The 57,128-nt window shown below is 69.6% G+C and carries 51 protein-coding genes (2 of these 51 only partly in view); 26 read left to right on the top strand and 25 right to left on the bottom strand.

Translation table 11 applies throughout. From position 1 onward, the window contains the following. From FFK22_RS04295 to FFK22_RS04265, 7 genes are all read right to left on the bottom strand, one after another. Positions 1-851, bottom strand: partial view of an ABC transporter ATP-binding protein gene (locus FFK22_RS04295; protein ID WP_138890964.1) — the 5' portion only. Its footprint begins 247 nt before the window's first position; only the first 851 of its 1,098 coding nucleotides appear in the window; its start codon is at positions 849-851; its stop codon lies beyond the left edge, outside the window. Between the two features lie 24 nt (positions 852-875). Next, positions 876-2,111: a PotD/PotF family extracellular solute-binding protein gene (locus FFK22_RS04290; protein ID WP_138890963.1), complete on the bottom strand. Its 1,236-nt coding sequence runs from the start codon at positions 2,109-2,111 to the stop codon at positions 876-878. Positions 2,112-2,183: 72 nt separating this feature from the next. Beyond that, positions 2,184-2,942 carry an SDR family NAD(P)-dependent oxidoreductase gene (locus FFK22_RS04285; protein WP_138890962.1) on the bottom strand — a complete coding sequence of 253 codons (759 nt, stop codon included), beginning with the start codon at positions 2,940-2,942 and terminating at the stop codon, positions 2,184-2,186. Positions 2,943-2,950: 8 nt separating this feature from the next. Then, positions 2,951-3,697: an SDR family NAD(P)-dependent oxidoreductase gene (locus tag FFK22_RS04280; RefSeq protein ID WP_138890961.1), complete on the bottom strand. Its 747-nt coding sequence runs from the start codon at positions 3,695-3,697 to the stop codon at positions 2,951-2,953. Continuing rightward, positions 3,694-4,545, bottom strand: coding sequence for an ABC transporter permease (locus tag FFK22_RS04275; protein ID WP_138890960.1), 852 nt, complete (start codon positions 4,543-4,545; stop codon positions 3,694-3,696). The genes FFK22_RS04280 and FFK22_RS04275 overlap by 4 nt, the downstream gene beginning before the upstream one ends. Positions 4,546-4,549: 4 nt before the next feature. After that, a complete protein-coding gene (locus tag FFK22_RS04270) occupies positions 4,550-5,455 on the bottom strand; it encodes an ABC transporter permease (protein WP_138890959.1) in 906 nt (301 codons plus the stop codon). A gap of 13 nt (positions 5,456-5,468) precedes the next feature. Beyond that, positions 5,469-6,542 carry an ABC transporter ATP-binding protein gene (locus FFK22_RS04265; RefSeq protein WP_138890958.1) on the bottom strand — a complete coding sequence of 358 codons (1,074 nt, stop codon included), beginning with the start codon at positions 6,540-6,542 and terminating at the stop codon, positions 5,469-5,471. Positions 6,543-6,910: 368 nt separating this feature from the next. Here FFK22_RS04265 and FFK22_RS04260 point away from each other — a divergent pair, with 368 nt between their 5' ends. Beyond that, positions 6,911-7,927 (top strand): GntR family transcriptional regulator, encoded by a 1,017-nt coding sequence (locus tag FFK22_RS04260; RefSeq protein WP_138890957.1) that lies wholly within the window; start codon positions 6,911-6,913, stop codon positions 7,925-7,927. Positions 7,928-8,174: 247 nt separating this feature from the next. Here FFK22_RS04260 and FFK22_RS04255 read toward each other — a convergent pair whose 3' ends face one another. After that, positions 8,175-9,137 carry a LysR family transcriptional regulator gene (locus FFK22_RS04255; protein ID WP_221938377.1) on the bottom strand — a complete coding sequence of 321 codons (963 nt, stop codon included), beginning with the start codon at positions 9,135-9,137 and terminating at the stop codon, positions 8,175-8,177. 180 nt (positions 9,138-9,317) lie between these two features. Between FFK22_RS04255 and FFK22_RS04250 the strand changes: the two genes are divergently transcribed. From FFK22_RS04250 to FFK22_RS04225, 6 genes are all read left to right on the top strand, one after another. Next, positions 9,318-10,289: an ABC transporter permease gene (locus FFK22_RS04250; protein WP_138890956.1), complete on the top strand. Its 972-nt coding sequence runs from the start codon at positions 9,318-9,320 to the stop codon at positions 10,287-10,289. Next, entirely contained in the window at positions 10,286-11,194 is a 909-nt protein-coding gene (locus tag FFK22_RS04245) for an ABC transporter permease (protein WP_138890955.1), read from the top strand. The genes FFK22_RS04250 and FFK22_RS04245 overlap by 4 nt, the downstream gene beginning before the upstream one ends. A gap of 16 nt (positions 11,195-11,210) precedes the next feature. After that, positions 11,211-12,179: an ABC transporter ATP-binding protein gene (locus FFK22_RS04240; RefSeq protein ID WP_221938376.1), complete on the top strand. Its 969-nt coding sequence runs from the start codon at positions 11,211-11,213 to the stop codon at positions 12,177-12,179. Further along, positions 12,176-13,162, top strand: coding sequence for an ABC transporter ATP-binding protein (locus FFK22_RS04235; RefSeq protein ID WP_138890953.1), 987 nt, complete (start codon positions 12,176-12,178; stop codon positions 13,160-13,162). Before FFK22_RS04240 ends, FFK22_RS04235 begins: the two co-directional genes overlap by 4 nt. Positions 13,163-13,300: 138 nt before the next feature. Then, complete coding sequence (locus FFK22_RS04230) at positions 13,301-14,950, top strand: ABC transporter substrate-binding protein (protein WP_221938375.1); 1,650 nt, start codon at positions 13,301-13,303, stop codon at positions 14,948-14,950. Next, positions 14,947-16,833 carry a CocE/NonD family hydrolase gene (locus tag FFK22_RS04225; RefSeq protein WP_221938374.1) on the top strand — a complete coding sequence of 629 codons (1,887 nt, stop codon included), beginning with the start codon at positions 14,947-14,949 and terminating at the stop codon, positions 16,831-16,833. Before FFK22_RS04230 ends, FFK22_RS04225 begins: the two co-directional genes overlap by 4 nt. Positions 16,834-16,995: 162 nt before the next feature. Here FFK22_RS04225 and FFK22_RS04220 read toward each other — a convergent pair whose 3' ends face one another. The 10 genes from FFK22_RS04220 to FFK22_RS44325 all read right to left on the bottom strand — a co-directional run bounded on the left by FFK22_RS04220 (position 16,996) and on the right by FFK22_RS44325 (position 29,202). Next, positions 16,996-17,808 (bottom strand): transporter substrate-binding domain-containing protein, encoded by an 813-nt coding sequence (locus tag FFK22_RS04220; protein ID WP_138890950.1) that lies wholly within the window; start codon positions 17,806-17,808, stop codon positions 16,996-16,998. A 42-nt stretch (positions 17,809-17,850) separates the two neighbouring features. Beyond that, positions 17,851-18,579, bottom strand: coding sequence for an amino acid ABC transporter ATP-binding protein (locus tag FFK22_RS04215; protein ID WP_138890949.1), 729 nt, complete (start codon positions 18,577-18,579; stop codon positions 17,851-17,853). A 34-nt stretch (positions 18,580-18,613) separates the two neighbouring features. Next, positions 18,614-19,285: an amino acid ABC transporter permease gene (locus FFK22_RS04210; RefSeq protein WP_138890948.1), complete on the bottom strand. Its 672-nt coding sequence runs from the start codon at positions 19,283-19,285 to the stop codon at positions 18,614-18,616. A gap of 13 nt (positions 19,286-19,298) precedes the next feature. Continuing rightward, complete coding sequence (locus FFK22_RS04205; RefSeq protein WP_138890947.1) at positions 19,299-19,982, bottom strand: amino acid ABC transporter permease; 684 nt, start codon at positions 19,980-19,982, stop codon at positions 19,299-19,301. Between the two features lie 11 nt (positions 19,983-19,993). Continuing rightward, entirely contained in the window at positions 19,994-20,899 is a 906-nt protein-coding gene (locus FFK22_RS04200) for an NAD(P)-dependent oxidoreductase (protein ID WP_138890946.1), read from the bottom strand. Positions 20,900-20,902: 3 nt separating this feature from the next. Then, positions 20,903-21,340 (bottom strand): ribose 5-phosphate isomerase B, encoded by a 438-nt coding sequence (gene rpiB, locus FFK22_RS04195; RefSeq protein ID WP_306770071.1) that lies wholly within the window; start codon positions 21,338-21,340, stop codon positions 20,903-20,905. A 40-nt stretch (positions 21,341-21,380) separates the two neighbouring features. After that, positions 21,381-22,124: a FadR/GntR family transcriptional regulator gene (locus FFK22_RS04190; protein ID WP_138890944.1), complete on the bottom strand. Its 744-nt coding sequence runs from the start codon at positions 22,122-22,124 to the stop codon at positions 21,381-21,383. 210 nt (positions 22,125-22,334) lie between these two features. After that, positions 22,335-23,216: a transglutaminase family protein gene (locus FFK22_RS04185; protein ID WP_138890943.1), complete on the bottom strand. Its 882-nt coding sequence runs from the start codon at positions 23,214-23,216 to the stop codon at positions 22,335-22,337. A gap of 153 nt (positions 23,217-23,369) precedes the next feature. Further along, a complete protein-coding gene (locus FFK22_RS04180; RefSeq protein ID WP_138890942.1) occupies positions 23,370-25,868 on the bottom strand; it encodes a circularly permuted type 2 ATP-grasp protein in 2,499 nt (832 codons plus the stop codon). Positions 25,869-25,896: 28 nt separating this feature from the next. Beyond that, on the bottom strand, positions 25,897-29,202 hold the full coding sequence (locus FFK22_RS44325; protein WP_138890941.1) for a DUF2126 domain-containing protein: 3,306 nt from the start codon (positions 29,200-29,202) through the stop codon (positions 25,897-25,899). A gap of 149 nt (positions 29,203-29,351) precedes the next feature. Here FFK22_RS44325 and FFK22_RS04170 point away from each other — a divergent pair, with 149 nt between their 5' ends. The 13 genes from FFK22_RS04170 (at position 29,352) to FFK22_RS04110 (ending at position 41,943) form a co-directional block, all read left to right on the top strand. After that, the gene (locus tag FFK22_RS04170) at positions 29,352-30,296 is read left to right on the top strand and encodes a GlxA family transcriptional regulator (RefSeq protein ID WP_138890940.1); all 945 of its coding nucleotides are present in this window, start codon (positions 29,352-29,354) and stop codon (positions 30,294-30,296) included. A 235-nt stretch (positions 30,297-30,531) separates the two neighbouring features. Continuing rightward, the gene (locus FFK22_RS04165) at positions 30,532-31,782 is read left to right on the top strand and encodes a sarcosine oxidase subunit beta family protein (RefSeq protein WP_138890939.1); all 1,251 of its coding nucleotides are present in this window, start codon (positions 30,532-30,534) and stop codon (positions 31,780-31,782) included. Between the two features lie 11 nt (positions 31,783-31,793). Continuing rightward, a complete protein-coding gene (locus FFK22_RS04160; RefSeq protein WP_138890938.1) occupies positions 31,794-32,054 on the top strand; it encodes a sarcosine oxidase subunit delta in 261 nt (86 codons plus the stop codon). Next, the gene (locus FFK22_RS04155) at positions 32,051-35,011 is read left to right on the top strand and encodes a sarcosine oxidase subunit alpha family protein (RefSeq protein ID WP_138890937.1); all 2,961 of its coding nucleotides are present in this window, start codon (positions 32,051-32,053) and stop codon (positions 35,009-35,011) included. Before FFK22_RS04160 ends, FFK22_RS04155 begins: the two co-directional genes overlap by 4 nt. Then, a complete protein-coding gene (locus FFK22_RS04150) occupies positions 35,004-35,597 on the top strand; it encodes a sarcosine oxidase subunit gamma (protein WP_186002296.1) in 594 nt (197 codons plus the stop codon). The genes FFK22_RS04155 and FFK22_RS04150 overlap by 8 nt, the downstream gene beginning before the upstream one ends. A gap of 46 nt (positions 35,598-35,643) precedes the next feature. After that, entirely contained in the window at positions 35,644-35,982 is a 339-nt protein-coding gene (locus FFK22_RS04145) for a type II toxin-antitoxin system RelE/ParE family toxin (protein WP_138890936.1), read from the top strand. After that, positions 35,979-36,260, top strand: a complete 282-nt coding sequence (locus tag FFK22_RS04140) for a helix-turn-helix domain-containing protein (protein ID WP_138890935.1) — start codon at positions 35,979-35,981, stop codon at positions 36,258-36,260. The genes FFK22_RS04145 and FFK22_RS04140 overlap by 4 nt, the downstream gene beginning before the upstream one ends. A 98-nt stretch (positions 36,261-36,358) precedes the next feature. Continuing rightward, positions 36,359-37,045 (top strand): N-acetylmannosamine-6-phosphate 2-epimerase, encoded by a 687-nt coding sequence (locus tag FFK22_RS04135; protein ID WP_138890934.1) that lies wholly within the window; start codon positions 36,359-36,361, stop codon positions 37,043-37,045. 37 nt (positions 37,046-37,082) lie between these two features. Then, on the top strand, positions 37,083-38,411 hold the full coding sequence (locus FFK22_RS04130; RefSeq protein WP_138890933.1) for a sugar ABC transporter substrate-binding protein: 1,329 nt from the start codon (positions 37,083-37,085) through the stop codon (positions 38,409-38,411). Next, entirely contained in the window at positions 38,411-39,304 is an 894-nt protein-coding gene (locus FFK22_RS04125; RefSeq protein ID WP_138890932.1) for a carbohydrate ABC transporter permease, read from the top strand. Before FFK22_RS04130 ends, FFK22_RS04125 begins: the two co-directional genes overlap by 1 nt. Further along, positions 39,301-40,122 (top strand): carbohydrate ABC transporter permease, encoded by an 822-nt coding sequence (locus FFK22_RS04120; protein ID WP_138890931.1) that lies wholly within the window; start codon positions 39,301-39,303, stop codon positions 40,120-40,122. The genes FFK22_RS04125 and FFK22_RS04120 overlap by 4 nt, the downstream gene beginning before the upstream one ends. A 9-nt stretch (positions 40,123-40,131) precedes the next feature. Beyond that, a complete protein-coding gene (locus tag FFK22_RS04115; RefSeq protein ID WP_138890930.1) occupies positions 40,132-40,977 on the top strand; it encodes a MurR/RpiR family transcriptional regulator in 846 nt (281 codons plus the stop codon). 111 nt (positions 40,978-41,088) lie between these two features. Further along, positions 41,089-41,943 (top strand): N-acetylmannosamine kinase, encoded by an 855-nt coding sequence (locus FFK22_RS04110; RefSeq protein ID WP_138890929.1) that lies wholly within the window; start codon positions 41,089-41,091, stop codon positions 41,941-41,943. A 15-nt stretch (positions 41,944-41,958) separates the two neighbouring features. Here the strand turns inward: FFK22_RS04110 and FFK22_RS04105 are convergent, their stop codons facing one another. Continuing rightward, entirely contained in the window at positions 41,959-43,164 is a 1,206-nt protein-coding gene (locus FFK22_RS04105; protein WP_138890928.1) for an MFS transporter, read from the bottom strand. A gap of 128 nt (positions 43,165-43,292) precedes the next feature. Between FFK22_RS04105 and FFK22_RS04100 the strand changes: the two genes are divergently transcribed. Further along, positions 43,293-44,285 (top strand): AraC family transcriptional regulator, encoded by a 993-nt coding sequence (locus FFK22_RS04100; RefSeq protein WP_221938373.1) that lies wholly within the window; start codon positions 43,293-43,295, stop codon positions 44,283-44,285. On the opposite strand, the gene FFK22_RS04095 is transcribed toward FFK22_RS04100, so the two are convergent. Continuing rightward, positions 44,282-45,355, bottom strand: coding sequence for a tartrate dehydrogenase (locus FFK22_RS04095; protein WP_138890926.1), 1,074 nt, complete (start codon positions 45,353-45,355; stop codon positions 44,282-44,284). The genes FFK22_RS04100 and FFK22_RS04095 overlap by 4 nt on opposite strands. A gap of 167 nt (positions 45,356-45,522) precedes the next feature. On the opposite strand from FFK22_RS04095, the gene FFK22_RS04090 reads away from it, so the two are divergent. Beyond that, entirely contained in the window at positions 45,523-46,233 is a 711-nt protein-coding gene (locus FFK22_RS04090) for a transcriptional regulator NanR (protein WP_138890925.1), read from the top strand. Between the two features lie 93 nt (positions 46,234-46,326). Here FFK22_RS04090 and FFK22_RS04085 read toward each other — a convergent pair whose 3' ends face one another. Further along, positions 46,327-46,866: a hypothetical protein gene (locus tag FFK22_RS04085; protein WP_138890924.1), complete on the bottom strand. Its 540-nt coding sequence runs from the start codon at positions 46,864-46,866 to the stop codon at positions 46,327-46,329. Between the two features lie 280 nt (positions 46,867-47,146). Here FFK22_RS04085 and FFK22_RS04080 point away from each other — a divergent pair, with 280 nt between their 5' ends. Beyond that, the gene (locus FFK22_RS04080; protein WP_143956796.1) at positions 47,147-48,553 is read left to right on the top strand and encodes an adenylate/guanylate cyclase domain-containing protein; all 1,407 of its coding nucleotides are present in this window, start codon (positions 47,147-47,149) and stop codon (positions 48,551-48,553) included. Between the two features lie 599 nt (positions 48,554-49,152). On the opposite strand, the gene FFK22_RS04075 is transcribed toward FFK22_RS04080, so the two are convergent. Further along, positions 49,153-49,593: a response regulator gene (locus tag FFK22_RS04075; protein WP_138890360.1), complete on the bottom strand. Its 441-nt coding sequence runs from the start codon at positions 49,591-49,593 to the stop codon at positions 49,153-49,155. A 152-nt stretch (positions 49,594-49,745) separates the two neighbouring features. Further along, positions 49,746-50,126 (bottom strand): response regulator, encoded by a 381-nt coding sequence (locus FFK22_RS04070; protein WP_138890361.1) that lies wholly within the window; start codon positions 50,124-50,126, stop codon positions 49,746-49,748. A 279-nt stretch (positions 50,127-50,405) separates the two neighbouring features. Here FFK22_RS04070 and FFK22_RS04065 point away from each other — a divergent pair, with 279 nt between their 5' ends. The 3 genes from FFK22_RS04065 to FFK22_RS04055 all read left to right on the top strand — a co-directional run bounded on the left by FFK22_RS04065 (position 50,406) and on the right by FFK22_RS04055 (position 55,573). Then, complete coding sequence (locus FFK22_RS04065) at positions 50,406-53,870, top strand: CheR family methyltransferase (RefSeq protein WP_186002295.1); 3,465 nt, start codon at positions 50,406-50,408, stop codon at positions 53,868-53,870. A 67-nt stretch (positions 53,871-53,937) separates the two neighbouring features. Next, positions 53,938-54,948 carry a chemotaxis protein CheB gene (locus tag FFK22_RS04060; protein ID WP_186002294.1) on the top strand — a complete coding sequence of 337 codons (1,011 nt, stop codon included), beginning with the start codon at positions 53,938-53,940 and terminating at the stop codon, positions 54,946-54,948. A gap of 310 nt (positions 54,949-55,258) precedes the next feature. Then, a complete protein-coding gene (locus FFK22_RS04055; protein ID WP_138890364.1) occupies positions 55,259-55,573 on the top strand; it encodes a response regulator in 315 nt (104 codons plus the stop codon). A 67-nt stretch (positions 55,574-55,640) separates the two neighbouring features. On the opposite strand, the gene FFK22_RS04050 is transcribed toward FFK22_RS04055, so the two are convergent. After that, positions 55,641-56,666, bottom strand: a complete 1,026-nt coding sequence (locus FFK22_RS04050; protein ID WP_138890365.1) for a Gfo/Idh/MocA family protein — start codon at positions 56,664-56,666, stop codon at positions 55,641-55,643. A gap of 1 nt (position 56,667) precedes the next feature. After that, a protein-coding gene (locus FFK22_RS04045; RefSeq protein WP_138890366.1) for an ABC transporter permease crosses the window boundary here: on the bottom strand, positions 56,668-57,128 show its 3' portion. Its footprint extends 613 nt past the window's final position; only the last 461 of its 1,074 coding nucleotides appear in the window; the start codon falls outside the window, past its right edge; its stop codon occupies positions 56,668-56,670.

The following is a 57,128-nucleotide window of genomic DNA, read 5'->3' as shown; positions in this document are numbered from 1 at the left end:
GACGGCACCACCACCGCGGCGGCATCGCCGACCTTCAGCGTCGGGTCGTTCAGCGTGCCGTGCAGCGGGCCGAAGCCGGTCCCGACCCGGGCCACGGCGCCGTCCCGCGCCTCCAGCCGTCCCGCCAGCACCGTGTTGCGGCCGATGAAGCGGGCCACGAACTCGGTCTGCGGCCGGCGGTAGATCTCCTCGGGCGGGCTGATCTGCTCCACCCGGCCGCGATTCATCACCACGATGCGGTCCGACAGGGCCAGCGCCTCGGACTGGGCATGGGTGACGAAGACGAAGGTGATGCCGATGTTGCGCTGCAGCAGCTTCAGCTCGGCCTGGATCGACTTGCGCAGGTTGGCGTCCAGCGCGCCCAGCGGCTCGTCCAGCAGCAGGATGTCGGGCTCGACCACCAGGCCGCGGGCCAGGGCGGTGCGCTGGCGCTGGCCGCCGGACAGACCGGAGCTGCGGCGGTCGGCGATGTCCGCCAGGTCCAGCACCTGCATCATCCGGTCGGCCTTCGCCCGGCGCTCGGCCGCCGGCAGGCCCTTCACCCTCAGCCCGTATTCGATGTTCTGGCGCACGGTCATGTGCGGGAACAGGGCGAAGTTCTGGAAGATGGTCGAGGTCGGGCGGCGCTCGGGCGGCAGGTCGTTGATCCGCCGCCCGCGCACCAGCACGTCGCCGGTGCTGATCTCCTCGAAGCCGGCGATCATCCGCAAGGTCGTGGTCTTGCCGCAGCCCGAGGGGCCGACGAAGGAGATGAATTCCCCCTTCGCCGCGCGCAGGTCGAAATCGATCACCGCCGGCGTGCCGTCCGGATAGGTCTTGCCGACGCCGGCGAGCTCGAGATCGTAGGTCACTGTGCGTCCCCTCGCTTCACCGCGTCAGGCGTTCAGGAACTCGTCCCATTTCTGGATCACGTGGTCGTATTGGTCCGGCCACTGGTGCCAGTAGGCGACATGCGATGCCCGGGTCTCCAGCGAGCCGCCGTCGCGCAGGTCGCCCTCCTTGATGCCGCGGTCGGGCGCGCCGACCCAGGGCTTGCCTTCGTACCAGAAGCCGTATTTCTCCGGCGCCATCACCGATTTGATGTTGGTGGTGGGGGAGTAGTAGCCCTGCTCCGACACCGTGATCGCCGGCGGGCCGGACAGCCAGTAATCGGCATAGGCCGTCACCGCGGCCTGGTTCGGCGAGCTGGCGATCAGCGACACGCCGATGGCCCAGGCGCGGTACCCCTCCTTCGGCACGGCGTAGCGGCAGGGCTTGCCCTGCGCCTTGACCGCCATGACGGCCGGCTGCCAGGCGTCGCACACCACCATCTCGCCCGACGCCATCAGGTTCACCAGCTCGCCGAAATCGCCCCACAGGGCGCGGAACTGGCCGTCCTTCTTCTTCGACACCAGGAACTTCATCGCCTCGTCGATCTCGGCCTCGCTGGGGTTGCCTGGATTCTGAACGGAGGAAAGTCCCAACGAGTTCATCGCCATGATGGCCTGGCCCAGCGCGATCAGCGGGTCGGTGTTCAGCCCGGACCGGCCCTTGAACTTCGGGTCGAAGATCGCGGTCCAGGTGTTGGCCTCCTCGTCGGACAGCACCGACGGGTTGAAGCCGATTGAGTCATAATTGTAGACCGCCGGCACCATCCACAGCTCGGTCTGCGCCTCGTCCTTCCAGATCTGGCCGACGATCTGCGCGCCGCGCGGCCATTTCGGGTCCGGCTTGGTGAAGGTGTCGCGGATGTTGGCCCAGTTCTTCAGGCCCGAGGCCGGGATGGCGGTGACGTTGTTGGTCATCACCACCGAGGGCAGCCGCTCGCCGATCACCTCCCAGCAGTCGTAGTCGGTGGCGCCGGACAGGATCTTGGTCTGGGCGTCGGGGAAGGTCGCCGCCGTGCCCTGGGTGCCGCCGACGCCGGAGGCCGCCTTGAAATCGGCCAGGATGCGGTCCTGCACCGTGACTGACAGGCCGATGGTGCGCAGCTGCTCCTTGGCCAGGGCGCCGGCCTGGGCATAGGCGCGGCGCGAGTTGAGGAAGGGCGTGCCGCCGCCCATCGCCAGGGCGGTGGCGCCGATCGTGCCCTGCAGGATCTGCCTGCGGCTCAGGCTCGGAAACTGTGCCATGCGAAGTCTCCCGTTTCGTGAAAAACCACCCGAAAACCGGCCCTTCTCAGCGGGGCCGCCAAGATTCGTTTGTCAGTACCGTCCGACCAAAAGGCCGCCGTCGACGACGATGGTCTGGCCGGTGATGTAGCGGGCCGCCGGCGAGGCCAGGAACAGCGCCACGTCGGCGATGTCGTCCGGCTCGCCGACCCGGCCCATGGGGATGAACGCAGCCGCCTTCTCCAGCCCCTCCGGCCCCAGCGAATGCTCGCGCGACAGGGCCTGGGCGGTGCGGATGTAGCCGGGGGCGATGCCGTTGACGCGGATGCCGCTGCGCGCCAGCTCCACCGCCAGGCCGCGCACCAGCCCGACCACGCCGGATTTGGCGGCGGAGTAGTGCACATGCTCGTCCCAGCCATAGGCCACGCCCATGATCGAGGACAGGGCGACGATGGCGCCCTGGCCGCGGGTGCGCATGCCGGGCAGGGCGGCGCGGACCACGCGGAAGATGCCTTTCAGGTCGACGTCGAAGGTGTGGTCCCACTTCGCGTCGGTCATCTGCGACAGCGGCACGCGGTGGGCGATGCCGGCATTGGCGACCAGCGCGTCCAGCGCGCCGTGCCGCGCCTCGACATCGGCGACCACGGCGTTGACCCGCCCGGTGTCGGTGACGTCGAGATGCTGGAACTCGCCGCTGCCGCCGGCGTCGCCGATCGCCTTGGCGGTGGCGCGGCCCTCGGCCTCCAGCACGTCGGTCACGACCACGTGATGGCCGGCGCCGGCGAAGGCCAGGGCCGTGGCCCGGCCGATGCCGATGCCGGCGCCCGTGATCAGGGCAACCTTGCGGGTCATCATTCCTCCTACAGCATCACGTCGCCGGAATTGGGCCCCAGCGTCTGGCCGACATAGATCGCGGCGGCGGGGGAGGCGAGGAAGGCCACGGTCTCGGCCACATCCTCGGGCGCGCCGAAGCGGCCGAGCGGCAACTGCGCCTTCTTCGCCGCCTGCCATTCGGCGGACAGGGCCCGCACCAGCTCGGTGTCGATCGGCCCGGGCGCCACCGCGTTGACCCGCACGCCGCGGGCGCTGACCTCGCGCGCCAGCGCCTTGGTCAGGCCGATGATCCCAGCCTTGGCGGCGCTGTAATGCACCAGGTCGACGCCGCCGATCTGGCCCAGCTGCGAGGCGATGTTGACGATCACCCCGTCGCCGGCCGCCAGCATCGCCGGCAGGGCGGCGCGGCAGCACAGGAAGGTGCCGCGCAGATGCACTGCGATCATCCGGTCCCAGTCGGCGACCGCCAACGCCTCGAAGGGCGACTGGTGGACATGGCCGGCGTTGTTGACCAACAGCGTGCAGTCGCCGAATGCCTTGCGCCCGGCGGTAAAGATCCGCTGCACCGCCTCGGCGTCGGAGACATCGGCGCCGACCGCCTCGGCCCGGCCGCCGGCGGCGCGCAGCGTGGCCGCAACGGCCTCGGCCCGGTCGGCGTGCAGGTCGGCGATCAGCACCGCGGCCCCGGCGCCCGCCAGCCGCTCCGCGATCGCTTTGCCGATGCCGCTGGCGGCGCCGGTGACGATGGCGATGTGGTCGGCCAGCGCCCTCATCGCACCTCCTCCTGGATCGCGACGCGCTTGGCCCGGCGGACCGACAGCGCCATCAGCACCCCGTAGACGGCGAGCAGGGCGAAGGAGAACAGGGTGGTCAGCACCCCGAAGGCGAAGATGTTCGGATGGATCTCGACCGAGAAGGTGCCGTAGATCGTCAGCGGCAGGGTCTGGCCGCCGCCGGCGGTGAACAGGGTGCGCGGGAACTCATCGTAGCTGAGCGTGAAGGCGAACAGCATCGCGCTCAGCACCCCCGGGAAGATCAGCGGGAAGGTGATCTTGCGGAAGGTGCGGGCGGGGCTGACGCCCAGGCTCCAGGACGCCTCCTCGATCGACCGGTCGAAGCGGTTGAAGATCGCCAGCATGACCAGGAAGGCGAAGGGGAAGGTGTAGACTACATGGGTGACGAAGGACGTCCCCCACCAGGCTCGCGGGATGCCCAGCTCATTGGCCACCAGGGCGACGCCGAGCCCGACCAGCACGCCCGGCACCATCATGCCCAGCACGATCAGGTAGAAGACGATGCCGGAGCCGCGGAAGCGCGACCGGAAGGCCTGGGCCGACAGGGTGCCCAGCACCGTCGCCACCACCATGGTCATGAAGGCCAGGGTCAGGGACCGGACCAGCGCGTCGCCGATCGCCAGGGGCGCCACGCGCGACGGCGGCGCCCAGCCGAACAGGTGCTGGTACCAGTAGGTCGACCATTCGATGATCGGGAATTGCGGCCCGCCCTCGGGCCCTGACTGGAAGCTCAGCGTCGCCAGCACCGCCAGCGGGCCGTACAGGAAGACGATGAACAGCGCCGTGAACGCCATCAGCGCGGTGCGGAGAAGCGGCTGCCCCTGCATGGCCTCAGAGCTCCTTCCGCAGGTCGACCAGCCGCAGCAGCCCGGCGACGACGATCCCCATCACCACGGTCAGGATCACGCCGACCACGGCGGCGAAGGCCCATTTCAGCGACCCGACCTGGGTGACGATGATGTTGCCCAGCATGTTGACCTTGCGGCCGGACAGGGCGGCGGCGGTGGCGAACTCGCCCAGCACCATGACCGACACGAAGATCGCGCCGACGATCACGCCGGGCAGGCTCAAGGGCAGGATCACGGTGCGGAAGATGCGGCCGGTGCCGGCGCCCAGGTCGCGCGCCGCCTCGATCAGGCTCGGCTCGATCCGCGACAGCATGAACGCGATCGGCCCGACCATGAATACGACATAGATCTGGGTCATGCCGATGACGACGCTGAGCTCGGTGAACAGCAGGCCCGCCACCGGCTCCGACACCACGCCCAGCTTCATCAAGAGGATGTTGACCGCGCCCTCGGTGCCCAGCATCGGGCGCCAGGCCAGCACCCGGATCAGGAACGAGGTCCAGAACGGCACGACGCAAACCACCAGCAGGATGGTCTGGACCGTCTTGTTGCGGACGAACAGGCCGATATAGAGGGCGACCGGATAGCCCAGCGCCAGCGTCGTCGCCAGCACGATCAGCCAGATCCGGACCGTGGTCCACAGCGCCGACAGATAGGTCGAGGTGCCGAAGAAGGTGCCCCAGTTCTGCAGGGTCAGCGTCGGCTCGATGGTGAAGGTCTTCTGGGTCCAGAAGCTGACATAGACCATCATCGCGATCGGGACGACCAGGAAGGCGGTCATCCACAGGGCCCCCGGCGCCGCCAGCAGCGCCGCCACCCGCCGCCCGGTGCGCCGCCTGGCGGCCGGGGCCGGCACCGTCTCGGTCATGATCTCCGCTCCGACGCTCATCGACGCCCCCGCCTCAGCCGCGGAACACGAGGGCGTCGGCCGCCGGCCAGCGCAGCGCATAGCGGCGCCCGGCGTCGAAGCTCCTCGGTCGGCGGTGGCTCAGATGGTATTCGACTTCGACCGGCCGGCTGCCGGCGACGTCGAACAGATAGGTCACCCGGGCGCCGGAATACTCGCTGGCGATGAAGCGGCCGGGCAGGGCGGCCTCGCCCGGCGCCGCCGGCTCCGTCTCCTCGGCCACCGTCACCTTGTCGGCGCGGATGCAGTAGGCGGCCGCGCCGGCAGGGGCATCGCCCGGCAGCGGCAGGGCCGCCTCGGCGAAGCGGAAGGCGCCGTCGCCGACCATGCCCTCGAAGATGTTGTAGCAATTGAGGAAACGCGCGACCCGGACCGATCCCGGCCGGTTGTACAACGTCTGCGGCGGGCTGATCTCGGCGATCCGTCCGCGGTCCAGCACGGCGGTGCGGTGGCCCATCGCCAGCGCCTCCTGCTCATTGCCGGTGACATGCAGGAAGGTACCTCCGAGCTGGGCCTGGATGCGTTTCAGCTCGATCATCATCCGCTCGCGCAGATTGGCGTCGAGCGCGCCCAGCGGCTCGTCCAGCAGCACGATCTTGGGGTCGGTGACCAAGGTGCGGGCCAGGGCGACGCGCTGCTTCTGGCCGCCGGAGATCTGGCTGACGGCACGGGCGCCGAGGCCGGTCAGGCCCAGCAGTTCCAGCGCCTCGCCGACGCGGCGGCGGATCTCCGCCTCGTCCGATACCGGGCCGCGGCTGCGGTGGAGCAGGCCGTAGGCGACATTGTCGAAGACGCTCATGTGCGGGAACAGGGCGAAGCCCTGGAACACGAAGCCGATGCCGCGCTCATGCGCCGGAATCGACAGGATCGAGCGTCCCTCCAGCCGGACGTCGCCGTCATCCGGCGTCTCGAAGCCGGCGACCACCCGCAGCATAGTGGATTTGCCGGAGCCGCTGGGTCCGAGGATGGACAGGTACTCGCCCGCGCCGACCGCCAGCGACAGGTCGCTCAGCGCCGGCGCGCCGCCATAGGCCTTGGTGATGCCGCTCAGTTCCAGGAGCAGAGTCATGCGTCCCCGAATCTCCAAGCCGTGCCCTGAGCCTCACGTCCCATCCGCGTCTTTCGGCATGTGCCGCTGCACGTTGGTCGATGTGAAGCTCGGGAAGCCTAGTCAAAAATGATTTTAGTATGCAATAGTCTTTTTATGGTGATCGAAAGCTTCGCCATGTCGCGAGATCCGGTTCCTATCAGCCTCGACAAGCCTGTCTGTCCAAGTTTCGGGCAGGCCCTGAGACCCAAGGCGGCGCTTTGGGTATGCGATAGTCATTTTCCCGGTGCCGCTGCCCATGCCATAGGCAACGGCCACTTGCGCCTTGGCGCCGCGGGGGCCATCAGAGGACCAGGATCACCCGGACGGACGGAACGCTGCTGCAGGACATGACGGACACGGCGACGAACGCGTCCCCGCCGCGGCTCTACGAGATCGTCGAGCGTGCGCTGCGGGCGTCGATCGGCGCCGGGCGGCTGCCGGCCGGGCTGGTGCTGCTGGAAGGGCCGATCGCCGAGATCTTCCAGACCAGCCGGGCCCCGGTGCAGCGGGCGCTGGCGCGGCTGGAGGCGGATGGGCTGATCCACCGCTTCGAGGGCCGGGGCTACCTGGTGGGGCCGGAGGCGGCCGGCGCGGCGCCGTTGCGCACCGACATCCGCGGCTTCGGCCTGGACGCGGCGGAGGAGATCGACGAGGCGCAGCAGTCCCGCGCCTCCTGGGAGCGGATCTACGCCACCGCCGAGCGCCAGATCGCCTCCTGCCTGGTGTTCGGCCGCTACCGCATCGTCGAGGCCGAGATGGCCGACCATTTCGGCGTCAGCCGGACCGTGGTGCGCGACGTGCTGGGCCGGCTGCAGGAGCGCGGGCTGATCGAGAAGAACGCCAGCTCGCACTGGATCGCCGGGCCGCTGACCGCCCGGGCGATCCGCGAGCTCTACGAGATGCGCCGGCTGCTCGAGCCGCCGGCCCTGGTCAGCGCTGCGCCGTCAGTGCCGAGCGGCGACATCGAGGCGATGCTGGACCGTCTGCGCCGGGCCGAGGCGGCCGGCCCGAAGCCGCCGCCCGAGACCATGGACGAGATCGAGGAGGACCTGCATGTCCGCTGCGTGCTGGCGACGCCGAACGCCCGTCTGGCCGACGCCTTGCGCCACAACCAGCTGCCGCTGCTGGCCACCCACGCCTTCACCCGCTCGCTCGGCATCGCCGACGACCAGCCGATCCTGACCGAGCACCGGCTGGTGCTGGAGCTTTTGGCGCAAGAGGCCTGGCCGGCCGCCGCCGCGGTGCTGGAGACGCATCTGCAGGCTGCCGAACGCCGGGCCGTCGCCCGCCTCAAGACCCTCGCCGTGATCCCGGTCCCGGCCAATCTGGCGCCGTACCTGACCAAGACGTCGGAGCACGGGTAGGGGCGGTGTTTCGACCCGCTTTGTTACTTAGTCCCCCCTCCCCTTGGGGGAGGGGGGCAGGGGGAGGGGTCTGCGCGCGTCCGCGCGCGAATGGGCAAGGGGCGCAATCCGTCCGACGGGCCGATGTGAGGGGAGCAGGGCCGGATCAAGCCGTGATAACCCCCTCCCCCTAGCCCCCTCCCGCGAGGGGAGGGGGGACTCATTAGGCTCTAAATCGGCCTGGTGTCGATCGCCCCAAACCCGCCCTCTACCCCGCCTCCGGCTTAAACTCGCTCTCCAGCCCGCGCAGCATCTCGACCAGGCGGCGGCGGAAATGCTCGGCGAAGCGGTCGGCGGCACGGGAGCGGGGCTGGCCGGCGGCGAAGGCCAGGCCGAACTCGTTCCACAGCAGCGGCCGGAACGGGCGGATGGCGATCGGCAGGTCGCGGAAATGGCTGGCCATCAACGCATTGACGATGGTCACCCCCAGCCCCTGCGCGGCGAAGGCGCAGGCCGAGCCGACCGAATGCGTCTCGACCTGCACCCGCGGCCGGAAATGGACCCGCCGGAACATCTGGTCCATCTCCGCCCGCGCCGGGCGCTGCCGGCCCAGCAGCACCAGCGGCTCGCCCTCCAGGTCCTCGACCGACACCACCGCCTTCTCCGCCAGCCGGTGGCCCTGCGGCATGACGCAGACGCTGGTGGTGCGGGCAATGGCGATCGTGTCCATCCCGGCCTCGCCGGTTGGTAGCCGGACGAAGCCGAGATCGGCCTGGCGGGTCAGCACCGCGCGCTCGGTCTCGTGATAGGCGCCGGACAGGATCTCCAGCGCGACATTGCCGTGGTCGCGCAGGAACTCCTCGACGATCAGCGGCAGGATGGTCTGCGACATGCTGTGCGGCATGCCGATGCGCAGCAGGATCTGGTCGGAATTGCCGGTCCGCAGCTCCTCGGCCACATGCTGCACCCGCTGCACCCCGTCGACCGCGTCTTCGACGGAATCGAGCAGGCCGATCGCCTCCGGCGTCGGGATCAGCCGGCCCTTCTCGCGGGCGAACAGCTCCAGCCCCAGCTCGGCCTCCAGCTGGGTCAGCAGACGGCTGACCGCCGATTGCGACAGGTCCAGCCGCGCCGCCGCGGCGGTGGTGGAGCCGCTGCGCATGATCGCCTTGAAGGCCTCGAGCTGCTTGACGTTCATGCCGCCGGCGCCGATATCCGCGACACGAAGCACCGATCCGGACCGCGCCCGCGCATGAAATGCGCATAACCCGATGCGGATTCCGCATGATGTTGCGGGTCGTTCTCTCCCACGCCTAACGTCCCCCTCGCCACGCCGGTCCGCCCGGCCGGCCCATCATAAGCGAACAGGGACGCAGATGCGGGATTCGCGCGCCGGGACGCCAAGCCGGCCATGACCGTCTTCATCATCCGCCGGCTGGTGCAGAGCGGCTTCGTGCTGCTGGTCACCTCGATCCTCGTCTTCCTCGGCGTCTATGCCATCGGCAACCCGATCGAGATCCTGGTGCCGGCCGACGCCTCGCAGGCCGAGATCGCCCAGGCGGTCCAGTCGCTCGGCCTCGACCGGCCGCTGTGGCAGCAATACCTGACCTTCCTCGGCAACGCGCTGCATGGCGATCTCGGCCGGTCCTTCGTCTTCAACCAGCCTTCGATCAGCCTGATCTTCGAGCGGCTGCCGGCGACGCTGGAGCTGGCCTTCATCGCCCTGATGCTGTCGCTGGTGATCGGCATCCCGCTCGGCGTGCTGTCGGGGCTGAAGGCCGGCAGCGGCTTCGACCGCACGGTGATGACCGGGTCGATCCTCGGCTTCAGCCTGCCCAGCTTCTGGCAGGGCATGATGCTGATCATGATCTTCTCGGTCATGCTCGGCTGGCTGCCCTCCACCGGCCGCGGCGCCACCGGCGAGGTGCTGGGCCTGCACACCAGCCTCGCCACCTGGGACGGGCTGACCCACCTGATCCTGCCAGCGATCAACCTGTCGCTGTTCAACGTCTCGCTGATCATCCGCCTGACCCGCAGCGGCATGCGCGAGACCCTGCCGCTGGACTTCGTGAAGTTCGCCCGGGCCAAGGGGCTGACCGAGCGGCGGGTGATCTTCGTGCACGTGCTGAAGACCATCCTGATCCCGATCGTCACCGTGGTCGGGATGGAGTTCGGGTCGCTGATCGCCTTCGCCACGGTGACCGAGACCATCTTCGCCTGGCCCGGCGTCGGCAAGCTGATCATCGACAGCATCATGCGGCTCGACCGGCCGGTGATCGTCGCCTACCTGCTGATCGTGGTGGCCATGTTCATCGTCATCAACCTGGTGGTCGACATCCTGTACTCGGTGCTCGACCCCCGCGTCCGGCTGTCCGACGCATGAGCGACGCCGTGATCTCCCGCAAGCCGCTGCTCGGCGACGGCATCCTGGCCCAGGCCCTGCGCGGCATCCTGGACAGCAAGGCCGCCACCCTGGCCGTCATTGCCTGCCTGGTGCTGATCCTGGTCGCCCTGTTCGCGCCCTGGATCGCGCCGCAGGACCCCTATGACCTCGCCTCGCTCAGCATCATGGACGGCCGGCTGCCGCCAGGCAGCGAGAGCATGGATGGCTGGACCTACTGGCTGGGCACCGACGCCCAGGGCCGCGACATGCTCTCGGCGATGCTGTACGGGCTGCGCACCAGCCTCGGCGTCGGCGGGCTCGCCGGCCTGTTCGCGCTCGCCGTCGGCACCACGCTCGGCCTCGTCGCCGCCTATTTCGGCGGCCGGATCGACACGCTGGTGATGCGGGTCGTCGACCTGATGCTCGGCTTCCCCACCATCCTGGTGGCGCTGATGATGCTGGCCGTGCTGGGGCAGGGGGTGGGCAAGGTCATCCTGGCCCTGGTGGTGGTGCAATGGGCCTATTTCGCCCGCGCCGTCCGCGCCGCGGCGCTGGTCGAGCGCGGCAAGGAATATGTCGAGGCGGCGCAGTGCCTGGGCCTGAGCAAGGCGCGCATCCTGTTCAGCCACCTGCTGCCGAACTGCCTGCCGCCGGTGATCGTGATCGGCACCATCCAGGTGGCGCATGCGATCGCGGCCGAGGCGACGCTGAGCTTCCTCGGCATCGGCCTCCCGATCACCGAGCCGTCGCTGGGCCTGCTGATCGCCAACGGCTACCAGGTGCTGCTGGCCGGCCTGTACTGGATCAGCGTGTTCCCGGGCCTGCTGCTGCTGGCCCTGATCTTCTCGATCAACATCGTCGGCGACCGCCTGCGCGAGGCGCTGAACCCAAGGCTGCAGAAGTGAGGGCCCGGAGATGACCGTGCCCACGCTCAGCGTCGAGAACCTGCAGACGCATTTCTTCACCAAGGCCGGCGTGGTGCGCGCCGTCGACGGCGTGTCCTTCCGGGTCGACCGCGGCGAGGTGCTGGGCCTGGTCGGCGAATCCGGCTCCGGCAAGTCGATCACCGGCTTCTCCATCCTCGGCCTGGTCGATCCGCCGGGCCGGGTGGTCGGCGGCCGGATCCTGTTCCAGGGCGAGGACTTGGCGGCGCTGCCGGCGGAGCGGCTGCGGCAACTGCGCGGCAACCGCATCGCCATGATCTTCCAGGACCCGATGATGACCCTGAACCCGGTCCTGCGGGTCGAGACCCAGATGGTCGAGACCATCCAGGCGCATGAGCGGGTGTCGCGGGCCGAGGCGGTGGCGCGGTGCCGCGACGCGCTCGGCCGGGTCGGCATCCCGTCGCCGGAGGAGCGGCTCAAGGCCTATCCGCACCAGTTCTCCGGCGGCATGCGCCAGCGCGTGGCCATCGCCATCGCCCTGCTGCACAAGCCCGACCTGATCATCGCCGACGAGCCCACGACCGCGCTGGACGTCACCATCCAGGCGCAGATCCTGGCCCAGGTGCAGACTTTGTGCCGAGAGACCGGCACGGCGCTGATCTGGGTCAGCCACGACCTGGCGGTGGTCGCCGCCCTGGCCGACCGGATCTGCGTCATGTATGCCGGCCGCGTGGTCGAGACCGGCACGGTCGACGAGGTGATCGACCGGCCGGCGCATCCCTACACCATCGGGCTGATCGGCTCGGTGCCCGGCGACCGGCCGCGCGGCGAGGCGCTGTTCCAGATCCCCGGCATGGCGCCGTCGCCGCTGTCGCTGCCCGAAGGCTGCGCCTTCCGGCCACGTTGTGGCCGCGCCACGGACGCCTGCATGGCGGCGCCGGAGACGACCCGGCGGGGCGACCGCGCCTTCCGCTGCTTCCACCCGCAGCTGGAGGTGCGCGCATGACCCCGCTGATCGAGGCCGCCGGCCTGGGCAAGCGCTTCACCAAGCGCCTGGACTATGCCGAGAAGGCGGCGCGCTTCCTGGGCGCCAGGGTCGAGGAGCGGACAGTGCACGCCGTCGACGCGGTCGACCTCGCCATCGCGTCGGGCGAGGTGGTCGGGCTGGTCGGCGAATCCGGCTGCGGCAAGTCCACGCTGGGCCGGATGATGGCCGGCATCCTGCCGAAGAGCGACGGCGCCATCCGCTGGCGCGGCCGGGATGTCGACGGCCTGGCCGGCGACGCGGCGCGCGACGCCCGGCTGAAGGCGCAGATGATCTTCCAGGACCCCTTCGCCTCGCTGAACCCGCGCAAGCGGGTGCGCGATATCATCGGCGAGGCGCCGCGGGTGCACGGGCTGGTGCGCCGCCGCGAGGCCGACGGCTACGTCCAGGAGGTGATGCGCCGGGTCGGGCTGGACCCGGCCTATCGCGACCGCTTCCCGCACCAGTTCTCCGGCGGCCAGCGCCAGCGCATCGGGATCGCCCGGGCGCTGGCGGTGAAGCCGGACTTCCTGGTCTGCGACGAATCCATCGCTGCGCTCGACGTCTCGATCCAGGCCCAGATCCTGAACCTGTTCCTGGAGCTGAAGCGCGAGCTGGGCCTGACCTACCTGTTCATCAGCCACGACCTCGGCGTGGTCGAGCACATCAGCGACCGGGTGGTGATCATGTATCTCGGCCGCGTGGTCGAGACAGCGGCGACCGCCGAGCTGTTCGACCGGCCGCTGCACCCTTACACCGTGGCCCTCTTGAACGAGGTGCCGCGGCTGAGCAACCGCAAGCGCAAGTTCGAGACGATCAAGGGCGAGATCCCGTCGCCCCTGCACCCGCCCAGCGGCTGCCATTTCCACCCGCGCTGCCCGATGGCGACCGACCGCTGCCGCGTCGAACGGCCGGCCCTGCGCCCGGTCGCGCCCCGCCACCAGGCCGCCTGCCACCTGATCTGAGGCGCCGAAGGCGCCCGAAACCGAACAGAGGAGAGCGAGATGATGCGGATGCCGGCATGGATGAAGCAGAGAAACGCGTTGCCTCTCCCGCTTGCGGGAGAGGTCGGAGCCGCGTTGGCGGCTCCGGGTGAGGGGAGTTTGTCGAGGCCCGGACCAACCCTCACCCGGTCTCGCTGCGCGAGCCCGACCTCTCCCGCCAGGCGGGAGAGGCAAAGCGTTAGCGCTCTTCTGGCGACGATTGCGACGGTCCTGACGCTGGGCAGCGCCAGCTTTGCCCAGGCCGCCGACCTGACCATCGGCACCGCGACCGAGCCCTCGGCCATCGACCCGCAATTCTCGCGCACCGGCAACAACCAGTCGATCTCGCAGCACATGTTCGACCGGCTGGTGCAGACCGACGAGAACCTGCAGGTGCAGCCGGCGCTGGCCCTGTCCTGGACCTCGGTCGACCCGACGACCTGGGAGGTCAAGCTGCGGCCCGGCGTCAAGTTCAGCGACGGGTCGGACCTGACGGCCGACGACGTGATCTTCTCGATGGACCGCGCCAAATCGGTGCCGAACAGCCCGGCGCCGTTCACCGGCGCGGTCGGCAGCATCGCGGAGATGACCGCGGTCGACCCGCTGACGGTCCGATTCAAGACCAAGTCGCCGACGCCGCAGTTCATCGAGCAGGTCGGTCTCGTCTACATCGTCTCCAAGAAAGCCTCGGAGGGGAAGACCACCAACGACTTCAACTCCGGCGCCGCAGCGGTCGGCACCGGGCCGTACGTGTTCAAGCAATGGGTGCCGGGCGACCGGCTGGTGCTGGCGCCGAACCCGCATTACTGGGGCGACAAGCCGGCCTTCGAGAATGTCACCATCAAGTTCATCTCGAACAACGCGGCCCGGATCGCGGCGCTGTTGTCCGGCTCCGTCGACCTGATCGACGGCGTGCCGCCGGCCGACGTGGCGACGGTGAACGACAGCGGCAAGGCCAAGGTCTACTCCACCACCTCCGGCCGGCTGATCTACCTGGCGCTGGATTCGGCGCGGGACCAGAGCCCGTTCGTGACCGGCAAGGACGGCCAGCCCCTGGCGGCCAACCCGCTGAAGGACAAGCGGGTGCGCCTCGCCGTCTCCAAGCTGATCAACCGCGACCTGATCATCCAGCGCCTGCTGAACGGCTCCGGCACCCCGGCCGGGCAGATCGTGCCCGAGGGTCTGGGCGGCTACGCCGCCGACGTGACGCCGGAGGCGTATGATGCCGCCGGTGCCAAGGCCCTGCTGGCCGATTCCGGCTATGGCGACGGCTTCGGGCTGACGGTGCATTCCTCGAACGACCGTTTCGCCGGCGACGCCGACATCGCCCAGGCGATCGGCCAGATGTTGGCGCGCGGCGGCCTCAAGATCAACGGCGTGGTCACCCAGCCCTACAACGTCTATGCCGGCGCCGCCTCGAAGCAGGAATACAGCGCCTTCATCTTCAGCTTCGGCAACAGCAACAGCAACTCGGCCAACGCCCTGACCAACGTGCTGGCGACCTATGACAAGGAGGCCGGCAAGGGCGCGTTCAACCGCGCCCGCTATTCGAACCCGGAGTTCGACGCGACGCTGAAGCAGGCGCTGGCGGAGTTCGACGAGGCCAAGCGCAACCAATTGCTGGAGCAGGCGGCGCGGATCGGCTTCGGCGATGTCGGCATCGTGCCGCTGTATTTCCCGACCGTGCACTGGGCGGCGCGTGACGGCATCACCTACCGCGCCAACAAGAACGAATGGACCCTCGCCACCTATGCGGAGGTGGCCAAGTGAGCTCGGGCGACATCCAGGTGCTGCGCGACCAGATGGTGACGGCGCGCGACGGCGTGCGGCTCGCGACCGACGTGTACCTGCCGGCGGGCCATCGCATCGGCGTCGACGCACCGCTGCCGGTGATCCTGGAGCGCACGCCCTACGGCAAGACCGAGCTGTCGCGCTCCGAGATCGGGGTCGGCATGGACGGGCCGATGACCCGGCCGCAGGTGGCGGCGCATTTCGTCCGCGCCGGCTATGCCGTGGTCTACCAGGACTGCCGCGGCCGCCACGGCTCGGAGGGGGTGTTCACGAAGTACACCTCCGAGGGGCCGGACGGCTTCGACACGGTCGCCTGGATCACGGCCCAGCCCTGGTCGAACGGCAAGGTCGGCACCATGGGCCTGTCCTATGCCGCGCACACCCAGTTCGCGCTGGCCTGCCTGAACCCGCCGGGCCTGGCCTGCATGGTGGTGGATTCGGGCGGCTTCTCGAATTCCTATCATTGTGGCATCCGCCAGGGCGGCGCCTTCGAGCTGAAGCAGGCGACCTGGGCCTTCAGCCAGGCCAAGGAAAGCCCGGCGGCGCTGGCCGATCCCAAGGTGCTGGCGGCGCTGGAGGCGGAGGACATCCGCGCCTGGTTCGCCGCCATGCCCTGGCGGCCCGGCCATTCGCCGGTGCGCGCCGTGCCGGATTACGAGGCCTATCTGTTCGAGCAATGGACCCACGGATCGTTCGGCGACTACTGGAAGCAGCTCGGCATCTATGCCGAGGGGTATTACGACCGCTTCCCGGACGTGCCCATGGTGCTGATGTCCAGCTGGTACGACGCCTATGTCCGCACCACGATGGAGAACTATGCCGCCCTCAGCGGCCGCAGCGCCCCGGTGCAACTGATCATGGGGCCGTGGCTGCACGGCAACCGCAACACCACCTTCAGCGGCGACACCGAATTCGGGCCGGCGGCGACGATCGACGGCAACGTCACCGCAGGCTGGCTGCAGTTCCGCCAGCGCTGGTTCGACCGCTGGCTGAAGGGCATCGGCAACGGCGCCGAAGCCGAGCCGACGGCGCGGCTGTTCCTGATGGGCGGCGGCAGCGGCCGGCGCACTGTGGAGGGCCGGCTGGACCATGGCGGGCGCTGGATCGCGGCGGCGGACTGGCCGCTGCCCGGCACCGTCTTCACCGACTACCACCTGCATGGGAATGGCCGCCTCGACCCGGCCCTGCCGCAGGCCGAGCAGGCGTCGATCGCCTACCAATCCGACCCTTCCGATCCGGTGCCGACCATCGGCGGCGCCCTGACCTCCGGCCAGCCGGTGTTCGAGGGCGGCGGCTTCGACCAGACCGAGGGCGATCGCTTCTTCGGCAGCCGCAGGCCCGACCTACCGCTGTCGTCCCGCCCGGACGTGGTGGTGTTCGAGACCGCACCCCTGGCCGAGGACATGGCCGTGGTTGGGCCGATCGAGGTCCGGCTGTTCGTCTCCTCCGACGCGCCGGATACGGATTTCACCGCCAAGCTGATCGACGTGCATCCGCCGACGGCGGACGACCCGAAGGGTTTCGCCCTGAACCTGACCGACGGCATCCTGCGCTGCCGCTACCGCGACAGCTGGGAAAGCCCGTCGCCGCTGGAGCCGGGGCGGGTCTATGCGATCACCATCGAGCCCTTCGCGACGGCCAACCTGTTCAAGGCCGGGCACCGCATCCGGCTCGACATCGCCTCCAGCAACTTCCCGAAATACGACGTCAACCCGAACAGCGGCGAGCCGGAGGGCACGGGCCGGCTGAAGCGGGTGGCGACCAACCGGATCCATTTGGACCGCGCGCATCCGTCCAGGATCGTGCTGCCGGTGGTGCCGGCCGGGTCGTTGACCGACCTGCCGAAGCCTGGGGAGGAGTAGGGCAGGCCTCTTTCCCCGCCAATTACCAAAATCGTCATGGCGAGGAGCGAAGCGACGTGGCCATCCAGGTTGACGCGGCCTGCTCCGGTCGTGGGACTGGATGGCCACGCTTCGCTCGCCATGACGGTTGGTTTATTGCCCTGCGGGCACCTCCAACCATCCTTACTGCAGCATCGCCTCGGGCAGCGGCGAGCCGTGGTACTTCTGGTAGATGTCGTTCAGCTTGCGGTTCTTCAGGTTGGCCGACACCCACTCGTTCAGCTTCTCCATGAGCTTCGGCTCGCCTTTGCGCAGCCCGATGGCGAGGTCGAAGGTGCGGATCAGGAACTTCGGCTCGAAGGCGCGGTCCGGCGCCTTCGCCTTGATCTGGTTCACCAGCGTCGCCGAGGTGGCGACGATCTCGGCCTGGCCGGAGACGGCGGCGGTCACCATCGTGGCGTCGTCGTCGTAGCGCACGACCTGGAAGCCCTTCTCCGCCGCCAGCTTGGTCAGCTCGGTGTCCTGGGTGGTGCCGCGGGTGACGGTCACCGACTTGCCCTGCAGGTCAGCCCAATCCTTGATGGGGTCGTCGGCCGGGGCGCCGATCACCGATTGCAACGCGGCATAGGGCTTGGAGAAGTCGATCACCTTCGCCCGCTCCGGCGTCACCGACAGGGTCGAGATGATGATATCGGCCTTGCCGGTCTGCACGTTCGGGATGCGGGTGGCGCCCGTGGTCTGCACGAACTCCAGCTCCAGCCCCCAGTCCTTCGCCAGGAGTTGCGCGGTCTCGACGTCGGAGCCGGTCGGCTTCATCTGGTCGTCGATCATGCCCGAGGGCGGAATCGCCAGGTCGGTCGCGATCCGGATCTTCTTGGCGGCCATGATGTCGTCCAGCACGTCCGCATGTGCGGCCCCGGTGCCCTGAAGCAATGCCCCGAGGCTCAGGGCGCAGGCCAGGGCGATCGCCCGGCCCCAGCGGATTGACGGCTGCATCTGCATCTCCTCCATGTCTGTGTTCTGGTTGGAAAGCCGGGCTCAGAGCTCGTTGGCGACGAACTGCTGCAGCTCCGGTGTTTCGGGTTTGGCCAGGATCTCGGCCGGCCCCTGCTCATGCACCCGGCCGCGATGCATGAAGACGATCCGGTCGGCCACCCGGCGGGCGAAGCCCATCTCGTGGGTGACCATGATCATCGTCATGCCGCGGGCGGCCAGGTCCTCCATCACCTTCAGCACCTCGCCCTTCAACTCGGGGTCGAGGGCCGAGGTGACCTCGTCGAACAGCATCACCTGGGGCTGCATCGCCAACGACCGGGCGATGGCGGCGCGCTGCTGCTGGCCGCCCGACAGCTGCTCGGGATAGGCATCGGCCTTCTCGCCGAGGCCGACCTGGTCCAGCACGCCGCGGGCCAGGGCCCGGGCCTCGGCCCGCGCCACCTTCTTCACCGATACCGGGGCCAGGGTGATGTTCTGCTCGATGGTCAGATGCGGGAACAGGTTGTAGCTCTGGAACACGATGCCGACGTCAAGCCGCAGCCGGCGCAGGTCGATCTCCGGGTCGCTGACCTTGTGGTCGCAGACCGTGATCTCGCCGCCGTCGATCGTCTCCAGCCGGTCGATGCAGCGCAGCGCCGTGCTCTTGCCCGACCCGCTGCGGCCGATCAGGGCGGTGACCTGGCCCTTCTCGACGGCGAAGGACACGCCGTCGAGCACGGTCAGCTCGCCGAAGCTCTTGCGCACGTCCTGCAGCGTCACCATCGCGGTCATCGCGTTCTCTCCCTGATGTCTTTTTGAGGCCCGGTCAGGCGAGGGCCGGCTTCAGCCGCGGCGCGCGGCCGGTCCGGCGCTCCAGCCGGCGGCTGAGCAGCGAGATCGGGTAGCACATGGCGAAGTAGAGAACGGCGATCACCATGTAGATCGCGAAGGGCTGGAAGATCGAGTTGTTGACGATCTGCCCGGCCCGGGCCAACTCGACGAAGCCGACCACCGAGGCCAGCGACGTGTTCTTGATGATCTGCACCATGAAGCCGACGGTCGGCGGCGTGGCCAGGCGCACGGCCTGCGGCAGGATCACCTTGAACAGGCGCTGGCTGCGGCTCAGCGCCAGGCACTCCGCCGCCTCCCATTGCGGCTTCGGCACAGCCTCCAGGCAGCCGCGCCAGATCTCGCCGAGATAGGCGCTGACATAGATCGTCAGCGACACGCCGGCGGCCAGCAGCGGCGGCACCTCGACGCCCAGCGCCGGCAGGCCGAAATAGGTCAGGAACAGCAGCACCAAGAGCGGCGTGCCCTGGATCAGCTGGACGTAGCCGCCGATGGCGGCGCGCAGCAGGCGGCTCGGCGCGATGCGGCCGAGGGCGACGCCGAAGCCGACCACGCCGCCGCCGATCAGCGCCATCAGCGACAGCACCAGGGTCCACAGCGCGCCCTGCAGCAGGAAGTCGAGATGGTTCAGGTTCAGTCCGGTCTGCATGGCGTCCTCGCGGTCAGAGCGGCGTGCCGAGCCGGCGGCGGCGCGGGAAGAGCGCCAGGCCCAGCCCCCAGAAACCGGCCCGCATCAGCAGCGAGAGGGCGATGTAGAGCAGCGCGACGACGATGTAGGTCTCGAAGGCGCGGTAGGTGTCGGACTGGATGAAGTTGGCGACCGCCGTTAGCTCCTCGGCCGAGATCTGCGAGACGACGGAGGAGGCCAGCATCAGCAGCACGAACTGGCTGGTGAGGGCGGGATAGACCCGCTCCATCGCCGGACGCAGGACTACGTGCCAATAGATCTGCGCCCGCGACAGGCCGAGGCACTCCCCGGCCTCGAGCTGCCCCTTGTGGATGGAATCGAAGCCGGCGCGCATGATCTCGGCGGTGTAGGCGCCGACATTGATGACCAGCGCGATCACCGCGACGGTGACGGCCGGCAGCGACAGGCCCAGGCTGGACAGGCCGAAATAGACGACGAAGATCTGCACCAGGAAGGGCGTGTTCCGGATCGCCTCGACATAGATGCCGCACAGCCGCGACAGCCAGGCCGACCCGCCGCGCCGGCCGATCGCGCACAGCGTGCCCAGCGCGAAGCCCAGCACCGTCGAGGCCAGGGCCAGCCGGATGGTCAGCCAGGCGCCGTCCAGGAACATCGGCCAGCGCTCGAGCACGACGGAGAAATCGAGGGACACGCCCATTGCCCGCTCCTCTATCCGGCGTTCGGGGACTGCCCGCTCATGCGGTCATAGACGCGGAACAGGGCCTGGTTGCCGTTGCCGCCCTCGCCATGAGCCCGGGCGTCGAGATACTGGCTGGTGACCAGCGCCGTGGCGGGCAGGGGCACGGCCTTGCCATAGGCCAGCTCCTGCACCAGCCGCAGGTCCTTCAGCATCAGGTCGATGCGGAAGCCGGCGCCGGAATCGCCGGAGATCATCGCCGGGCCGAGCCGGTCCAGCATCCAGGAGGCGGCGGAGCCGCCGAGCAGCACCTCGCGCATCTGGTCCAGGTCGACGCCGCAGGCCCGGCCCAACGCCAGCGCCTCGCAGATCGCCTGCAGATTGATGCCGCAGATCAGCTGATTGCACAGCTTCACCGTCTGGCCGGCGCCGCTGTCGCCGACATGGGTGATGGTGGTGCCCATGCCGCGCAGCACCGGCAGCGCCCGGTCGAAGGCGGAGCGGGCGCCGCCGGCCATGATCGTCAGCGTGGCGGCACGGGCTCCCTGCGGCCCGCCGGAGACCGGGGCGTCGAGCAGGTCGATGCCGGCGGCGGCGAGGTCGGCGTGCATCCGCCGCACCGCCTGCGGCGAGATCGTGCTCATGTCGACCACCAGCCGGCCGCGCGGCGGCGCCGCCAGCAGCCCGCCGGGGACGGCGTACACGACCTCCTCGACCTGCGGCGTGTCGGGCAGCATGGTGACGACGATGTCGGCGCCCGCGGCCGCCTCGGCCACGCTGGCGGCGGGGACGGCGCCCTGTGCCGGCAGCGCGTCGACCGCGGCCGGCACCACGTCATAGGCCTGCACGGCATGGCCGGCGCGCAGCAGGTTGGCGGCCATCTCGCGGCCCATGGTGCCGAGGCCGATGAAGCCGACGGTGTGACGGGGCTCCGCCATGGCTCAGCCCTCCCGCTCCAGTTGCGCCAGCTTCTCGACCCGGCGCTTGAAGTCCTCGCTGGGCTCGAATTCGGCGGCGAGATAGGCGGCGACCAGGTCGCGCGCCAGCCAGGGGCCGACGATCTGGGCGCCGACGCACATCACGTTGACGTCGTCATGCTCGACCGCCTGATGCGCCGAATGGACATCGTGGCAGACGGCGGCGCGGATGCCGCGGATCTTGTTGGCGGCGATGGCGGCGCCGACGCCGGTGCCGCAGATCATCAGGCCGCGATCGGCCGTCCCACCGGTGACGGCGGCGCAGACCGCCCGGGCGATGTCCGGGAAGTCGACCGGGTCGGGGGTGTGGCTGCCCACGTCCGTCACCGCGTGGCCGAGGCCCGCGACGAAGTCGGCGATCTCGCGCTTCAGGGGAAAGCCGGCATGGTCGCAGCCGATCACGATCTTCAACGGAGTCTCCATAGTCTTGTCGGGTGGACCGTCAGCCTTGCGGCCTGGGCGTCTCGAAGGCCTTGCGGCGATACTCGTCGCCGATCTCGAAATGGCGGCGCAGCAACTCGTCCGAGCGCTGCACGTCGCGCGCCACCAGCGCCTCGAAGATCCGGTGGTGGTGGTCGATCAGGAACGATCGGATGCCCGGCACCTTGAGGATCAGCTCGCGCCGCCCGCGATGCGACCGGTGCACCAGGTCGGAGATGGCTGCGTAGACGCTGCGCAGCGTCTCCGATCGTCCGGCCTGGACGATGCCGTTGTGGAAGTCGAAGTCGGCCTCGCCGCCTGCCACCGGGTCGTCGATCGTGGCCTCGATCCGCTGCAGAGCGGCCCGGACGCGCTCGAAATCCGCCAGGGTGGCGCGGCGGCAGGCCAGGCGCACGGCCTGGCACTCGATCGCGATCCGCGCCTCCATGACGTCGTCGATGGCGTCGGATTGTTGCGCCAGGGCGAAGGTGAAGAACTCGCCCAGGGTCGAGGCGTCGGGCTGGCGCACGATGGTGCCGACGCCGTGCCGGATCTCGACCGCGCCCAGCATCGCCAGCGCCCGCAGCGCCTCGCGCAGCACCGGCCGACCGACCCCCAGCAGCGCCGACAGGTCGCGCTCCGGCAGCAGCCGGTCGCCGGTCTTCAGCGCGCCGGACAGCAACTGCTCGCGCAGGAAGGCGAAGACCTTGGCGTAGCCGCCGGGCGCGTCGTCGGGATCGCGGGTGAGCTTGATGAGGTCGGTCATAGTGTTCTTACCGTGGTAAGACCACTTAAGCGGACGCGAGGCCTGGAGTCAACCGTGCCGTCCCGGCGGCCCTCCGCGTCATGGCGAGGAGGCGAAGCCGACGTGTCCATCCAGGGGCCGGTGCGCACGGCCCTGGATGGCCACGCCCCTTCGGGGCTCGCCATGACGGAGAGGGGAGCGGTTGCTGTGCCTTGAGGGAGAGAGCCGGTGTCAGGTCACCGGGACGACGTCGACCTTCACGGTCAGGGCCTGCGATCCGGCGCCGAGGATGACGCCGTCGATCGGCGACACATCGGCATAGTCGCGGCCGCTGGCGAGGACGATGTGGTCGTTCTCGACCAGCACCGCATTGGTCGGGTCGAAGCCGAGCCAGCCGAACTCCTCGCCGCACCACGCCGTGACCCAGGCATGGGTGGCGTCGGCGCCCTCCAGCCGCTTCTTGCCGGGCGGCGGCAGGGTGCGCAGATAACCGCTGACATAGGCTGCCGGCAGGCCGAGGCCGCGCAGGCAGGCAATCATGATGTGGGCGAAGTCCTGGCACACGCCGCGGCGGGCCTCGAACGCCTCGATCAGCGGGGTCGAGACCACGGTCGCCTTCGGGTCGTAGGCGAAGTCGGCCTTGATCCGCTGCATCAACTCGGTGGCGGCCTCCAGGATCGGGCGGCCCGGCGGAAAGCTGACACGGGCGTAGGCCGACAGGGGCCCGAGGATCGGCACCAGGCGGCTCGGATACAGGTAATGGGCGGGAGAGGACGGGGCCAGCGTCGCGGCGGCGAAGGCGCGCTCGCGCACGTCTTCCCACGGCCGGCTGGCCTGGCGCAGCAGGTCGCCGGTGTCCCGCGTCACCTCGACCCGCGATCGGGCGTCGACCTTGAGTTCGCGATGCGCCGCCTCGATGGTGACGGTGACCACGTCGTTGCCGAAGAAGCTGCGCCGCGCCCCGGAGGCGGCCGGCACTGGCTTGACCTCGATCGCCCGCGACAGCACCCGTTGCTCCGGCCGGTCGCTGGGCAACAGGCGCAGCACGCAGCGGGCGAAGCTGACCGGCGTCTCATAGGCGTAGGTCGAGAGGTGACGGATGTCGTAGATCATGCGGGAGGGTTCACCACACTCGACACATTGAAGCGTCATGGCGAGCCCCGAAGGGGCGTGGCCATCCAGGGCCGCTCGCACCGGCCCCTGGATGGCCACGGCGCTGCGCGCCTCGCCATGACGGTTCTGGCGTGAATGGCCCGACCACCGGCATCAATACAGCCCCGTCAGCTTCTCTGGCCGTGCCGCGTTGCGGCCCTGCAGGAAGTAGCGGTCGGCGATCGCCTCGGACAGCTGCATCAGCTTCTGCTCGAAGCCCAGGATCTGGGTGTTGTCCAGGGATTCGGCCAGGGCCGCCGACAAGGTGCCGGAGATGATGGTGGCCAGCCGCAGCGGCGCCTCCGGCATGCCGTCCTCGCGCAGCGACGGTAGGGCCTTCAGATGCTCCAGCAGCCGCTCGACCTGGAAGGCCACCGCCCGCGGGTTGTAGGGATCCAGCATCACCATGTCGCGCACCGGCGCCAGGGCCGGCCCGATGACGTAGCGCGACCGGTAGCTGATCTGGGAGTCGATCAGATCGAGCAGCGCGTCGAGGTCGTCGATGGTGGTGTCGGCCTCGGCCAGATGGCGGGCGAAGCGGCAGGTGTTGATGCCGCGCTCGATCCGCCGCCCCATGTCGAGGAAGCGCCAGCCGGCGACCTGGTTCATGTTCTCCTGCGCCAGGCCGGACAGGGCGGCGATCACATGCAGGGCGCGGTCGGCGCGGTGGAAGGTCTCGCCCTCCGACAGCGCCGCGTCGCCGGGCTCGCCCAGCCGCTCCTCGAGCTCGGCCAGCAGCGGCCAGGAATCGGCGGACAGCCGCTCGCGGATGGCGGAGGAGGCGCGGCGCGCCGAGCGCACCAGCGAGATCGCGGCGCCGTAATTCTCGGCCTGGTTCAGCGCCGCGGCGGCGACGGCGCTGGCGGCCGTGGCACTGTCGCCCGGCTTCGGGCGGGGCACGGCGCCCCACGCCACCAGCAGCTTCTGCAGCCGGTCCAGCGTCTGGCCGCTGCCCTGGATCGCGGGGTCGGCCTCGACCAGGCTCGAGCACAGCCGCCGCACCAGGCGCAGCGTCGCCTCGGCGCGTTCGAGATAGCGGCCGAACCAGAACAGGTTGTCGGCGGCATGGCTCGGTAGGTTGCCGGCGATGCGGCGGATCGGGACGCGGTCCTGCCGCGGCAGCAGCGAGGTCGGCTCGACCGGACGGTCGGCCAGGATCCAGACATCCGCCGTCTGCACGCCCTGGCCCATCGATACGGCGCGCGCGTCCAGCCGGTCCGAGATGCGGCAGAAGCCGCCCGGCATCACCTTCCAGCCATCCGGCGTCGCTGCGGCGAAGACGCGCAGCACGAAGGGCCGCGGCACCAGCTTGCCGTCCTGCCAGGCCGGCGTGGTCGACAGCCGCGCCACCTCCTGCCCGACATAGTCGACGGGACGGGTGCGGATCGCGGCCGCCAGCCGCGCCCGCTGCGGCGTCTCGGCGCCCAGCACCGAGGGCTGCCCCGGAAAGCCGGGGACGGTGGCGCCGAAGGCGGCCGCGACGGCCAGCTCGGGCAGCGCGGCCAGCACGGTCTCCCGTTCCTGCGGCTGGCCGCACCACCAGGTGGCGACGTTCGGCAGCGTCAGGTCCTCGCCGCGCAGGCGGCGGCACAAGGCCGGCAGGAAGCTCAGCAGGATGCGCGCCTCGGCCAGCCCGGCGCCGGGCATGTTGGCGACCACCACCTGGCCGCCACGGATCGCCTCCAGCAGGCCCGGCACGCCCAGCCGCGACGATGTGTTCAGCTCCAGCGGGTCGCAGAAATCGGCGTCGACCCGGCGCCACAGCACGTCGGCGCGCTTCAGCCCGGCGATGGTGCGGACATGGATCCGCCCGTCATGCAGCACCAGGTCGTCGCCCTCGACCAGCATCAGCCCGAGATAGCGGGCCAGATGCGCCTGCTCGAAATAGGTCTCGCTGTAGCGGCCGGAGCTGAGCAGGCAGATCCGCGGGTCGGACCGGTCCGCCGCGGCCGCCAGCCCGGCGCGCAGCGCGCCGAAGAAGGGGGCCAGCCGCTCGACATTCATCTCGTGATACAGCGCCGGCAGGGCGCGGGACAGGATCAGCCGGTTCTCCAGCGCGTAGCCGGCGCCGGACGGCGCCTGGGTGCGGTCGTTCAGCACCCACCAGCGCCCGTCCGGGCCGCGGCCGAGATCGGCGGCGTAGAGATGCAGGAAGCGCCCGCCCGGCGGCGCCACGCCGTGCAGCGGGCGCAGGAAGTCGGGGCTGCCGGCGACCGCGGCGGCCGGCAGCGCGCCGTCTGCCACCAGCCTGCCGTCGCCATAGAGGTCGCGCAGCACGGTCTCCAGCAGCTCGGCCCGCTGGATTATGCCGGCCTCGATCTCGCGCCACTCCGCCGCCGAGACCAGCAGCGGCACGCGGCTCAGCGGCCAGGACCGCTCGCTGCTCTCGCCATGGACGCGGTAGGACACGCCGGTATCACGGATGTGCCGGTCGGCGGCGGCGAAGCGGCGCTCGGCCTCCTCCGGCGCCAGCCTGGACATGACGTCGAGGAAGTCCCGCCAATAGGCGCGCGGCTTCCCGTCCGGGCCGATCAGCTCGTCCGGGACGCCGGGCAGCGGGGTGTAGCCGGCGATCCAGTCCTGCAGGCGCCGGGCCGCAGTCGGGGCCGTCATCGCATCCTCCCCGGCGCGCAGCGAAGCTTCACCGGCCAATCGGCGTTCTCAAATCCAGGGTCAACGGAAACTCGCTCGTTCGCTCCTCGGGCGGCAGGCCCGTCGGCCCGGGAGTATGCCCGTGATCCTGGAAACGCGCGAGGCGTCGTGCTTCGGCTTCGTAAGAATTTATCGGAAATGTATCATAGTTCCGGCCGCCGGGATGCGCGGCGTGGTAGACGAAGCCGCCCAGTGACCGGCCGCTCCAGGCATCGATCACGTCGAAGGTCAGCGGGGTGTGGACCGGGATGGTCGGGTGCAGGCCGCTGGCCGGCTGCCAGGCCTTGAAGCGGACGCCCGCCACCGCCTCGCCCGAGGTGCCGGTGCTTGCCAGCGGCAGGCGGCGGCCGTTGCAGGCGATGATGTGGCGGCCGGGGACGACGCCCCGGGCCTGGATCTGCAGCCGCTCGACCGAGCTGTCGACATAGCGGACGGTGCCGCCGGCGGATCCTTCCTCGCCCATCACATGCCAGGGCTCCAGCGCCTGGCGCAGCTCCAGCGCCACGTCGCCGCGCTCGGCCCGGCCGAGGATCGGGAAGCGGAACTCGCGCTGCGCCTCGAACCAGTCCGGGTCGCAGGCATAGCCGGCCCGGCCCAGGTCGGCCAGCACGCCGAGCATGTCCTGCCAGACGAAATGCGGCAGCATGAAGCGGTCGTGCAGCGCGGTGCCCCAGCGCACCAGCCCGCCCTGCTGCGGCTCGCGCCAGAACCAGGCGATCAGGGCCCGCAGCAGCAGCTGCTGCGCCAGGCTCATCCGGGCGTCGGGCGGCATCTCGAAGGACCGGAACTCGACCAGGCCCAGGCGCCCGGTCGGCCCGTCCGGCGAGTACAGCTTGTCGATGCAGATCTCGGCGCGGTGGGTGTTGCCGGTGACGTCGACCAGGAGGTTGCGGAACAGCCGGTCGACCAGCCAGAGGGGCAGGGGGGCGGCGCCGGGCGCCGGCACCCGGGCCAGGGCGATCTCCAGCTCGTACAGCGAATCGTGCCGCGCCTCGTCCAGCCGCGGCGCCTGGCTGGTCGGGCCGATGAACAGGCCGGAGAACAGGTAGGACAGGGCCGGGTGGCGCTGCCAGTACAGGACCAGGCTCTTCAGCAGGTCGGGGCGGCGCAGGAAGGGCGAATCCGCCGGGGTGACGCCGCCCAGGACGACATGGTTGCCGCCGCCGGTGCCGATGTGGCGGCCGTCGGTCATGAACCGGTCGGCGCCCAGCCGGACCTGCCGCGCTTCCTCGTACAGGCCGGTGGTGATGCCGACCGCCTCGCGCCAGCTGGCGGCGGGGTGGACATTGACCTCGATCACGCCGGGATCGGGCGTCACCTTGATCACCTGCAGCCGCGAGTCGTTCGGCGGCGGGTAGCCCTCGATATGCACCGGCAGGCCGGCCGCCTCGGCCGTGGCCTCGATCTCGGCCAGCAGCTCGAGATAATCCTCCAGCCGCTCGACCGGCGGCATGAACACGCACAGCACGCCGTCCCGCGGCTCGATGCTTAGGGCGGTGCGGACCGTGCCCTCGACCGCCGTCTCGCGCTGCGGCACGACATCCGGCGCCTCGGCGGCGGCGCCCGCGGCCGCGGCCCGGCGGCGCTGCTGGTAGTCCGGCAGCGGCGGGCGCTCGTCGAACGGGTCCTGCGGCACGATGAAGGGATAGGCCGATTGCGGCACCCAGGGCAGCGCGTTCAGCGGCAGGCGCAGCCCGACTGGGGAATCGCCCGGCACCAGGAACAGCCGGCCGCGGCGCAGGGCCCAGCGCTCGCTGATCCAGCGCCCGCCGGCCTTGGCGTTCCAGCGTTGCACCGGCAGGACGTAGCCGGTGGGGGCGGCCAGGCCGCGCTCGAAGGTGCGGACCATGCGGGCGCGCTCTTCCGGGTCCGCGATCTTCGGGTCCCGCAGGTCGACATTGGCCGGCAGCTCGCTTTCCTTCAGCAGCCAATGCGCCGGGTCCTCATAGGCCGGCACGACATAGCCGGTAAGGCCGAGCCGTTCGGCGATGCCCTCGGCCAGCCGCTCCGCCTCGGCGGCGCCGGCCGGCTTCGCGGCCGGCTGTCCGGCCTCGGTCGCGATCAGCTCCGGGTCGCGCCACACCGGCTTCCCGTCGCGGCGCCAGTACAGGGCGAAGGCCCAGCGCGGCAGGCTCTCGCCCGGATACCATTTGCCCTGGCCGTAATGCAGCATCCCGCCCGGGGCGAAGCGGGTGCGCAGCCGCCGGATCAGGTCGTCGGCGAAGCCGCGCTTCGTCGGGCCGACCGCGGCGGTGTTCCATTCCGCCGATTCGAAATCGTCGATCGAGACGAAGGTCGGCTCGCCGCCCATGGTCAGGCGGACATCCTGGGCCGCGAGGTCGGCATCGACCTGCTCGCCCAGCCGGTCCAGCGCCTGCCAGGCTTCGTCCGAGAACGGCATGGTGATGCGGATCGGCTCGATGATCCGCGTCACCTCCATCGCGAACTCGAACTCGACCTCCGCCGGCTCGACCAGGCCGCTGATCGGCGCGGCGGAGCGGTAATGCGGCGTCGCCGCCAGCGGGATGTGGCCCTCGCCGCACAACAGACCGGAGGTGGCGTCGAGGCCGATCCAGCCGGCGCCGGGGATGTAGGCCTCGGCCCAGGCGTGCAGGTCGGTGAAGTCCTTGTCAGTGCCCTTCGGCCCGTCCAGCGGGTCGATATCGGCCCGGAGCTGGATCAGGTAGCCGGACACGAAGCGGGCGGCCAGGCCGAGCCGGCGCAGGATCTGCACCAGGAGCCAGGCAGAATCGCGGCAGGAGCCGGAGGCCAGGGCCAGCGTCTCTTCCGGCTCCTGCACCCCGGGCTCCATCCGCACCAGATAGCGGATGTCGCGCTGCAGCCGGGCGTTGAGCGCGACCAGGAAGTCGATGGTGCGTGCCTCTTCCTGAGGCAGCCCTGCTACGAAAGCGGCCAGAAGCGGCCCAGCCGGCTCGGGCTCCAGATACGGTGCCAGCTCCGTCTTCAGTTCCGCGGGATAGGCGAAGGGGATGGTCTCGGCATAGGGTTCGATGAAGAAGTCGAACGGGTTGATGACGGTCATCTCCGCCGTCAGGTCGACCTCGATCGCGAACTCCGTTGCCTTCTCCGGGAACACCAGCCGCGCCAGCCAGTTGCCGTGCGGGTCCTGCTGCCAGTTCACGAAATGCTTCGCCGGCGTGACCGTCAGCGAATAGCTCGGGACCTTGGTGCGGGAATGTGGCGCCGGGCGCAGCCGGATGACCTGGGGGCCGAGCGCGACCGGCCGGTCGTAGCGATAGCGGGTGACGTGGTGAAGGGCGGCGACTATGGACACGGGCGCTCCTGCCTCGGCTGGACCACGGGACGTCCCGCTATCGAAGAGTGAGACGGAGCGCGTCGGCAAGCAAGAAGCATGCAACGGCCGGCAGGCGAGGCTAGGCTTGGCCCGACACAGAGCATTGGACGGGATAGCGGGAGAGCCGGATGGAGGGGGCGTACACGGTCGGTTTCCTGCTGATCCCGAACTTCCCGTTGATGCCCTATGCCGCGGCGATCGAGCCGCTGCGCGCCGCCAACCTGCTGGGCGGGCAGGAGCGGTATCGCTGGCTGCATTTCAGCCCGGACGGCCAGCCGGTGCGCGCCTCCAACGGTATCGCCATCGCGCCGGACTGGCCGCCGGAGGCGATGGGCGAGGCCGACCTGCTGCTGGTCTGCGCCGGCACCGGCGTCGAGGGCTTCGACCACCCGCCGACCCTGGCCCGGCTGCGCGACCTGGCGTGGCACGGCACGGCCCTGGGTGCCGTCTCCGGCGGTCCCTACCTGCTGGCGCGGGCTGGGGTGCTGGACGGCCACCGCTTCACCCTGCACTGGGATCACCACGCCGCCTTCGCCGAGAGCTTCCCGGAACTGGAGCCGAGCGGCCATCTGTTCGAGATCGACCGCGGCCGGCTGACCTGTTCCGGCGGCATCGCGGCGCTCGACCTGATGCAGGCGCTGATCGGCCAGCGCGACGGCGCGGCGCTGGCGGCGCAGGTCGCCGACTGGTTCATGCACACCCAGCTGCGCCATGGCGACGACCCGCAGCGGCTGGACCCGCGCCGGCGCTTCGGCGTCAGCCATCCCGGCCTGCTGGCCGCGCTGGCCAAGATGGAGGAGCGGATCGAGGAGCCGCTGTCGCGGCCGGAGCTGGCGGCGGTCGCCGGCCTGTCGCTGCGCCAGCTCGAACGGCTGTTCCGCGCCCGGCTGGGCCGCAGCCTGGCCGAGCATTACCTCGACCTGCGGCTGCGCGCGGCCCGGCGCCATCTGCGCCAGACCACGCTGTCGGTGACCGAGGTGGCGCTGGCCTGCGGCTTCGTCAGCGCCAGCCATTTCTCGCGCAGCTACCGCACCCGCTTCGGCCACCCGCCGGCGCGGGAGCGGGAGGGCTGAGCCGCTTGTCCCATTGGGACATGCCGGTGGCGCGCTGAGGCAAATCAGCGATCTGCCGTGATCGATACTCCGAGGCGGATGGGCCGGTGCCACCCCCTCATCCGAAATCGCTGTGCGATTTCGACCTCTCCCCGAGGAGAGGCGAACATTCCCTCTCCTCGGGGAGAGGGAGGGGCCCGACGCCGAAGGCGGCGGGAGGGTGAGGGGGAGCACCGACCTCGAACGGAGGCACGGCGTGCGCTATTCGATCTTCTCGGTGCTGGGCCAAGCCCTGAAAGGCCAGAAGGGCTGGACGCCGGCGTGGCGCGACGCTTCGCCGAAGCCGGATTACGACGTCATCATCGTCGGCGGCGGCGGGCACGGGCTGGCCACCGCCCATTACCTGGCCAAGGAGCACGGCATCACCCGCGTCGCGGTGCTGGAGAGGGGGTGGATCGGCGGCGGCAATGTCGGCCGCAACACCACCATCATCCGCTCCAATTACCTGCTGCCCGGCAACATCCCGTTCTACGAATGGTCGATGAAGCTGTGGGAGGGGCTGGAGCAGGACCTGAACTACAACGCCATGGTCAGCCAGCGCGGCGTCCTGAACCTGTTCCACTCCGACGCGCAGCGCGACGCCTATGCAAGGCGCGGCAACGCCATGCGGCTGCACGGCGTCGATGCCGAGCTCCTGGACCGCGAGCAGGTGCGGGCGCTGGTGCCGCTGCTCGACTTCGACAATGCCCGCTTTCCGATCCAGGGCGGCCTGCGGCAGCGCCGCGGCGGCACGGTGCGGCACGACGCCGTCGCCTGGGGCTATGCCCGCGCCGCCGACAGCCGCGGCGTCGACATCATCCAGAATTGCGAGGTCACCGGCATCGCGGTGGAGGACGGCGCCGTGGTCGGGGTCGAGACCAATCGCGGCCGCATCCGGGCCGGCAAGGTCGGGCTGGCCTGCGCCGGCAACTCCTCCCGCGTCGCGGCGCTGGCCGGGCTGACGCTGCCGATCGAGAGCCATGTGCTGCAGGCCTTCGTGTCGGAAGGGCTGAAGCCGCTGGTCGATGGCGTCATCACCTTCGGCGCCGGCCATTTCTATGTCAGCCAGTCCGACAAGGGCGGGCTGGTCTTCGGCGGCGACATCGACGGCTACAACTCCTACGCCCAGCGCGGCAACCTGCCGGTGGTCGAGGACGTGGTCGAAGGCGGGCTGGCGATCCTGCCGGCGCTCGGCCGGCTGCGCCTGCTGCGGCAATGGGGCGGGCTGATGGACATGTCGATGGATGGCAGCCCGATCATCGACCGCACGCCGGTCCGCGGCCTCTACCTCAATGCCGGCTGGTGCTATGGCGGGTTCAAGGCGACCCCGGCCTCGGGCTGGTGCTTCGCCCACACCATCGCCCATGACGCGCCGCATGCGCTGAACGCGGCCTATCGCCTCGACCGCTTCGCCACCGGCCACCTGATCGACGAAAAGGGCGTCGGCGCCCAGCCGAACCTGCACTGAGGGACACGACCATGCGGATCCCCTGTCCCCATTGCGGCGAGCGCGCGGCGGAGGAGTTCAGCTATCTCGGCGACGCCACCGTCCGGCGCCCGGCGCCCGACGCCGGCATCGATGCCTTTGTCGACTACGCCTATCGCCGCGACAATCCGGCCGGGGCGCTGGCCGAATACTGGTATCACGGCGGCGGCTGCCGCTCCTGGCTGGTGGTGACGCGCGACACCCGCGACCACCGCATCCTCGGCGCCATCGACGCCCGGGGAGGTCAGGAATGAGCGGCTACCGCCTCCCGACCGGCGGCCTGATCGACCGTTCGGCGACGCTGCGCTTCCGCTTCGACGGGCGCGAGCTCGCGGGCCATCCCGGCGACACCCTGGCCTCGGCGCTGCTGGCCAATGGCGTCGGATTGACCGGACGGTCGTTCAAATATCACCGCCCGCGCGGCATCCTCTCGGCCGGGGCGGAGGAGCCGAACGCGCTGGTCGAGCTGCGCCGTGGCGCACGGCGGGAGCCGAACAGCCGCGCCACCATGGTCGAGCTGTTCGACGGGCTGGAGGCGGATAGCCAGAACCGCTGGCCGTCCCTCGGCTTCGACCTGATGGCAGTGAACGGGCTGCTCTCGCCCATCTTCGCCGCCGGCTTCTACTACAAGACCTTCATGTGGCCGGCCCGCTTCTGGGAGGCCGTCTACGAGCCGCTGATCCGCCGCGCCGCCGGCCTCGGTCGCGCCGCCACCGCACCCGACCCGGACCATTACGAGAAGGCGACGATCCACTGCGACGTGCTGGTGGTCGGCGCCGGCCCGGCCGGGCTGGCAGCGGCGCTGGCGGCCGGGCGGACCGGAGCGCGGGTGATCCTGTGCGACGAGGGCGCCCGGCTCGGCGGCAGCCTGCTGTCGGAGCGCCGCACGCTGGACGATCGGCCGGCGCCGGACTGGGCTGCCGCGGCGGAGGCCGAGCTGGCGGGCCTACCGGAGGTCCGCATCCTGCGCCGGACCACGGTGTTCGGCGTGTTCGAGCACGGCACCTATGGCGCGGTCGAGCGGGTCGGCGACCACCTGCCGGTGCCCGAGCCGCACGCTCCGCGGCAGCGCCTGTGGCGCATCGTGGCGAAGCGCTGCGTGCTGGCGGCGGGCAGCCTGGAGCGGCCGCTGGTGTTCGGCGACAACGACCGGCCCGGCGTGATGCTGGCCGGCGCGGTCCGGACCTATCTGAACCGCTATGCCGTGGCGCCGGGCCGCCGCGCCGTGGTCTTCGCCAACAACGACACCGCCGGCGCCGTGGCCGCCGACCTCGCTGCCGCCGGCGTGGCGGTGGAGGCGATCGTCGACGCAAGGCCGGGATCGACGCTGCAGCAGGCCGGCACGCGGCTGCTGGCCGGCGCCGTGGTGACCCGGGCCATCGGCAGCGCCCGCGGGCTGCACGCGGTCGAGATCCGCGACGCCGCGGGCCGGCCGGCGACCCTGCCCTGCGACCTGCTGGCCATGTCCGGCGGCTTCAGCCCGAATGTCCACCTGACCTCGCATCTCGGCGGCCGTCCCGCCTGGAACGCGGACCTCGCCGCCTTCATCCCGGGCGACCTGCCCGCCGGCATGGGCGTGGCCGGCAGCGCGGCCGGTGTGTTCGACCTGGCCGGCTGCCTCGCCGGCGGCGGCCGGGCCGGGGCCGAAGCAGCGCGCGATTGCGGCTTCGACAGCGGCCGCTTCGACCTGCCGGAGACGGCGCCGGAGCCGACGGGCGTCAGCCCCCTCTGGCGGGTCAAGGGCGGCGGCGGCAAGCGCTTCATCGATTTCCAGAACGACGTCACCGACAAGGACATCGAGCTGGCCGAGCGTGAGGGCTTCCGCGCGGTCGAGCACCTCAAGCGCTACACCACCCTCGGCATGGCGACCGACCAGGGCAAGACCTCGAATGTCAACGCCATCGGCATCATGGCCGAGATCACGGCGCGGGACATCGAAGCGGTCGGCACCACCCGCTTCCGCCCGCCCTACACGCCGGTGGCGCTGGGCGCCCTCGCCGGCCAGGCCCGCGGCCGCGACTTCCGGCCGACAAGGCTGACCCCGTCGCACGGCTGGGCGGCGGAGCAGGGGGCGGTGTTCGTCGAGGCCGGGGCCTGGCTGCGCGCCCAGTACTTCCCGCGCCCCGGCGAAAAGGACTGGCTGGAGACGGTCAGCCGCGAGGTGCGGCAGGTCCGCTCCGCCGTCGGCTTCTGCGACGTTTCTACCCTCGGCAAGATCGACCTGCAGGGGGCCGATGCGGCGGAGTTCCTGAACCGGCTCTACATCAACACCTGGACCACCCTGCCGGTCGGCAAGGCGCGCTACGGGCTGATGCTGCGCGAGGACGGCATCGTCATGGATGACGGCACCACCTCGCGGCTGGGCGAGGACCGGTTCCTGGTCACCACCACCACGGCCAACGCCGCCAAGGTGATGCAGCACATGGAATTCTGCCACCAGTGCCTGTGGCCGGAGCTCGACGTGCAGTTCACCTCGGTCAGCGACCAGTGGGCCCAGTTCTCGGTGGCCGGGCCGAAGGCGCGCGCGCTGCTGGCCCGGATCGTCGACGCCCCCTTCGATATCGGCAACGAGGCCTTCCCCTATCTCGCCGCGGCGGAGCTGACGGTCTGCGGCGGCATCGCCGCGCGGCTGTTCCGCATCTCCTTCTCCGGCGAGCTCGCCTATGAGGTCGCGGTGCCGGCGCGCTACGGCGACGCGCTGGCGCGCCGGCTGATGCAGGCGGGCGCCGATCTCGGCGTCACCCCCTATGGCACCGAGGCGCTGGGCGTGATGCGGATCGAGAAGGGCCATGCCGCCGGCAACGAGCTGAACGGCCAGACCACCGCCGCCGATCTTGGTCTCGGCCGGATGATGTCGACCAAGAAGGACTATATCGGCCGGGTCCTGGCCGGGCGGCCGGGGCTGATCGATCCGGCGCGGCCGGCCCTGGTCGGCTTCCGGCCGGTCGACCGGTCGCGGCGCCTCCGGGCCGGGGCGCATTTCGTGCCGCAGGAGGCCGAGGCCACCGCGGCCAACGACCAGGGCTACATGACCTCGGTCGCCTACTCGCCGGGGCTGGGGCGTTGGATCGGGCTCGGCCTGCTCTCCGGCGGCCCGGCGCGGATCGGCGAGACCCTCCGCGCCTGCGACCCGGTGCGCGGCGAGGAGATGGCGGTCGAGGTGGTGTCGCCCGTGTTCCACGACCCGGAAGGGGAGCGCCTGCGTGCCTGACCTCACCCCCCGATCCGCCTTCATCGGCCTCCCCGGCCGGTCCGGCCGCGCCGAGGGCGAACCCGGCGTCACCGTCCGGCCGCGCGATGATCTAGCTTTGGCCAGGGTGATCGCCCGCAAGGGCCGGGCCGATGATCTGGCCTCGATCGTCCGATCCCGATACGGCCTGGACCTGCCGACGATGCCGAAGCGGGTGGAGCAGGGCGGCCTCGCCTTGATCTGGTCCGGCCCCGGCCAATGGCTTGCCGTGGCCGAGGACGGGCGCGACCTGGCGCGCGAATTGGCCGACGCCGCCGGCGCCTTCGCAGCCGTGAGCGACCAGGGCGACGGCCTCGCCGTGCTGCGCGTCGCCGGTCCGCATGCCCGCGACGCGCTGATCAAGGGCGTCGGCCTCGACCTGCATCCGCGCGCCTTCGGCCCGGGCGATGCGGCGGTGACCGTGATCGCCCATATCGGCGCCCAGCTCTGGCAGCTCGACGACGGGCCGACCTACGAGATCGCGATCTACCGCAGCTTCGCCGGCAGCCTGTGGCGCTGGCTCGAAGCCTCTGCGGCGGAGTTCGGCTGCGCGGTCGACGCCGGTTGAGAAGGGCGGATTGCCTGAACATACAAAATTTTGTATGTTCAGGTGAATGGCCGACCCCAAGCCTGTCGAGTTCCGGGGAAGTTCCCTCGACGATCTGCGCGGCTTTCCGGCCTCGGCACGGCGCGAAGCCGGGCATCAACTCGATCAGCTGCAGCGGGGCCGCGAGCCCGACGACTGGAAGCCGATGCCGACCGTTGGGCAAGGGGTGCAGGAAATCCGGATGCGGGATACGGCTGGAGCGTTCCGGGTGATCTATGTGGCGAAGTTCGCCGATGCCATCTACGTGCTGCACTGCTTTCAGAAGAAAACGCAGAAGACTGGCAAGGCGGACATCGATCTGGCGTCGAGGCGCTACCGGGAACTAGTGCAGGAGCAGGGTCGATGAGCAATGAGCGCTTCGCCAATGTCTGGGATGCGATCGAGGACACCGCAGCCCAGGCGGAGAACATGAAGCTGCGGTCGACGCTGATGATGGCGCTGAAGGACCACATCAGCCAGGAGGGCCTGAGCCAGGCCGAGGCCGCCAGGCTGTTTGGTGTGACACAGCCACGCGTGTCGGACCTGATGCGCGGCAAGATCGACCTGTTCGGCCTGGACAGCCTCGTCAACATGGCGGCGGCGGCGGGTCTGCATATGGAGCTGCATGTGGGGCGGGCTGCATAGCCGCCAGACTACTAAGGCCATCACCGGTTGGGCATGAAGGAAATTTTCATCTAGAAATTATTCTTGATGAAAAACACCAACTAACCCAGCATGGCGTCATGACCGACGCCGCCTTCGTCTCCGCCGTCCTCGGCCGCCTGCGCGGCCGGCTGATCGTGTCCTGCCAGCCGGTGGTGGGCGGTCCGCTCGACCGCACTGAGCTGGTGGTGGCGCTGGCCCGGGCCGTGGTCGGCGCCGGCGCCGCCGGCCTGCGGATCGAGGGCGTTGAGCGGGTCGCCGCGGTCTGCCGCATCGCCGGGGTGCCGGTGATCGGCATCGTCAAGTCCGACCTGGCCGACAGCCCGGTGCGGATCACGCCGCATCTCGCCGATGTCGACGCGCTGGCCGAGGCCGGCGCCGAGATCATCGCCTTCGACGCCACCCATCGCATCCGCCCGGCCACGGTGGCGGCGCTGGTGGCGCGCATCCACGGCCATGGCCGCATCGCCATGGCCGATGTCTCGACCCGGGCGGAAGGCCGGGCAGCGGCGGCGGTCGGGGCCGATATCGTCGCCTCGACTCTCGCCGGCTATGTCGCCGGGCCGGAGCCGACCGAGCCGGACCTGGCCCTGGTCGCCGACCTGGCCGCCGACGGTTTCACCGTGATCGCCGAAGGCAATGTGCGGACGCCGGAGCATGCCGCCTCGGCCCTGGCCGCGGGGGCGCATGCGGTGGTCGCCGGCTCGGCCATCACCCGGCCGGAATATGTGACGCGCTGGTTCCTCGAGGCCCTCGGCTCCGGCTGAGGGCGGTCCTTCAATCAAGACAAACAGGGGGCAAACCATGACAAATATCCTGCGCAAGACCCTGCTGGCCGGGCTGGCCCTGCCGCTGCTGTCCTCCGCCGCCCTGGCGGGCGAGGTCACGCTGCTGTTCTGGCCGGGACCGGAGAGCGAGGCGATGCAGAAGGTGCTCGACGCCTACAATGCCGGGCCAGGCAAGGCCGACGGCGTCACCGTCAAGCAGCTGCTGTTCAGCCGCCAGGGCTATTTCGAGAAGGAGCAGGCGGATCTCGCCGCGGGGTCGAGCGAGTTCGACCTGGCGCTGGTCACCACCTACACGCTCGGCCGCTACGCGCCCTATCTCGACCCGATCGACGCCCAGGTGCCGGCCGAGGCCAAGGCCGCCTTCGCGCCGGTGTCGCTGCAATCCCTGACCCTGGACGGCAAGCTGTACGGCGTGCCCACCGACATCTCGGTGCATTTCCTCTACTACCGCAAGGACCTGGTCGACCGCCTGCTGTCCGACGCCGAGTGGCAGAAGCGCTATGCCGCGATCGCCAAGGAGAAGCTCGGCAAGGACATGACGGCCAAGGCGCCGGACGACTGGAGCTGGGACGACTGGATCGCCGCCGCCCTGTTCTTCAGTGCCGCCGACAACCCGGACAGCCCGACCCGCTTCGGCACCGTGCTGCAGATGAAGAACCTGATCTTCAACATCATGCTGTGGCAGGCGACCCTGGTGTCCAACGGCGGCGACTGGCTGGGCGCCGACGGCAAGCCGGCGATCGACGGCCCGGCCGCCCGCACCGGTCTGCAGGTCTACAAGACCCTGATCGACGCCAAGGCCACGCCGCCGGGATCGATCAGCTACGAGTATCCCGAGGCCAACGCCGCCTTCCAGGCCGGCCAGGCCGCCACCATGCTGCAATGGAACGCGGCCTTCAACGAGCTGAACGACCCGGCGAAGTCGCCCACCGTCGCCGGCAAGATCGGCCTGGCCCCGCTGCCGGCCGGCAGCGCCGGGCACAAGAGCCATGTCCATTCCCTCGGCATCGGCCTGAACAAGGCCTCGAAGAACAAGGCTGATGCCGGCAAGGTCGTGGCCTGGCTGGCGACCAAGGACGCCATGACCGTCTACGCCCAGGCCGGCGGCACTTCGCCGGTGCCGGAGATCCTGAAGGCGATGGCGGCGGCCCGGCCGGAATTCCCGCTGGTCGGCGATTTCGTCGACCGCTACGGCTTCGTCGTCACCGGCGGCACCGCCGCCTATGCCGTGCCGGTCTATGAGGTGCTGGCGGAGAAGTTCTCCGCCTTCTGGGCCGGGCAGATCGACCTCGACACCGCACTGAAGCAGGCGGCCGAGGGCATGGCCGAGCGGATCAAGGGCTGATGGCTGCAACAGCCGGGGCCGGGCGCCGGCCCTATGAGGGGCGCCGGGACGGGCTGTGGCTGCTCGGGCCGCTGCTCCTGTTCCTGGCGGCCCTGCTCGGCTTCCCGGCCGTCGCCAACCTGATCTACAGCCTCAGCGAGGTGCGCTTCACCGGGCTGTGGTCGCCGCGCTGGGTCGGGCTCGACAACTACGCGACGGTGCTGGCCGACCCGGCCTTCTGGGGCGCGGTCGGCTTCTCCGCCCGCTTCGCCGTGGTGGTCACCGCGGCGCAGCTACTGCTCGGCTTCGCCCTGGTGCTGGCGCTCGACCCGCTGATCGCCAAGCGGCGCTGGCTGATGGCGTTCCTGCTGCTGCCGATGATGGTGTCGCCGGCCCTGCTCGGCGTGATGTACCGGCTGATGCTGAACGACTTCGTCGGCGTCATCCCGCAATACCTGCAGCTGGTCGGGTTCAGCGGCAACCTGCTGGACGCCGACTGGGCCTTCACCACCGTCGCGGTGATCGAGGTGCTGCAATGGACGCCCTTCGCCTTCCTGGCGCTGCTGACTGCCTACCAGGCGATCCCGGGTGATCTGGTGGAGGCGGCGCGGATCGACGGCGCCGGCTCCTGGGCCGTGTTCCGCCGCATCACCCTGCCGTTGATGGTGCCGGCGCTGGCGATCACCGGCTTCATCCGCTTCATCGACAGCTTCCGGGTGTTCGACCACATCTATGTGCTGACCGGCGGCGGCCCGGGCACGCTGACCCAGAGCCTGTCGATCTACATCTACCGCACCTTCTTCCAGCAGGAGCGGATCGGGCCGGCCGTCGCCGCCTCGATGCTGCTGCTCCTGGCCTCGGTGGTGGTGCTACGCCTGCTGATGGCGCAGATGCTGAGGGGATCGCGGGGATGACGCGCCTCGTCGCTGGGCTGCACTGGGCCGTGTTCCTGGTCGCCGTCCTGATCCTCAACATCCCGGTCATCGTCACGCTGCTGACCTCGCTGAAGACCACCCTCGACATCAACGCCTACCCGCCGGTGTGGCTGTTCGCGCCGACCCTGGAGCATTACGGCACGGTGCTGACCGACCCGGCGCTGGATTTCCCGCGCTACCTGATGAACTCGACCGTGATCGCCCTCGGCGGCACGGTGCTGGCGCTCGGGCTCGGCGTGCCGGCGGCCTATGCCATGGCCCGGCTAGGGAAGGGGACGACGACCATCCTGCCGGTGGTCACCAACCTGCGGGCACTGCCGCTGGTGATCTTCGCCATCCCGTTCTACCTGCTGTACCAGGCGCTGGGGCTGCTCGACACAAGGCTGGGCCTCGCCTTGATTTCCTGCATCATCAACCTGCCGTTGGCGCTGATCCTGCTGGTCGGCTTCCTTCAGGACCTGCCGCAGGAGATCGAGGAGGCGGCGCGGGTCGACGGCGCCTCTACCTTCGCCGTGCTGCGCCACATCGTGCTGCCGCTGGCCCGGCCGGTGCTGGTGGCGGTCGCCATCCTCAGCTTCATCTACAGCTGGAACGAGTTCCTGTTCGGCCTGATCCTGTCCACCCGCAACGCCGTGCCGGTGACGGTCGGCGCCACCTTCTTCATCACCTCCTGGGGCGTGAAATGGGGCGCCACCGCGGCGGCGATGATGCTCAGCGTGCTGCCGCCGCTCTTGCTCGGCCTGGTCAGCTACCGTTATCTCGGCCGGGCGATGCTGGCCGGGGCGGTAAAGGGGTAGAGTAGGGCCATGAGCGAGACCTCGACCATCGGGCGCAAGGTGCTGGCCAGCCTGCGGGCGGCCAATCCCGGCCTGTCGCCGGCGCTCGGCCGCATCGGCGACTATGTGCTGGAGGGGCCGGAGCGGGTGCTGTCGCAGACCGTGACCGAGCTGGCCGAGGCCTCCGGCTCCTCCGAGGCCTCGGTGATCCGCTTCTGCCGCGAGCAGGGCTTTCCCAGCTTCCAGGGCTTCAAGCTGGCGCTGGCCACCGAGCTGGCCTCGGCCCAGCCGGCACGGGCGGAGGAGGCGGGGCGGCACGCGCTGTTCCGTATCGTCGACCGCGCCGTCGACGCGCTGCGCCAGACCGAGGACCTCTTGGACCCGGCGGCGGTGGAGGCGGTGGCCGACCGCCTCCGGGCCGCGCGCCGCGTGCTGGTGTTCGGCGTCGGCGCCTCGTCCATCACCGCCCGCTACGCCCAGTACAAGCTGGCCCGGGTCGGGCTGCAGGCGGTGGCGCATGACGACCCGCACATGGCGGCGATGGCGACCGCTTCGCTGGGCGAAGGCGACGTGGCGCTGGCCGTCTCCAGCTCCGGCTCGACCCTCGACGTCGTCCGCGCCGCCACGCTGGCGAAGGAGGCGGGGGCGTTCCTGGTCGCGATCACCAACCGCACCAAGAGCCCGCTGACGGCGTTGGCCGACATGGTGCTGCTGGCCTCGACCCCGGAGACGCCGCTGACCGGCGGGGCGCTGGCCTCGAAGATCAGCCAGCTGGTGATCGTCGACATGCTGTTCGAGACCATCGCCGACCGCGACCCCGCCGCCCGCGACGCCATCCTCCGCACGGCGCAGGCCGTGACCGACCGTGGGTATTGAGATGGGGAACCGCTTGAGGTTCGCTCTTTATAGTCCCCCCTCCCCTTGCGGGAGGGGGGTAGGGGGAGGGGGGACTAGAAGGGCGCGGGCGGCGAGTTCCGGTAGCTCCCCATGACCACCGTCGTCGATCTCGGCGGCACCAAGATTGCCGCGGCGCGGGTGGAAGGCGCCACAGTGCTGGAACGCCGCCAGGCGCCCACCCCGCGGGACGGACGCTTCGAGAGCCTGGTCGAGGCCGTCGCCGCCCTGGTGGCGGGCTGGACCGACGGGCCGGTCGGCATCGCCACCACCGGGCTGGTGCGGGACGGAAAACTCTCCGCCACCAATCCCGGCACCTTGCCGGTGCCGCCGGATTCGCCGCTGGTCGCGGCGCTGCAGGACCGGCTGGGCGTCCCGGTGCGGGCGGTGAACGACGCCCAGGCCGCGGCCTGGGGCGAGTTCCGCCACGGCGCCGCCCAGGGCGTCGGTTCGATGGTGTTCCTGACCGTCTCGACCGGCATCGGCGGCGGGCTGGTACTGGACGGGCGGCTGCGGGTCGGGCCCGGCGGCCTGGCCGGGCATCTCGGCCATGTCGTGGCGCTGCCGGGCGGGCCGCTCTGCGGCTGCGGAAGGCGCGGCTGTGTCGAGGCGGTCGCCTCTGGCCGGGCGCTCGCGGCGGCGGCGACAGCGGCGTTCGGGGAAGAGATGGACGCGCCGGCCCTGTTCCGCCGGGCGCAGTCGGACCCGGCCGCCGCGGCGCTGATCGACCGCGCCGCCGCCGTCCTCGCCTGGCTGCTGGCCGATCTGAAGGCGGCGCTGGACCTCGACCTCGCCGCGATCGGCGGCGGAGTCGGGCTGGCTGAGGGGTTCCTCGGCCGGGTCGAACAGGCGCTGGCGGCCGAGCCGCGGCAGTTCCGTCTGCCGCTGCGTCCGGCCGCCCTGGGTCACGATGCGGGGCTGATCGGCATGGCCGATCTGCTGGGCTGACCAGCCCCGCTATCGTCAGGCCGCCGCCGTCGCCGTCCGCGGCCGGATGCCGAGCACGATCATCGCCGCGGCCAGCAGCAGCACGAAGCCGGCGCCGGTGAACACGCCCAGCGCACCGCTGACGTCGAAGATCGCGCCGCCGGCCGCGGCGCCTGTGGCGATCGCCAGCTGCACCGCCGCCACCAGCAGGCCGCCGGCGCTCTCCGCCTCGTCGGGGACGGTGCGGGTCAGCCAGGTCGACCAGGCCACCGGCACCGCACCGAAGGCCACGCCCCACAGTGCCACCATCGCCGTGTTCGCCACCGGCGCGCCGCCGCCCACCGCCACCAGGCCGAGGCCGAGGATGCCCATGGTCAGCGGCATCAGCATCATGGTCAGCCGCATGCTGCGCTCGAGCAGGAAGCCGCCCAGGAAGGTGCCCAGGAAATTGGCGATGCCGAAGCCCAGCAGGATGCCGGACACGCCGGTGATGCCGACGCCGGTCACGGTCTCCAGGAACGGCCGGATATAGGTGAAGAAGGCGAAGTGCCCGGTGAACACCAGCAGCACGGCCAGCATGCCGAAGCCGACCTGCGGCCGGGCCAGCACCTCGACCAGGGTGCGCAGGCTGGTCCGCGTGTTCGGCGCCATGCGCGGCAGCGTCGCGACCTGCACGGCCAGCGCCAGCAGCCCCAGCACGGCGGCGATCAGGAATACGCCGCGCCAGCCGATGATGTCGCCGAAATAGCTGCCCAGCGGCGCGGCGGCGACGGTCGCGGCCGAGACGCCGCTGAACAGCAGCGACAGGGCGCGGGGGATCAGTGCGTCGGGCACCAGCCGCATCACCGTCGCCGCCGCCATGGTCCAGAAGCCGCCCAGCGCCACGCCCAGCAGCACCCGCGCCAGCAGCAGCGCCGGCAGGCCGGGGGCGAAGGCGACCAGCAGGTTCGACACCGTCAGCAGGATCGAGAAGGCCAGCAGCACATGGCGCCGATCGATCCGCCGGGTCACGGTCGAGACCAGCAGGCTGGTCACCAGCGCCACCACCGCGGTCGCGGTCACCGCCTGGCCGGCCAAGCCCTCGGTCACGCCGAGATCCGCCGCCATCGGCGTCAGCAGGCTGGCCGGCAGGAACTCCGCCGTCACCAGCCCGAACACGCCGAGCGTCATCGAGACGACCGCGCCCCAGGCCGGCTCCTCCCGCGCCGGCGCCGCGCCCGTCCGCTGTGTTCCCTCGATCATGGGGACCATCCTTTGAAGAGAGAGGTTTTGATGCAGTGCAGCAGAAGGTAGGATGGACTCTTCGGACGATCCATGTCAGACACTCCGGAATGTTTGATCGTCCGTCCGAATCGCGATCCGAACAGCCGGTGCCCCGGCCGCCCCCGCCGCGGCCAGCCGGCGACCTGGTCAGCGAGTTGCTGCTGGGCATGCGCCTGTTCGGCGTGCATTACCGCCGGATCGCCATCGCGCCGCCCTTCGGCATCGGCTTCGGCACCATCGCCGGCCGGGCCCAGTTCCACTTCGTCGCCCGCGGCCCGGTGGTGCTGCGCACCGCCGACGGGACGATGCACACCCTCAACTCCGGCGATGCGGTGCTGCTGCCGCGCGGCGGCCCGCACGAGATGCTGTCCGCGCCCGACCAGGACAGTCGCGACATCTCCAGCTTCGAGGGCGAGACGCTGTGCCAGAGCGTCCGCATCATCCGTGCCTGTCCGGAGGGCTGCGAGCCGGGCTCCGGCGCGCTGATCTTCAGCGGCTGCATGGAGTTCGACCTCGGCGGCATGCACCCGCTGGTGGCGCTGATGCCGGAGGTGATGCTGGTCGGCACGCTGCTGAACCGCTACCCCGAGATCCTGCCGATGCTGGAGGCCATGGCGCGCGAGGCCTGCGACGAGCGCGCCGGCTTCGCCGCGATCCTGGCGCGGCTGGCCGATGTCGTCTCCGCCTCCATCGTCCGCGGCTGGGTCGAATGCGGCTGCGGCGACGCCAAGGGCTGGATCGAGGCGCTGCGCGACCCGCGCCTCGGCCGCGTCATCGCCGCCATGCACCGCGACCCCGGCCGCGACTGGACGGTGGCCGAGCTGGCGGCGGAGATGGGCGCCTCGCGTTCGGTCTTCGCCGAACGCTTCCTGGCGGTCACCGGCCTGACGCCGCTGCGCTACGTCGCCGACCTGCGCATGCGCCTGGCCGCGCAATGGATCGGCCGCGACCGGATGCCGATCGAGGCCGCGGCCCACCGCCTGGGCTACGGCTCGCAGGCCGCGTTCAGCCGGGCCTTCAAGCGGGTGATCGGCCGGCCGCCCGGCGCTGTCCGCGCCGCCCCGGCCACCCTGGGCGGCGACGCCGCCGCCAACGTCTAGACGTTCGAGCTGTAGATCGCGTCGATCACCGCGTTGGTGACCTGCTGCGTCGTCGCGGTGCCGCCGACATCCGGCGTCAGGATCCCGGCCGCGGTCACCTGCTCGACGGCGCGCATCAGCCGCCCGGCCGCCTCGGCCTCGCCGAGATGCTCCAGCATCTGCGCTGCGGTCCAGAAGCTGGCCACCGGGTTGGCGATGCCCTTGCCGGTGATGTCGAAGGCCGAGCCGTGGATCGGCTCGAACATCGACGGGAAGCGCCGCTCCGGGTCGATATTGGCGGTCGGCGCCACCCCCAGGCTGCCGGCCAGCGCCCCGGCCAGGTCGGACAGGATGTCGGCATGCAGGTTGGTGGCGACCACGGTGTCGATGCTCTGCGGCTTCAGCGTCATCCGCACCGTCATGGCGTCGACCAGCATCTTGTCCCACGTCACGTCCGGGAACTCCCGCGCCACCTCGGCGGCGATCTCGTCCCACATCACCATGCCGTGGCGCTGGGCGTTCGACTTGGTGACGACGGTCAGCAGCTTGCGCGGCCGCGCCTGCGCCAGCCGGAAGGCGTAGCGCATGATCCGGCTGACCCCGACCCGGGTGAAGATCGCGACCTCGGTGCCGACCTCCTCCGGCAGGCCGCGATGGGCGCGGCCGCCATGGCCGGAATACTCGCCCTCGGAGTTCTCGCGCACGATCACCCAGTCCAGGTCGCCGGGCCCGGCATGGCGCAGCGGCGAGGTGATGCCGGGCAGGATCCGCGTCGGCCGGACATTGGCGTATTGGTCGAAGCCCTGGCAGATCGGCAGCCGCAGCCCCCACAGCGTGACGTGGTCCGGCACGTCGGGCGCGCCGACGGCGCCGAAATAGATCGCGTCGAACGGCTTCAGCACCGCCAGCCCGTCCGTCGGCATCATCGCGCCGTGCCGCTTGTAGTAGTCCGAGCCCCAGTCGAAGCTGGTGACCGTGAAGCGGACATCGCCGAGCCGATGCTGCAGCGCCTCCAGCACCCTGATGCCGGCCCCGATCACCTCGGGGCCGATGCCGTCGGCGGGGATGGCGGCGATCGCGTGTTCGCGCATGGGCGGGTCTCCAGGCTCCGGGTGCGCTATCCTTGCCCCGGCGGGCGCTCCGCGGCCAGTGCAACCAGGGGTGACAGGGCGACGCGGCCGACGATGCCGGCGGGCCGTTTCGATGGTATGATCATCATCCCATCGGCCGCAGGGCGGCCCAGGCAGGAGCTCTTCTGGTGCGGGATTCGGCCGAACCCATCGTCCGCCGCAAGCTGTGGCACGAGGTCTTCGATCGCCTCCGGTCGATGATCACCCGCGGCGAGCTGGCGCCGGGCGACGCCATGCCGTCGGAGCGCGACCTGATGGACCGCTTCGGCGTCGGCCGCCCGGCGATCCGCGAGGCGATGCAGGCCCTGGCCAATATGGGTCTGATCACCATCAGCCATGGCGAGCGCGCCCGGGTGCGGCAGCTGACGGCGAAGTCGCTGTTCCAGCAGGTCGACCTCTCCGCCCAGTTCCTGCTCTCCGCCTCGCCGGACAGCCTCGAGCATCTGAAGCAGGCACGTCGATTCTTCGAGCGCGGCATGGTGCGCGAGGCGGCGGAGAAGGCGACGGCCGAGGATGTCGCGCGGCTGGAGGAGACGCTGCGGGAGCAGAGCGGCAAGGTCGACGACCCGGCCGGCTTCATCGCCGCCGACATGCGCTTCCACAGCCGGATCGCGGCGATTTCGGGCAACCCGATCTTCGAGGCAGTCAGCGAGGCCATGCTGGGCTGGCTGCGCGAATACCACACCGAGATGCTGATCTGGACCGGCAAGCAGAACGTCACCTTGGCCGAGCACCGCGAGATCCTCGATCACATCCGCCGCCACGACCCGGACTCGGCCGAGGCGGCGATGATCCGCCACCTCGACCGGTCTGCGGTGCTGTACGCGCATCACGGGTGAGGGACAGGCGGGCCTCTGGGGCGGTCTGGGAAAGTTGGCGAAGTCTGCGTAAGAGGGGGAACGGAAGTCCATCTCCTGCCAGATCGGAGTGCGTCAATCCCGCACAGGTGCAAAAAATGGTGGCAAATTCGACTGAGTAGGCGGTAGTTGTATTTCTAAGCGTTTTATAAGATTCAAGAAACGTACCCATCCATCTTTTTCATCCATCAATTTATATTTAACTATCCGTGGATTTGATAATAGGTTGTGCAATCTATATTGAAATAAGTCACGGAACTCGTCGATTGAAATAAGATCTTTTTCGATAAGCCCTTCAACATGCTCGAATACGCCCATGTATGTCTCGACTAAGCACCAATCTTCGACGGTGTTTGGGAGATATATGGATTTGCTCCACAAGCCATGAGGTCGCAAATTACAATGCACATTCTGATAATTGTGAGTTATTGCGCGTAATTCCAATAATAATTGTGCTTTTGTTGTATTTTCAATCCGTTCTTCTTGTATCGATGAATTCCGAAGTTGCAGACCAAGAAGTGGAAGGCCTATAATGGTGATTATGATAGAGATTGTTTGTAGCCAAATATGATCATCGTTTATCCAGACAAAGATGCTTGGGAGCCATTCAGGCATGTTTGCCTCCCTTATAAGAATTCACGCATTCCAATCGCAACACCGATCAGAATGCGCTCGGCATGTCGCCTACAGGTGAGCATGTTGTCATCACAGCTTGCCGTCGCGCTAGGGGCTGGATGCCAGGCCCCACTGATGGACCGCTTCGGGTCGATAGCCGATAGGTGCCGCAAGCAGTGGACCTGCGGCGTACCGAAGATGCGCGGACTGCGCAATCGGCCTTTTACAGCGCTCCACCATCGCCTTAGCGTCTTGTTCGATTTTGGTGTAAAATCGTATGATGAGCGAAACCCAGCCTCTGTTCGCGGCCCTGCGGCAGCTTGCCGATAGCGAGGCCGTGGCGGCGGTGGAGCGGCTGGTGCGGGACGGGCCGGACCGCGCGCTCAGCCGCGTCAATGTCTTCGACTTCGCGGCCGAGACCGGAATCGATGTCGAACGCGCCATCGCGGTGTTCCTGCACGCCGCGCGCCTCGGGCTGTTCGAGATGTCCTGGAACGTGCTCTGCCCCGGCTGCGGCGGCGTCCTCGACGCCGGCGCCACGCTGAAGACCCTGGATCGCGCCGAATATCATTGCGGCCTCTGCGCCGCCGGCTACGAGCCGACGCTCGACGAGATGGTCGAGGTGACCTTCACCGTCAGCCCGCGGGTGCGGCGGATCGGCGCCCATGACCCCGATTCGCTGCCGCCGGTGGAATATTGCCGCCAGGTGTTCTGGGGCTCCGGCGTCGACCTGCCGCCGAATTTCGAGCAGCTGATCGAGGACATCACCCTCGACTTCGTCGAGCTGCCGCCCGGCGAGAAGGCGCTGCTGTCGCTGCAGCTCCCGGCGGAGTTCCTGATCGCCTTCGACCCGGTCAGCCATGCGACGCAGTTCATCGACGTCAAGGGCGAGCCGACGCGCGACCGCCAGTCGCTGACCTTCATCATCGACCCGCTGCACCGGCTGAACGAGACCCTGACGCTGCGGCCCGGGCCGCTGCGCCTCTCGGTCGAGAACCGCACCAATCGCCGGGTGCTGGCCGGGATGTGGATCGCCGGGCATGCGCTGCACGACCTGCTCGGCCGGCGCAAGCCGTTCCTGACGGCCCAGCGCCTGCTCACCAACCAGACCTTCCGCGACATCTACCGGACCGACACGCTCGATGTCGACCAGCGGCTCAAGATCACCAGCATGACCTTCCTGTTCACCGACCTCAAAGGGTCGACTGCCCTCTATGAGCGGGTCGGCGACCTGGCGGCGTTCGACCTGGTGCGCGCCCATTTCCGGGTGCTGCACGAGATCGTCGCGGCCGAGGCCGGGGCCGTGGTCAAGACCATCGGCGATGCCGTGATGGCCACCTTCCCGACGCCCGACCGTGCCGTGGCCGCCGCGCTGCGCATGCGCGACGCCATGGGCCGCCTGAACGATACGCATGCGAGCGAGGATCTGGTGCTCAAGATCGGCATCCATGAGGGGCCGTGCCTCGCGGTCGCGCTCAACGAGCGGCAGGATTATTTCGGCCAGACCGTCAACATCGCCGCCCGGGTGCAGGCCCTGGTGAATTCCCGCGCCATCTTCGCCACGGAACCGGTGGTGACGGATTCCGACACCGCCAGGCTGCTGCAGGCCAGCGGCCTCGAGCCGGTCGCCCAGCGCCACACGCTGCGCGGCATCGAGGCCGAGGTGACGCTGTACGAGATTCCCTGACAGAGCAAATGAGTCCCCCCCTCCCCTTGCGCTAGGGCATATACACATCTGCCCGGCGTCATCGGATTGCCTCTCCCGCTTGCGGGAGAGGTCGGGCTCGCGCAGCGAGACCGGGTGAGGGCGGCTCGGCCGTGACATCGGGATCGGCGTTTCAGAACCGGGCAGATCCATGCTCGCTCGCGGCAAAGCTGTGCTCTCGGCGAGACTGCGATCCCCTCACCCGGACATCCTTCGGATGTCCGACCTCTCCCGCAAGCGGGAGAGGCAATCTGTTCGTCAGCCCGCCGTCGATGTCGCCGATCGATGTGTAGATGCCGTAGCTCCCCTTGCGGGAGGGGGGTAGGGGGAGGGGGTTTTCGACGCCAGAACTGGCCTGAAACCTGATGATCTGTCCTCGGCGGCGAAGCCTGTCCCCTGCCCATTCGCGCGCGGACGCGCGCAGACCCCTCGCCCCCTCCCGCAAGGGGAGGGGGGACTATAAGAAGTTGGGTCCCAGCTATTTTGAAAGGTCTCGCAAGCGGGAGAGGCAATACGCAGCTCCGAACCGGGCAGAGCGCTTTCCATTCCTCGCCCGCGGCCGTCAGCCAGGCGGCAGGCCGTCACCCGTCGAGCAGCGCCTGCACCGCTTCCAGCAGGGCGGGCGGGGACACCGGCTTGCGCAGCACGGCCTGGGCCGGCATGTGCTCGATCTGCAGGTCGGTGCAGGCGGTCATGAAGCAGAACGGGATCCGCCGCTGCCACAGGATCTCGACCACCGGATAGACCCGCATCCCGCGGCGCAGCCGCACGTCGAGCAGCGCGCCGTCGAGCCGCTGGGTCTCGGCCAGCCCGATCGCCGCCTCCAGCGTCCCGACCGGGCCGACCGGGTCCAGCCCCATGGCAAGGACCGCCTGCGCCACATCCCCGGCCAGCAGCAATTCGTCCTCGACGATCAGGATCCGCTTCGGCGCACCGTCGCGGCGGAGCGGGCGGGCCCGGCTGAACACGGAGGTGGAGGCGACATCCGTTCCAGGCTCTGCGAAGGGCATCCCAAATGGCATCTGCGGCTCTCCAGCCTGACGTTAATCTTTGTTAACGCAATATTATTATCTCCATTGTAGGGCAGATATGATCATTTTGAAAGAAGTCGCGTGTTAAAAATAGCATTCTATGAGTATAACAGCGTCCTGCCTGGCGCCGGTCTCTGGATTGGTCAGGGCTGAGCAGCGATGTGGAGCAGCCGGTCGATGCAGCGCTCTAGATCCGTCTGGTCGAACGGCTTGCGCAGCAGCATCTCCCCGAGGCAGTCGGGGTCGATTTCAGCCTCCTGATAGGCCGTGGTCAGCACCAGCGGGATGCCGCGGCGGCGCAGGACCTGGACCACCGGATAGACACGCTCGCCGTGCTGCAGATGGACGTCGAGGATGGCGGCCGACAGCGTCTCGGTCTCGGCCAGGCGTAGGGCGCCCGACAGGTCGCCGACCGGGCCGGCCACCTCATGGCCCAGATTCCGCACCGTTTCCTCGATCAGCAGCGCGACAAGGAACTCATCCTCGACGACCAGGATCCTGACATCTTTCGCGGAGGGGAACATCCTCGCGCCTCCGTTTTCGAATTGACCTCACCTTGGAAACAGGTCGAAAGGGTATAGAGTTGCTCTTTGCCGCGCATTTGGCCGGGCGGCCTGGGAGTCCACCTGGCCGGGCGTGCAGGATCCGGTGCCCGCCGAACGGAGATTGAAAGCGTGCCGACCCGCGCCAAACCGACGGCCGCCGGCCGGGCTGACCGCCATTCGCCGCCCCGGAAACAATCCGCGCGTCGCGGCCAATCCGCAAGCCCTTCCGCGGCGGCGCCGGCCAGGCTGGTCGTGGCGATGGGCGCGTCGGCCGGCGGGCTGGAGGCGTTCGAACGCTTCTTCCTGCACATGCCGGCCGACAGCGGCCTGACCTTCGTGCTGGTGCCCCATCTCGACGCCCATCACAAGAGCGCGATGGCCGAGCTGGTGGCCCGGTTCACGCGCATGCCGGTGGTGCAGATCGACGGCGGCATGACCCTGGTCGCCAACCGCATCCACGTCATTCCGCCGAACACCACGCTGACGATGCGGGGCGATGCGTTCCAGATCGAGACGCCGCGCAGCACCAGCTCGACGATCGACGGCTTCTTCCGGTCGGTGGCGGAACAGCACGGCGAATTGGCCGCCGGGATCATCCTGTCCGGCAGCGGCAGCGACGGCACCGTCGGGTTGAAGGCGATCAAGGAGGGCGGTGGCCTGACCCTGGCGCAGGCCGGCGAGACCTCGCGCTACGACAGCATGCCGCGCAGCGCCATCGCCACCGGCCTGGTCGACTTCGTCCTGCCGGTCGAGGAGATGCCGGCCCAGCTCTTGCAATACGCCAAGAACCTTGCGCGCCTGAAGCGGGAAGGAATGCCCCTGCGGCAGGAGGTGCGCCGGCATCTGGTGAAGATTTTCACCCTGCTGCGGACCACCACCGGGCACGATTTCAGCCAGTACAAGAACAACTCCTTCATCCGCCGGGTCCATCGGCGCATGCAGGTGGTCCAGATGACGTCGCTGCCCGACTATGTCGAGCTGCTGCGCAAGGATGCGGTGGAGGTCGAGGCGCTGTTCCGCGACCTGCTGATCGGGGTCACCCATTTCTTCCGCGACGCCAAGGCGTTCGAGGTGCTGGAGCGCGAGGTCATCCCGAAGCTGCTGGCCGAGAAGGGGCCCGACGATCAGATCCGGGTCTGGGTTCCCGGCTGCGCCACCGGGGAAGAGGCGTATTCGATCGCCATCGTGCTGCGTGAACGGATGATCGAGAGCGACGTCGCGCTCAAGGTCCAGATCTTCGCCACCGACATCGACGACCACGCCCTGGCCATCGCCCGGAACGGGGTGTACCCGGAGGCGATCATCTCCGATCTTTCGCCCGAACGCCTCGAGCGCTATTTCGTCAAGGACGGCAGCAGTTACCGGGTGGTCAAGGAAATCCGCGAGATGTGCATCTTCTCGGTGCACAACGTGATCAAGGACGCCCCGTTCTCGAAGCTCGACCTGATCTCCTGCCGCAACCTGCTGATCTATCTGGATTCCACCCTGCAGAACCGGGTCCTGCTGCTGTTCCATTTCGCCCTGCGGCAGCGCGGCTACCTGTTCCTGGGCCCCTCCGAGAACATCACCCAGCATCCGAAGCTGTTCGCCAAGATCGACAGCCGGCAGCGGCTGTTCAAGGCACGGGCGGTGGAGACCGAGCGGCCGACGGTCGAGTTCCCGCTGACCACCTCGATCTATCGCAACCATCTGGAGCTGGATCGCCCGGCCGGCGTGCTGCCGACCGTCAAGGACACGGTCAGCCGGCGGGCGCAGCGGGTCGTCGACGGCTATGCGCCCGCCTGCTTCGTGGTCGACGAACATTACGAGATCCTGCACTTCTCCGGCCGCACCGGGCGCTACCTGCAGCCGTCGCCCGGCGTGGCCAGCCTGAACCTGTTCAGCATCGTCGAGGCCAGCCTGCGGCCGGACCTGCGCACCGTCATCCACCAGGCCTTCACCTCCGGCCAGCGCAATGTCCGCGAGAACGTGTCGCTGCCGGTCGATGGCGGCTTCCAGTCGATCAACCTGATCGCCGAGCCGCTGATGGTCAGCGAGGCCGACCCGAAGCTGTGTGTCGTCATCATGCAGGAGGTCGGGACCCTCAAGCAACTCGGCAGCACCCGGACCGAGGCGGCCTCGGACGTCCAGAAGGACGAGGTCATCCGGCACCTGGAGTCGGAGCTGATCGCCACGCGCGAGCGGCTGCAGACCACGATCGAGGAGCTCGAGACCTCGAACGAGGAGATGAAGTCCTCGAACGAGGAGTTCCAGTCGGTCAATGAGGAGCTGCAATCGGCCAACGAGGAGCTGGAGACCTCGAAGGAGGAGCTGCAATCGGTCAATGAGGAGCTGGAGACGGTGAATGCCGAGCTCAACTCCAAGATCGAAAGCCTTGACCGCGCCATCAGCGACCGCAAGAACCTGCTGGAAAGCACCCAGATCGCGACGCTGTTCCTCGACAACAACCTGCGGGTGCGCAGCTTCACCCCGGCGATCACGGAGATCTTCCATCTGATCGAGAGCGACTACGGCCGGCCGATCACGGACATCGTCACCCGGCTGGCCTACGAGGCGCTGTCGCGCGACGTCAGCCGGGTGCTGCGCACCCTGACCCGGCTCGAGCAGGAGGTGGCGCTGACCGACGGCTCGGCCAGCTATATCATGCGGATCCTGCCGTACCGGACGGTCGACAACGTGTTCAGCGGCGTGGTCATCACCTTCATCGACATCACCGAACGCAAGCGCAACGAGGAGTCGCTGGCCCGGCTGGCCGCCATCATCGAAAACTCGCAGGAGGCGATCATCGGCATGGCCCCGGACGGCACGATCACCAGCTGGAATGCCGGGGCCGAGCGCGTCTATGGCTACACGGCCGAGGAGGCTATCGGCCGCTCGCTGTCCTTCCTGTCGGTCGTCGGCCGCTCCGCCGAGCTGAAGCAGATCCTGGACCGGATGAAGCGCCAGCCGGCGCAGCAGAGCGTGGTCGAGACCGAAAGGCTGACCAAGGATGGCCGCCGGATCTTCGTCTCCTACACCGCCTCGCCGATCCGCAACGCCGCCGGCCGCCTGACGGCGGTGGCGGTGGTCGAGCGCGAGACCACCGAGCGCAAGCAGGCGGAGGAGCGCCAGCAACTGCTGCTGGCGGAGCTGAACCACCGGGTCAAGAACACCCTCGCCAGCGTGCTGTCGATCGCGGCCCGGACCCGGCAGTCGAGCGCATCGCTCGAGGAGTTCGGCCAGTCCTTCGAAGGCCGGGTCCAGTCGCTCGCCAAGGCGCATGAGCTGCTGGCGGCGAATGTCTGGTCCGGCGCCGATCTGCGCCAGATCCTGCTGCATGAGCTGCGGCCCTATCACGAGGGCAAGGACCCGCCCGTGCTCACCGGCGGGGAGATCTTCCTGCCCGCCCGCGCGGCGCTGGTCTTCGCCATGACCTTCCACGAACTGGCGACCAACGCGTCGAAATACGGCGGACTGTCAGCCTCCGGCGGGACGGTGCAGGTGAGCTGGCGCGTGGCCAAGAGCGCCGTCGCCCCCTTCCTGCGCATCGACTGGAGCGAGCGTGGCGGCCCGAAGGTGGAGAAGCCGGCCCGGGACGGCTTCGGGCTCAGCTTCGTCAAGCGCAGCGTCGCCTATGAGCTGCACGGCAACGCCGAACTGACCTTCAAGCCCGCCGGGCTGCAGTGCCGGATCGAGGTGCCGATGACCGAGCTGCGCCGCGATCCCGACCGGGAGTCCGGCTGACCGGGGGAACGCCCGAGCCTCCGCTGCGGTTCTCCAGGGAAGAGCCATGGCGCCCGAGGAGCAGGGCATGCCCAACCACGACATCGTGGCGATCGGCGCATCGGCGGGCGGCCTGTCCGCCCTGAAGCGCATTGTCGCCGGGCTGCCGGCCGGGCTCGATGCGGCGGTGCTGGTCGTGCAGCACCTGAAAAGCGATCATCACGGCACCTTGCCCGGCATCCTGGAGCGGGCGGGACCGCTGCCCGCCGGCTTCGCCGAGGATGGCAGGCCGGCGACGCGGGGCCGGATCCACATCGCCCCGCCGGACCACCACCTGCTGCTGCAGGAGGACACGCTGCGGCTCAACCGCGGCGCATGGGAGAACAGTTCTCGGCCGTCGATCGACACGCTGTTCCGCAGCATCGCCGTCTGCTGCGGTCCGCGCAGCATCGGCGTGGTGCTGACCGGCTATCTCGACGACGGCAGCGCCGGCCTGCGCGCGCTGAAGCGCTGCGGTGCCGTCACCGTGGTTCAGGATCCGGCCGATGCCGAATATCCGGACATGCCGCGCAATGCGCTGGCGATGACCGAGGTGGACCACGTGGCCGCGCTCGACGCCATGCCGGGCCTGCTCGCCCGATTGGTGGCCGACGCCGCGGGCCGGCCGGTGCCGGTGCCGCCGGACGTCCAGCTGGAGGCCAACATCATGGCCAAGGATGACATCGACAACGCCGACCTGCTCGACCAGTTGGGCGAGCGGTCGATGTTCACCTGCCCGGATTGCGGCGGGGTGCTGTGGGAGCTGAACGACGGCGACACGCTGCGCCATCGCTGCCATATCGGCCACGCCTATTCGGCCGCATCCCTCGGCCATGCCATGTCGGGGGAGGTGACGAAGGCGATGGAAACAGCCCTGCGGACCCTGGAGGAACGCAGCCGCATGCTGCGCCGCCTCGGCGAGCAGGCCGCCCGGCAAAGGCACGCAGAGACCGCCCGCCTGTGGTCGGAGCGGGCGAAGATCTTCGCGCATCAGGCGGAAGCGATCCGATCGACTCTGCTGCGGCTCCAGGCGGCAGAGGAGCCGGGCCGGACGCGATGAGCCGGGCAGGGGGCGGGCGGCGGCCTCCCCGCGGGTGATTTTGCCTCGCAGTAGGCAAATGCTCGCTCGATTTGAAAGTATTGGGTCTCATCCGATATTCTAGATTGTGATCCTGTATAAATCTTGCCATGCTTTGCCTATATTGCTGCTCCTCCAATTCCTTGGTCTGCGAGGCCTGCTGGACCATGCGCGCGCAGGCAAGATATCGGCACCGCGGTCCGAGCCTGATCGGCCTCTGTCGGGTGGCCGGGCGAGCCTTGTTCTGGGGGCCGTCGGGCGCAGCCGCATCCTGCTGGTGGAGGATGACCTGATGCAGGCCGATCAGGTCAGCGACGCGATCCGCGCCAGGGGGCTGGAGGTGGTCGGCCCCGTCGGCAGCCTGGGCGCGGCGATCGAGCTCGCAAACTCGGAGACGCTTGATGGAGCCCTGCTCGACGTTCGCTTGCAGCGCGGCCTCCTGGTCTTTCCGGTGGTCGAGATTCTACGGCGCAGGCGAATACCGTTCTGCTTCATGACCGCCTATGGCGGGAACGTGATCAGCGCGATGCCGGCGGCTATCGTCCTCGACAAGCCGGTGTCATTGGGCGCCATTCACTCCGCTATCAGCCTGTTCCTCGAGGCATAGGCCCAGACGACTTGCCCATGCCCCATGAGGGTGTCGCCCCTCCGCACCGGGCGATCGGCACGGTCGGTCACGGCAGATCCGCCAGCTCGATCGTCTGCCCGGTCCCGGCGCTGCGATAGGCGGCCTCGACCAGCGCCAGGGTCTTGAGGTTGTCGCGGCCGGAGGTCGCCGGCTCCCGCCCGGCGCGCAGGCTGTCCACCCAATGCTGCTGGATCGCCGCCACGCTCTCCTGGATGGTGTGCCAGGGGCGGCTGGCCCAGGGCAGGAGGCGCGGGGAGACGTCGAGCGCCTCGCTGCCGTCGCGGCCGGTGACCACCATGCGGTAGCCCTGGCCCAGTCGGATCGTGCCTGTGCTGCCGTCGACCTCGACCAGCGTCTCCGGGAACGGCTCCGTCTCCAGCCGCGTGGCATAGGAGCAGTCGACCACCGAGGTCACCCCGCCTTCATGGTCCAGCAGCATGGTCGCGACATCCTCGCCGCGGATCGCCGGGTTGACCCGGCGGGTCCGCGCGGTCAGGCGGGTGGCGTCGCCGAACAGGAAGCGGGCGATATCGAGGCTGTGGATGCCGAGGTCCTCGATGATGAAGCGCTCGCCGGTGGCCAGGTAGGGCTGGCCGGAGAACACGTCATAGGCCGAGCGGAACGAGACGCGGCCCCAGAACACCTCGCCGATCCGGCCGGACTCGATCACCCGGCGCACCGCCTGGATCGGCGACTGCCAGCGGAAGTTCTCATGCACCATCAGGGGCACGCCCGCCGCCGCGCAGGCCGCGACCATGGCCTTCGCGTCGTCCAGCGTCGCGGCGAAGGGCTTCTGGCAGATCACCGGCACCCGGTGCCGCGCGGCGAGTTCGACCAGCGGCCGGTGGCTCGGCACCGTGGTGGCGATGTCGACGAAGTCAGGCGCCTCGCGCGCCAGCATCTCCTCGGCATCGGCGTAGAGCCGGGCGATGTCGAAATCCTGTCCCGCTTGCTCCAGCCGGGCCGGGTCGCGGTCGCACAGCGCCACGATCTCCGCCCCCTCGGCATCGCGCCAGCCGTGCAGCTGGTTGACGGCGAAGAAGCCGCAGCCGATCAGGGCGCCGCGCAGCATCTCAGCCCTCCCGCGCCATGCGGCGCAGCACCACGCGCTGCTGCAGCCGGCGCTGCGCCTGGTCGACCACGACCGCGGTGATGATCACCAGCCCCTTGATCACGGTCTGCCAGAACGAGCTGACGCCCATCATCACGAGGCCATCCGACAGGATGCCGATGACGAAGGCGCCGATGATGGTGCCGCCGATCGTGCCACGGCCGCCGGACATCGAAGTGCCGCCCAGCACTGCCGCGGCGATGGCGTTCAGCTCGAAGGTCTCGCCCGTCGCCGGGTGCGAGGCCATCAGCTGCGACGAGATGATCAGCCCGACCAGCGCGGCACAGAAGCCGGAGAACATGTAGACGAACATCTTCACCCGGTTGACCCGGACGCCGGACAGGCCCGATGCGCGCTCATTGCCGCCGACAGCGAAGATGTGCCGGCCCAGCGGCGTGCGCGCGGCGAGATAGGCGGCCCCGG

The sequence above is a fragment of the Mycobacterium sp. KBS0706 genome, assembly GCF_005938675.2.
GTDB lineage: Bacteria > Pseudomonadota > Alphaproteobacteria > DSM-16000 > Inquilinaceae > Inquilinus.
The sequence above is the reverse complement of the archived record's forward strand: the minus strand, read 5'-3'. Positions and strand labels throughout refer to the sequence as shown.

Bases quoted from the DNA above. Each gene is read 5' to 3' on its own strand.
- FFK22_RS04290 (WP_138890963.1), bottom strand. From the start codon at position 2,111: ATGGCACAGTTTCCGAGCCTGAGCCGCAGGCAGATCCTGCAGGGCACG.
- FFK22_RS04285 (WP_138890962.1), bottom strand. From the start codon at position 2,942: ATGACCCGCAAGGTTGCCCTGATCACGGGCGCCGGCATCGGCATCGGC.
- FFK22_RS04280 (WP_138890961.1), bottom strand. From the start codon at position 3,697: ATGAGGGCGCTGGCCGACCACATCGCCATCGTCACCGGCGCCGCCAGC.
- FFK22_RS04275 (WP_138890960.1), bottom strand. From the start codon at position 4,545: ATGCAGGGGCAGCCGCTTCTCCGCACCGCGCTGATGGCGTTCACGGCG.
- FFK22_RS04270 (WP_138890959.1), bottom strand. From the start codon at position 5,455: ATGAGCGTCGGAGCGGAGATCATGACCGAGACGGTGCCGGCCCCGGCC.
- FFK22_RS04265 (WP_138890958.1), bottom strand. From the start codon at position 6,542: ATGACTCTGCTCCTGGAACTGAGCGGCATCACCAAGGCCTATGGCGGC.
- FFK22_RS04260 (WP_138890957.1), top strand. From the start codon at position 6,911: ATGACGGACACGGCGACGAACGCGTCCCCGCCGCGGCTCTACGAGATC.
- FFK22_RS04250 (WP_138890956.1), top strand. From the start codon at position 9,318: ATGACCGTCTTCATCATCCGCCGGCTGGTGCAGAGCGGCTTCGTGCTG.
- FFK22_RS04245 (WP_138890955.1), top strand. From the start codon at position 10,286: ATGAGCGACGCCGTGATCTCCCGCAAGCCGCTGCTCGGCGACGGCATC.
- FFK22_RS04235 (WP_138890953.1), top strand. From the start codon at position 12,176: ATGACCCCGCTGATCGAGGCCGCCGGCCTGGGCAAGCGCTTCACCAAG.
- FFK22_RS04220 (WP_138890950.1), bottom strand. From the start codon at position 17,808: ATGCAGCCGTCAATCCGCTGGGGCCGGGCGATCGCCCTGGCCTGCGCC.
- FFK22_RS04215 (WP_138890949.1), bottom strand. From the start codon at position 18,579: ATGACCGCGATGGTGACGCTGCAGGACGTGCGCAAGAGCTTCGGCGAG.
- FFK22_RS04210 (WP_138890948.1), bottom strand. From the start codon at position 19,285: ATGCAGACCGGACTGAACCTGAACCATCTCGACTTCCTGCTGCAGGGC.
- FFK22_RS04205 (WP_138890947.1), bottom strand. From the start codon at position 19,982: ATGGGCGTGTCCCTCGATTTCTCCGTCGTGCTCGAGCGCTGGCCGATG.
- FFK22_RS04200 (WP_138890946.1), bottom strand. From the start codon at position 20,899: ATGGCGGAGCCCCGTCACACCGTCGGCTTCATCGGCCTCGGCACCATG.
- FFK22_RS04190 (WP_138890944.1), bottom strand. From the start codon at position 22,124: ATGACCGACCTCATCAAGCTCACCCGCGATCCCGACGACGCGCCCGGC.
- FFK22_RS04185 (WP_138890943.1), bottom strand. From the start codon at position 23,216: ATGATCTACGACATCCGTCACCTCTCGACCTACGCCTATGAGACGCCG.
- FFK22_RS04180 (WP_138890942.1), bottom strand. From the start codon at position 25,868: ATGACGGCCCCGACTGCGGCCCGGCGCCTGCAGGACTGGATCGCCGGC.
- FFK22_RS04170 (WP_138890940.1), top strand. From the start codon at position 29,352: ATGGAGGGGGCGTACACGGTCGGTTTCCTGCTGATCCCGAACTTCCCG.
- FFK22_RS04160 (WP_138890938.1), top strand. From the start codon at position 31,794: ATGCGGATCCCCTGTCCCCATTGCGGCGAGCGCGCGGCGGAGGAGTTC.
- FFK22_RS04155 (WP_138890937.1), top strand. From the start codon at position 32,051: ATGAGCGGCTACCGCCTCCCGACCGGCGGCCTGATCGACCGTTCGGCG.
- FFK22_RS04145 (WP_138890936.1), top strand. From the start codon at position 35,644: ATGGCCGACCCCAAGCCTGTCGAGTTCCGGGGAAGTTCCCTCGACGAT.
- FFK22_RS04140 (WP_138890935.1), top strand. From the start codon at position 35,979: ATGAGCAATGAGCGCTTCGCCAATGTCTGGGATGCGATCGAGGACACC.
- FFK22_RS04135 (WP_138890934.1), top strand. From the start codon at position 36,359: ATGACCGACGCCGCCTTCGTCTCCGCCGTCCTCGGCCGCCTGCGCGGC.
- FFK22_RS04130 (WP_138890933.1), top strand. From the start codon at position 37,083: ATGACAAATATCCTGCGCAAGACCCTGCTGGCCGGGCTGGCCCTGCCG.
- FFK22_RS04125 (WP_138890932.1), top strand. From the start codon at position 38,411: ATGGCTGCAACAGCCGGGGCCGGGCGCCGGCCCTATGAGGGGCGCCGG.
- FFK22_RS04120 (WP_138890931.1), top strand. From the start codon at position 39,301: ATGACGCGCCTCGTCGCTGGGCTGCACTGGGCCGTGTTCCTGGTCGCC.
- FFK22_RS04115 (WP_138890930.1), top strand. From the start codon at position 40,132: ATGAGCGAGACCTCGACCATCGGGCGCAAGGTGCTGGCCAGCCTGCGG.
- FFK22_RS04110 (WP_138890929.1), top strand. From the start codon at position 41,089: ATGACCACCGTCGTCGATCTCGGCGGCACCAAGATTGCCGCGGCGCGG.
- FFK22_RS04105 (WP_138890928.1), bottom strand. From the start codon at position 43,164: ATGATCGAGGGAACACAGCGGACGGGCGCGGCGCCGGCGCGGGAGGAG.
- FFK22_RS04095 (WP_138890926.1), bottom strand. From the start codon at position 45,355: ATGCGCGAACACGCGATCGCCGCCATCCCCGCCGACGGCATCGGCCCC.
- FFK22_RS04085 (WP_138890924.1), bottom strand. From the start codon at position 46,866: ATGCCTGAATGGCTCCCAAGCATCTTTGTCTGGATAAACGATGATCAT.
- FFK22_RS04080 (WP_143956796.1), top strand. From the start codon at position 47,147: ATGAGCGAAACCCAGCCTCTGTTCGCGGCCCTGCGGCAGCTTGCCGAT.
- FFK22_RS04075 (WP_138890360.1), bottom strand. From the start codon at position 49,593: ATGCCATTTGGGATGCCCTTCGCAGAGCCTGGAACGGATGTCGCCTCC.
- FFK22_RS04070 (WP_138890361.1), bottom strand. From the start codon at position 50,126: ATGTTCCCCTCCGCGAAAGATGTCAGGATCCTGGTCGTCGAGGATGAG.
- FFK22_RS04065 (WP_186002295.1), top strand. From the start codon at position 50,406: ATGGGCGCGTCGGCCGGCGGGCTGGAGGCGTTCGAACGCTTCTTCCTG.
- FFK22_RS04060 (WP_186002294.1), top strand. From the start codon at position 53,938: ATGCCCAACCACGACATCGTGGCGATCGGCGCATCGGCGGGCGGCCTG.
- FFK22_RS04055 (WP_138890364.1), top strand. From the start codon at position 55,259: ATGCAGGCCGATCAGGTCAGCGACGCGATCCGCGCCAGGGGGCTGGAG.
- FFK22_RS04050 (WP_138890365.1), bottom strand. From the start codon at position 56,666: ATGCTGCGCGGCGCCCTGATCGGCTGCGGCTTCTTCGCCGTCAACCAG.